Here is a 45,769-nt window from a genome sequence, read left to right as displayed (position 1 = left end):
AAGCGTCGTAACGTGGAAATCGTCGTCAAAACCAGAGGTGTGTCGTCCCTCTGGGATCAGTCCGCTGGAAGCCTGATGATTGGGCGGGCGGCGACCGGCGTTGAGGGGGCGTGAATCGGATGCAGGCGTTGTCACGGAACTGCAGGAACCAGTCGCTCCGATGCAAAGGGAGAAGCACAAGCGGAGAAAACCGNGAGGCAAGAGTACCGATGCGGAGCACTGGGGCGGACCGATCCGTACAAGTGACGAAGGCTCGTAATGGGGCTGGAGCGAAGGGATCGGATCAGGTGGGCTGGCCATCGTTGCAACTGGCAACAGGAGGACGGCGGTGAACCAGCCAAGCAAACCGTTCAACATCGACAAAAGAAAGGTGTACGAAGCGTATCTGCAGGTCGATCTAATGGTGGCGCAGCCGGTGTCGACGGAGTGACGATTGAGGAATTTGAATCCGACTTGAAGAGTAACCTCTACAAGATTTGGAATCGAATGAGCTCAGGCGCCTACTTCCCGCCACCTGTTCGTGCCGTCTCCATTCCGAAGAAGAGCGGAGGCCAAAGGATCCTCGGGGTGCCAACTGTGGCGGATCGCGTGGCACAAACAGTTGCCAAACAACTCATTGAACCGACTCTGGACGCAATCTTTCTGGCGGATTCCTATGGCTATAGGCCCGGCAAATCGGCGCTTGATGCCGTAGGCGTCACGCGCAAGCGTTGCTGGAAGTACGACTGGGTTCTTGAATTCGATATCAAGGGGCTGTTTGACAACATTGACCACGAGCTTCTGCTGCGGGCTGTCCGGAAACATGCAAAGTGCGAGTGGGCGTTGCTCTACATCGAACGATGGCTGACAGCGCCGATTGCGCAAGAGGATGGAGCTGTCGTCGAGCGAAGCTGCGGCACCCCGCAAGGGGGAGTAGTGAGCCCGATTCTCGCCAATCTCTTCATGCACTATACATTTGATCTCTGGATGGCACGAACGTTCCCTGAACTCAGGTGGTGCCGGTATGCTGACGACGGGTTGATACACTGCCAGAGTGAGGTGGAGGCGCAGAGCGTTTGCGAAGCGCTGAGAATTCGACTGGCCGAGTGTCGTCTGGAATTGCATCCGACGAAGACGAGGATTGTCTACTGCAAGGACGATCGACGCCAAGGCAAGAGCGAGACGGTTATGTTCGACTTTCTCGGATATTGCTTCCGGCCGAGGTCAGTCCGGGGGCCGTACTCGCAGAAAATTTTCTGCGGGTTCACTCCGGCGGCCAGCAAGTCAGTGCTGAACGCGATGCGGGCAACGATCCGAGACTTGAACTTTCGTAGGCGGCCAAATCTGACGCTGGACGACATTGCCCGCGAACTAAACCCGATAGTTCGGGGGTGGATCGCGTACTATGGGCAATACATGCGCTCGGCGCTATATCCGATGGCCCGCTACATCAACCAAACAATAGCTATCTGGTTGAAGCGAAAGTACAAGCGCTTCCGCCATCGGTTGGGGCGCGCTCGTATCTTCCTGGAGAAGATCGCTCGCGAGAACCGCAGACTCTTTGCTCACTGGCAACTCGGTATTGGCGACAAGCTTGCCTGATGGGAGCCGGGTGAGGTGAGAGCCTCACGCCCTGGTTCTGCGAGAGGCCGGAGGTGAAATCCCTCCGGCCTACTCACCCCACGGTGCCGGTCCTTGCCAAAGGCAAGACCCGGACCGGCCGGCTCTGGACCTATGTGCGCGACGACCGGCCATTTGCCGGACCGGATCCCCCGGCGGCGGTGTTCTTCTACTCGCCGGATCGTGGCGGTGAGCATCCGGAACAGCATCTGGCAGGCTATGCCGGACTGATGCAGGCCGACGCCTACCGGGGCTTCAGCAAACTCTACGCGGCCAGTCGCAAAGTAGGCCCGATCGTCGAGGCGGCGTGCTGGGCCCACGGCAGGCAAGTTCTTTGACCTCGCACGGCTCACCAAGGCACCGATTGCAGCCGAGGCGGTCAAGCGCATCGATGCCCTGTTCGCCATCGAGCGCGAGATTAACGGTCTGACGCCGCAAGAGCGTCTGCGTGTACGCCAGGAGCGCAGTCGCCCCCTGGTCGTTGAGCTGCAGGCTTGGCTGCGTGAGCAGCGCGCCAAGCTCTCCAAAAACAACGACACGACCAAGGCGATCAATTACAGCCTCAGCCGCTGGGATGCATTTACCCGCTTCCTCGATGACGAGCGCCTTTGCATGTCGAACAATGCCGCCGAACGTGAGCTACGGGCCGTCGCCGTAGGAAGAAGAAACTGGACCTTCGCCGGCTCCGATGAGGGCGGCCGGCGTGCGGCTGCCATCTACACCCTGATTGCCAGCGCCAAGCTCAACGACGTCGATCCGCAGGCCTGGCTCGCCGACGTGCTCGCGCGCATCAATGATCATGCTATCCAGAGGCTGGACGAGCTTCTGCCCTGGAACTGGCGAAAGCCAACGCCTGATCATGTCGAAGCAGCGTGAGCCAAGAGGACACATGAGAGCGAGCGGTCTGTCCGCGGCAGATAAATTGGCGGTGACGGCCGCCTGCCAGCAGTTGATCGACGACTTTTTGAAGCCCCGCTTCCTGCCCACTATCCGACCGACGCAGTTCAACTATCCCGTCGATATCCTGGGAAAGTGGCACGGCACCAAATATCGCTTCATTCAACGCTACCGCTCCGGCTTTCTAGAGAACCTCGGCGAAGAGTTTGACGCCCCGTTCGCTCGCCTCGACTGGATCAGCCGTGATCGCTTCGACATCCAGTGGCACCGTCACACCGGAGAATGGTTCTGCCTCCATCGCGGCCTCACTCTCGCCGAAGCGATTGACACGCTAAGATCCGACGGATTGCTCCATCCACTTTAAACACGGAACTCCGCAAGGTCAGGTATCCCGGGTCCTCACCGGACGGATACCAGCAATCTGTGCGCCGCACGCGAAAAGTGCTCTGGGCGAGGCTTGATGAGAGAAAGACTACTGTTGCGGCGGTGCGCGTGGAATGATTTCGCTGCCGTAGTCGGATTCCTGCCATCAATGTCCTCAACCGGACACGAGTGGTAACAATAAGAGAGGGCAAGGGACGCCGATCGCCTCTCGTGCCGCCACGGCGGCAACAATGCGTTCGCAGTTGGGCGCATCCAGGTGGCTATGTTCAGCGCAGTCCTTTAGCCAGCGGCTGGCCCTCAGATTGGCTGAAGAATTCCATCGTCGCTGGCGCTGCAAATACTTCCCTCATCCTCACCTAGATGGAAGGTGAATGGCGGTTGTGATACGCCCGCATCACCCCTGATGACCTCAATGGATAAAGTACGGCCTCGAGATAGCGGCTTGCCTTGGCAGCTCAGCCAGTCAAAGTGCACGGCGTGCCCCAATCGCGTTAAAGTACCGCCGCGGATCCCTTCATAAGGGAACGCCCCTGAAGCTCCGTCGCATTCACCGTTGAGAAGGACGCCCACGGGTGTCAATACAGTCGCGCGCTCGGGGCATGTTCGTCGGCACGCTCCTTCCGGTCTCATTCAGGCGGACGTGCATAGGCGTCGTTGAGCGATGCACCTCAACTGCCGAAGTTGCATCTAAGTGTCTTGTATTCCGTCCACACACTGAAATGTGTGTCCGCGACACCTGGGCGGCCGACATGCAGGGCTGGGGAACCGCTGCGCGGCTAACTTCGCAAGTCCACCAGTGAAGCACCTGTGACATAAGCGCAGGGCCGAACCGTGCTACGCTCACGCTTCTTTGCCCATGGGTCCAGGTCTACAGCATCACGGATTTCCGATTGAGAGCTCGCCAGTTCTGGGGAGGCGGAGAGAAGCACTACCGCCCTCGGGTCGATATGTCAGTCGCGTCCGCGGGTTGCTAGGACGATTGGGCCAGGCCGCGGCTTCGTCACCTATCGAGCAGCAGAAGAACAGGTGGGTGCCTGGTATGCGAGTAGATCCACGGCCCAATCGGCCTACTGCAGCTCGCGTGGTTGACTGGACCTTAGACGCGAAACTATCGTGTCCGGCGGCCAAGACACCCCACGACTGCGATCACAATCAGCGTACGTCGCAGTTGCGCATATAGCTCACGAGCTCGAATCTCACGTAGCGCCAGGTTGCAGGCCTGCAAAAGCAAAGGCAAAGCTGTACCACGCAGGTCTATGGCTCGTTGGCAAATCAAGTTCGGCGGCGTAGCTTACTATTTCTCAACCTTGTTGCGTGTCAGGGCGATCATGCACTTAGATCTTTGCCAGGACGGGAAGAGCTCTCGCCGGCTATTGCTGGGCATTGAACCGAGCGAATTCGCAATGTGGCAAATAGACGAATACTGGAATGCGCAATGACCAATGTGATCATGCATCTGTTCGCGCACCACCGGCGCGCGATCCGGTGACCAGAAGCTCGCAATCACCAGAAGTTCGCAACCAACAGAAGTTCGCAACCAACAGCTTCCCGCCGCTAGGCAAGTCGATGTACGGCCTGCCTGCTGGATAGGGAGGGGCGCATCGATGGCTCCATGACTACTGGAGCAAAGCGAACCTGAACCAGATCGATTTAATCTGGATGGATTTGCAGGAAGCGGTCACCGCTGGGCAGCAGAGCGTGACTCTGCTTTCCCAGGTTCAGACTGATCCATTAGGCGACGATGGCGGCGAGGTAGACTGCAGCCAAGAAGTTTCTGGCAAGTTTGTCGTAGCGAGTTGCAACGCCCCTGAAATCCTTGAGTCGGCAGAAACAGCGCTCGATAACATTGCGCCCTTTGTAGACGCGTTTGCCGAAGCTCTGGAGGATCACCGTTGGATTTGTTTGGAATGACGGGCTTCACGCCGCGATTGACGATTTCGGCGCGAAAGCCGTCGTGGCCTTTGTCCCCAATGAGGGTAGTCATGGGGGTGCGAGTTTCAAAAGGGCCGGCCGCGCGGCAATATCTGCGTCTTGTCTCGGAGTAAGATGAAATGCGCAAGGTTTGCAATCAGGGTCGTCCAGCGCGTAGATTTTCGTCGTCCGCCCACCGCCCGAGCGGCCGATCGCCTATTCATGTTCTCCTTTTCCGCCGCTCGCGGAGCGATGCGCTTTGATCGAGGTGGAGTCGATGGACAAAGTCGCGCCGTCCTTGCCGCAGCGGGCGAGCGTTTCAAAGACCGCCTTCCAATGGCCGCGCTTGGCCCAGCAATTGAAACGATTGTAGATCGTCGTGTAGGGACCATAGTCAGGCGGGCAATCGCGCCAGCGTGCGCCGCACTGAGCGTGTGAACGATACCGCTGATGATCCGTCGATCGTCTTCGCGCGCGGGGCCCGTCTGGTTCGTTGACAGACGCGGCTCTCTCTATCTGAACCCACTGCTTGTCGTTGAGCCAGAACAGTCCTTTGCGCATCGAAGTCCGCCATGCCGAATCAACTCGGTGCCAGGGAATCAGAACCAGCTGATTAGGTACAGACCCTTAGAGCAGAAAAGGGCCGCATCCCAGCGGCCGCTTCGCGGTTACAGTCGCTACTCCTGATAAAATGCCAGCCCGGCAGGGCGGGCTGGCCAGTGCTGCCGCCAGAGTACCCTAAGCCGGGCGCTCCATATCGCCGATAAGGATGACGTCGTCGCCTGGAACGTACCGTGAATCGGAAATGTGATTCCGCATTTCTGCCCTCCTCCGTAAATCGGAATCCCTTCTTGTAGAAAAATTCTGAAGCTCCCTCGTCTTGAGAAATAAGGGATAGACTGGAAAGGCCCGCTGAATCCCTAATCCGATCGGCAATGTCCAGCATAGCCGCCCCGACTCCTTTGTACCTCGACCAGTCGAGACTCTCTATGGTGAGAATTCGCAAAGTGTCGCGCCGCGGCGCCACGTTCATACTTCCCACCTTGTTGCGTTGATGGGCATTAGAAAACAAAGAAACGAGTTGGACATTGCCGCTATTGCTGATTGCTGTGTACAGCCTGACTTGCTCACCCCGCCGCTTGTCAAAAGCGAAAGAGGCTGGTCCCTCGGCTGCTAAAGCGGCCGTAAAAGCGGTCGTATCCGCGCGAGCGGCGCCCGCCAGCGCATCGCGCTGCTTGTGCAGACTCCGCTCGCCGGAGGGCACATTGTAGTGATTGATTCTCATCGCAACGGGATTGCTATTCGGACAAGCTTTCGAAAAGCTGACGTGCCCAAGGTTTGCAATCGGGGTCGCTCAGCGCGTGCCACAGCGCGAGCGGCCGATCGCCTGTTCAAGCTGCCGCATTTTCCGCTGCTCGCCGAGCGATGCGCTTTGATCGAGGTGGAATCGATGGACAAAGTCATTCCGTCCTTGTAGCAGCAGGGCGAGCGCTTCAAAGATCGCCCGCCAATGGCCGCGCTTGGCCCAGCGATGGAAACGATGGAGATCGTCGTGTAAGGGCCATAGTCGCGCGGGCAGTCGCGCCAGCGTGCGCCACGCTGAAGCATGTGAATGATCCGCTGATGATGCGTCGTCGCCATCGCGCGCCGGCCCCGGCTGGTTCGTTGGCAGATGCGGCTCGATCTGAGCCCACTGCTTGTCGTTGGGTCAGAACAGTCCGTTGCGCATCGAAGTCCCCGTACCGATTCAACTCGGCGCGAGGGAATCAGAGCTCGCTAATTAGGTACAGACCCTAATTGGTAGCTGAAATATCGCGCTTGCTCGGTATCTCTGGTAGTGCCGCAATCCTCAGCAAGCTGAGCGGGGCGCGTAGCCTTTTTGGATACGAAATCCGAGTATTCCGGTGGATTAGCGGCGACTACTTGATTTCATCGGCATAAAGGGCCCTCGCTTCTCTCCTAAATGCAGACCTGTCGATCTCCTCGATGGGGGCTCGGGAAACGAGCGAGTACGGCCGCTCCGTTGCCGAGGACGAAATGCCATAATAATCCCGCGCCACGAACGGTTTCCGCAAAGCTTGGCTATCTCCTCACGGCCTCCATTCATCAGCCTGACTAGCGGTTGTGGATTGGCTGGATGAGCCAGGGCTTCGGCCATGCATCAGATTCGCTCTCCTGTCGGCAAAGTTGGGATGCTGAGCGTCGTGCCGCGCAACCCAAGAGGAGCCCAATAGGAACCCTAGCTGACGACAGTACGCGCTCGGCCTCCGCACCACCGATCGCACCGGTTATGTAGGCCAACAACGAAACTGAGGACGAGGATAACTGCGGGGCAGCGCGACCTTACCCGAAACAAAGTAGCCAAGGCGACGGTTCGGCCAATTCCATCTACTCGTGTATGCGTCAGTGCTGGCCACCATCCGAGTCATTGGCCTGAGCGGGCGTGAGCAGTTGATCTTATAGACCTGGGCTCGACCGGTCCAAACCACCTCTGCCGAACAGGAGCAGATCAATTCCCCGAAGCCGCTGAGAGGGCACTCAAGCAGCACCAGGCTCGGAAGAAACAAGACGAACAATGGCGCAAACGTCAGAGGGACACACTCGAGAATGATCGGGGAGCGAGCCCGAAGCGAGATGTGGCGCAGGACCTGACAGATAAAGGAAGAAGAAACGTGGTGAGACAATAACGCCAATGAAGTCGGCGAGAAAAACCTATCCAACATCGCCGAAAACTCGCGCTGCTCTATTGCTGGGCTAATGGCATGGGATAGCATTCCCGGAGTCCAGAAGATGGACAGGAAATCCGCCCGGAGCCTTGGTGTCTCAGCATCAGTCTACAGAATCAGATCGCCCCCCAAAACGAAATCTTTGTCCAACGCAGGCGGGGCGGCCAACGGGCCCGGTTTGAAGCTAGTAAAGGGAGCGAAACGAAAAAGGCCCTCAACGAGGGTGGGCTTGGCGGCATCGCATTTGAGTTGGGAACTTGGGCGCGGGTACAACTGTGTCCGGCCGAAACTCGTCAGTTTCCTGAAAGCTAAGCTCCTTAACATGAGAACGTGGTTTCTTGACCACGGATGCCGCCCATGCGTCAACTGGTGACGAATCCAGCGAAAGCTCTGGCGGTTTTGAACCCATGTTCCAACCAATAGGAGAGCTGTATGGACAATCGGATCGACGGTGCTGGGCCTCCAGGGTCCCCAAGCGCCTACGAGTGGACTCAAGAAGATCATGACCTATTTAGTCGAGTGATCAATGAAGCCGGGCCGTCCTCATCTAGCGAGCCAGAGGAGACCGTATATGATGTCTCATGGGCCGCTCCTGAAATGTTTTCGCACGGCTCCCAAGTCGCCCCGCTCCCAATGATCGAGAAACTGACCCACCACGGTCTCCTGCCAGACTCGGAGCAGCCGACGGTGAGCTACGAGATCCGAGGTCACCGCTACACGGCCGCGTTGGTCCCGTCTCAGGGCGTACGCCTCATTCATAACCCACCGGAAGCTCAAATGCTGCGAGTCGGGTCGACGGGGGCGCCAGATTTCGGAGCGTTCTTCGTTGAGACCCGACGCCATCGTGCGCCTCTCCCGGAGCAATGGGCCCCCCTGGCGCTTATTGAAAAGCTGCGTGAACAGGGGCTCATGCCAACCGCAGACCACCCAACAACCATTTCGCTCGACGGCAAGCTTTATAACGCCGAGCTAAAGGAAGGAGGGTTCGTTAGGCTTACACGTCAGGCCTGAGATCTGTGGTGGCTGAGCCAACTTGGTTGGGCGGAAGCACTCCGGCCCAGCCGACTTGGACTACCTAGACAATTCACCGTTCCCTACTGAACGGTCCGCATCGCCAGCGCGCATTTTGCAAATCCGCTGGCAGCTGGCGAACATGAACGCTGTGGCAGTTGAGTGGCTGCGCAAGCTCATGGCGGTCCGGGAGTTTCCTGAATACAGGACCGGCCAACAGCGATGCTGCGCTAGCGTTCGCGATCGCTCTTGCTATCGCTCGGTGTTGACCCGGTGAGTATGATGAAGCATCCTGCGCGGCAGGCCTGTCGAACATAAGATGTGAGAAGGTGATGCCAGCCGTGGTCGGAGCGAGTTCGATTTCATATCGCTCCGCCGAAGAGTGGAAGCGATAACATCTAATCGGCGGTTTCCGGAATATACCGTGCTGCCCAGATTCACTGGACGATGCTCCTGACGCGTACTCCCCGACTGGGCTAAGTCGGCGACCATTAGATGCAGAATCGTGTTCCGGCGGATAGGGAATTCACGGCCCACCTGCGGCATCGATCCCGGCGACTTTCGTGATCAGCGGCTTGACGGTGTTGACGTGTCACGAGGCGGCAGCCTAACGCGTTTGAGCTGGGCGAATACGTCCATTCCATCTTTGAGCCATAACGAATGGAGGGAGAAACTCGTGATGAGCGCCAAAATCGCCCCGCGCGCGAGCCGGTGGTGCCGAGCGCAAGTACTAACGTGGCGTCGGAGGTCTCGTGTCCTTAAGACGGCAATGCCGGTGACCTGACAATTGCCTTGCCAATCGAAAATCAAAAGAGATGCGCCCACGCGATCACGAGGGCGAGGGAGGTGGTGAAGCCGACGTGCCCGGACGGAGATGGATGATGTTCTGGTCGAGAGCCGGGATCGTAAAGCGGCCAAACGCCTGCTGTGTAAACTGCTGAAGAAGAGTGACATGCCCTGCGCGTCATGATCACGGATCTTGGGTTATATGGCGCTGCTCGCAGGGCCCTTCCTCGTGCTCTGCGTAACACCTGCGCCCGTCAGCTTGTGATCAGCTTGTCTGAGTAACATTCGCAGCACCGCCTAAGCAGCCCGACGCACTCGGGAGAGACTTACGTCGAAGGGAACGCGAACCGCCATGGATAATCGAATTAGTGGCTCATCCACACGCGCCAGCCAAGCTGACGAACCGAGGCAGTCGGTGGACAGCGACAGCTTTACCGAAACACTTGCGGGCCTGCCGTCCCGAGCGGCGCCGGATCCCCATGCTGGTTTGTCATTGGCGCCAACACAGCCGTACTCGCTCGTTTCCCAACCTCGTATCGTGGAGCTCGAAACGTCTTCATTCGCCTGGGAGTTGCCCGACAAAATGGGGCTCTGCGCCAGTAAGCCACATACCTCGGATGCAGATTTTCACAGTTCAACCTCTTCCAGCTCCACTACATCCCCTCCACCCAGGCCGCTGTTTGAATACAGGACGGTCGAATTGCCTCAGGCGAATGTAGACGGCATCTGCGTTGGGCTGACTGCGGAGTGGCTCCGCAATCTGAGCAGCAGCCCGTCAGCCCGAATGGATGCGCTCATGCCGGAATCAGAAGGGCACCACTCAGCGGCTGAGCGGCAGCAGCAGTATCAGGACCTCAAGGATCGGTTGCGAAGTGAGGGAGCAGGAGCTTCTCAGGCCGACCTTGAGGCACAAAACACCATTTTGCGGGAAGCGGGCCTGGCACCGTCCGGAAGAGAGAACAAATACGGATTCGGCGAGCCCTCGAGGTTCTCGCGCGTGCTGGACAAAATTACCGGCGACGGATCGAAGTATTTGCTGAGTTTGTATTTCGCCGAAGGCGGCGCACACACAGTTGCGACGTCGGCGTCGAATGGAACAACCACGCTCTTCGACCCTAACTATGGAGAATTTACTGTTCCATCAGACCAGATGGGGTCATTGTTCCAAAGCCTCGCCAATCGTTACAGGAATCCTCCCAACGGGCGGCATTTATCGACAGTCACCACACAAAAGATGTACTGAGTCGGGCCTGAAGGCCGCTGGCGACTAATGCCTTCTCGTGGCGAACGAGTCGGTCGTGCTGACATTGGCTATTCCGGCTGTTGTCCCCTTGGGGCCGTCATGGCCGCCTCAAGGTGTTCGAGGATGTCCCGGATCTCGGCCGCCAAAGATGCTCCAAGCGGGGTCAACCCGACCAGTCGGCTCCTACTTCTGATGCGAGGTGTTCCGCGAGACTGCTGACGGAGCGGGCGACACGGGATGTCTCGTGGAGGACGATTGGCGATCGAGTTGAACGAGGCCCTGCGCATCAGAATGTGCGCTCCGTGAACGTCGGACGCCACAGGTGTTCAGCACGATCTCAAGCCGGGTATCCGTGTTGCGACCGATGCCGGATCACCGGCTAATGCGCCTGTCATCGCCGGCAGGTCGCCGACATAGCGATCGATCACGCGAAACCGTCAGGGCGATGGCCGACTGGTTGGTCGTAACGGAATAGAGGTTACACGTCGGACCTCCTTAAAGATGCGCGCTTGCATCGTCTGAACAGCCGGGCGGACGCCGCTGCGACCGAATGAAACCACGATAAAGCCGTGGCTCAACCTAGCTACCCCACCAAAGTCCGCGGCCGGCAAGTTCTGCATCGCCTTGAAATCAGCAAGCGAGGGCCGCATCATCGAGCCCGGAAAGCTGTGAAACGGTGTTGTGATGGTGGGCCGCGGCAATATCAAGGGTAGGGCTGTAATTCTTCTAAAGAACCCGAGATCTCGGCTCGCTCGCGTAACAAGGTATGGCACCTTAGCCGCGAAGCGGAATAAGCATAGCCGTAGAAAAGGCCAGCCGCGGGGAAAATGCGCTGCCCCTCGCCTTGCAAAGCGTGAGCACCGCGCCCCCTCTGTGCGTCAGCTTATTGTCAGCTCGCGCGCCTATCACTGTCCACAGGACTCGAGCAGGCCAGTACGGTGCAACTTTTGCGATAGGAGACCAAACGTCGTGTATAACAGAATCACTGGTTCTTCCAGCCAATTTCCAAGCGCGAGCCAAGCCGATGAATCGGAGCTGTCAGCAGATGGCGGGAGGTTTACCGAAACGCTTGCAGACACGGCCCCTGGTTCCTCCTCGGGGGTGGCACGGCCGTACTCCCTCGTTTCAGAACCTCCCATCGATGAGATCGACAGGGAGTCGTTCAGGCAAGAACTGAGAAATTTCTATGGTAACGACATCAAGCACATGGCCAATAATCCGCAAGAGTACTCGGATTTCGTTTCCGAAAAAGCTGAGCGCACAGCGATGGTCGCCAGAGCCGGATCCACCGTACAGGATTCGGACCAGGCGCGATATTTCAGCTATCAATTGGGTGACAAGAGTGTCGGGCTTCTAAAAACCGAAGGTCGACGTCGCATGGGAGGAGAGGCGTGGGAGCAGCACTTTCCTGGGCGGAAACACGTCTCGTCCGTTGTCGATCTCCGGGTTACTCATCCGCTCGTTGAGAACGCAGGCGATGTTCTGCTGGAACACCAACTTCGGCTTGACGGTAAGCGGGCGTTGGTCATGTCGCGTCCTGCCACGGATGAGGTGAAGCCCCGTCTAGAGCAGATGGGTTTTGTTCGCGTTGGTGACAATGAAGATGACAATGAATATGTGCTTGACCCTAGGCAGCATCCCGACAAGTGGACGCTGAACGAGGAGGGAAAATGGCAGCGGGTGGACAAGCCTCGCCTATATCTCTCCAAAGCTGAGAGTAGCGATGAGGAAAACGAAGGAAGTGTCGAGGAATATTCGGGCGAAGAATACATCGAAACGGATTCATCTGGGGACGATCCTTCTTGGTACTTCGACCGGCTCAATTTAGGCCCGGGGACCGGCTAGCAGAAGTCGCGCCGGGTGCAGCTTGACTTCTCATACCGGCACGCACCGGGGCCAAGGCGACGCTGCAACGGGAGCACCCGGCACGCGCGGGTGTGCTCTCGTTGCGGCGCGCGAGCAGAAATAAATTAGAAGCGGCGGCGGTTCCCGAATTCGCAGGCAGAGCAACTTCTTTGAATTGCTAGTCAGCTGCTCTGAGCTGCCTTTTGGTCATTGGCAACTCTCTGGGATTTGAACGCTCCACAAGCATCGTGCGCAGCGCCGACGAAGTCGCCAAACGATTCTTGATGCTTATCGTGATTGATCATCAAGTTGTTTTCATCGTCTTTGAATGGCGTATTCAAGCTGGCGTTTAGTGGCAACCGGGAGCTTTTGTGTAAGCAGCATCCTACACGCGCGGTCACGAAGTGATCTGAGACTGCTACAGCTGTCCTGGTTGGCGCATGTCGAATCATATGATGAGCCGATTGGGCCAGTTGCGTGATTCTTGCAGGGCGCTTGGCGGGACGATCTAATGAGGTGTGCCCCCCTGACCGAGCAACGGGCCAAGCCGAATGTCGCGGTCGCCTATGCGATCTGCGCTTCAATAACATTAAGTCGGCGCGCTATGGACTTCCGCCTGACGATCATCGACGAAGACGGCAGGCACAGACCATGGCCCATTGTGGTGGTGCGGAAGGGTATCTGAGGAGCAAGCGATGGAAGCAGTCTGGCTCTATATCGATGAAAAAACACCCGCGTGATGGGAGCCACATCGGCCGTCGCGGGATAACCCCAATCAGTGTCTCAAAGAGCATGATGGTGAAGTGTCGCCTGGCATACCCCGTTCTTGGCAGCAGCGATGATGGGAGATCAGTCGATAGAAAGTCGCACAGCGAACCGCCTTTTGAAGGCCTAGGCCGATTTGAGACTCATGGTGCAAGATGGCGAGATGCTTGGTGAACGTGCGAAAGCTTCTTCGCCGTGATCGATCGCGCCACGATTGGCAATCAGAATCCTAAATTCGATGACCTTGACCAGCGCGGGGTCAAGCTTTGAAACGGTGGCCTATTACGTGGGCCTTGACGCGGCTCACTCCGTAGCCTGGCCGTGACTTTAGTGGAAGAGGAGCCGTTTCCGACGGTGCGCGGCCGACGGATCCCTAGGCTCGTCGCGAGGCGAGCCCTCGGCCGCAGCTTCGCGGCATGCTGCGGGAACGATTAGGAATGTGGTGAGGTAGAAAAGCAAAGGTCTGGTGCTGAAACCAAAATTGCAGGTTAGAAAGCATCCTTTGGAAAGCTTGTCCGGGCCTCGCAGTGGAGGTGCTTTACCGGCTCAAGGAAAACCGAGCGCCCGGTTGCCGGCATTGGAAGCGGAAGAAGAGAGATGATCTACATCTACGGTTTGCTCAGCAGTTTGTTCGAATTTCAGCAGACAATGCACGGGCGAGCATGGCACTCGGACGCTGCGCAGCAGCGCTGGCTGGAGGCGACGAGGGAGCCAGAGAACAAGGTGGTCTACGTCGATTTCAAAGCCATTCGCGAGGCAAAGGAGGGAACGTGAGAGCACAAGTTCTTGAAAAACTCGAGGCCGGCCGCGTGCGATACGGCGAATTTGCTAGCGCGCCGGGATCAGGTCCTTGCGGCCTGTTTTTTGTTCAGGGGCCTTGTGGCTGCAAACTCAGGATAGTCGGATTTGTTCGCCCAGGGTGGGAGCATGTCTCCGTCTCGACGCCTAGACGTTGTCCGAACTGGGAAGAGATGTGCTTCGTCAAAGACCTGTTTTGGGATGAAGAGGAGTGCGTGATGCAGCTGCACCCACCTCATTCGCAATACGTGAATAACAGCCGGTATTGCCTGCATCTCTGGAAGCCGACTCGTCAAGAAATTCCGATGCCACCAACGAGCTTTGTCGGCCTCGTCGGGCTCGGGCCATCGGAAGCGGCAATCCTATTTGAACGGATGAGAGCGCTGTTGTGAAAGCCCCGTCGCCGAAGATGTAGCGATGCCCGCAGGCGTGCGTGAGCATGTCCAGACATCTTCGGCATGATGAGCAAAGCTCGTAGCTGCGCCGATGAGAAAAGGCAAAGCAAAATCCGCTCCGAGCGACGCTCGTCAGACTGACGTCAGGTACGTTGCTTAAGCGTTGAGCCGCCAATCGGCAGTAAGCACTTATCACCCACCGAAACGAATATGTCTGGCTCTATGGAGAATATGGTACGGCTCGATTGGGTGCCGTGCTGGTTGCGATCGGCGTGTGACATAGCCGCCTTGTGCTGCGTCGCCTGCCTCTTGATGATGGCCCTTACTGTCATAAGTCTCATTGGTTGCCTATTGCTGCTGGTTCAGGTGAGGCGGCGTTTTTGGCCAGTGCAGCTGGAGAAGTCCGTTGACGCGAGGCGAACCAAACCGCTTTCAAGCCAAAGCTGAAGACATTCCCGCCATTGGAACTCGGCGATTGCCCACATGCGAGAAGGAGACAATGGCCGTGGGCGCACTTGGTTGCGCGAGGTCTTCTTCCCGAGAAAGGCGCGTGAGACCTTCTACGAGCATCTCGGAACGGAAGAGAGTTGAAAAGGGGCCCATGCTTCAACGCTGCGTAGGAGGGCACGAAATCACTCGGGCATGCTCTCGGTGCCGTGCCCACCTTTGGGCATTGCGCTAGAAAATCGAGAATGCGCGCGAGCCGCGGCGGTCTCGAGGGCAACCGGAACAGTGCACCTATCAACGCAAGCTAGGGATTTGGCCGTAGAACAGCCAGACCTCAATCTACTGGCGGCCTAATTGGTATCCGTCCGGTGAGGCCTTCACCGGCTTTCAATTACCCACAAATTCTCCTCCGACCATGGCGCCCAGCGCGATGTCAGTGAGGCGTGACAGCCCGCGCCACATGACGGTATTGCCAGGCGGCGGATCGCTGGCGCGGGCGAGATAACCGCCGAGCCGGGCGATCTTGATCAGATAGTGCGAGAGCATTTTCTTTTTTGCTTTTGGTTTGTCGTTGACGAGGCGATCGAGCACGTCGATTTCAGTCGCGGTCAACACGACGGTTGGCGGCGTGTCTGGGGCGGAACGGTTGAGCATCGTCATCCAGAAGACCCGCCAACTCAGGATGCAAAAGAGCGAGATCAGATTGGTCAGACGCTGGGCGGTCCTGAGCTTCGACTCCTCAGCTTTGCAGCCCGATTTGAGGATCTTATGGAACACCGCGATCTTCCATCTCAAACCATACCATTCGAGCTTCTCAATGGCGTCGGTGCGGGAACCAACGGGCAGGTCGGTGATCAGCTTCCAATCGATCTTCTTTCTGTTTTTCGGCGTCCCGCGCTCTTCGGCGTGGATCACCGTCAGGGTTAGAGCGGGATAGCGCTTCTGCTTTCCGATCGGCGGCAGGACGCGAATTTTGCGATACCTGATCTCAAGAACGGCCTGGTCGGGATCGCCGTTGCTGTCTCTGACTTCGATGCGATGGAGCCCTTTGATGGCGACCTCGTCCATTTCGTCGGCGATCGTGTGATCCCCGTCTCCAGCCAAGCGGTCGACGCAGGTCCTGATCAGGAAATGAGTTCCGATCTCCTGTGCTGCGCAGAAAAGCTCGTAAATGTCACTCTCGCGATCACCAATATGGATGCATCGTCCCGGATGATCCAACAGCTGCGTAGACTGCTTGAGATTTTCCAACCACCGGACGCTTTCCTTTTTCTCGATGGGAATCCGGGTCGGATTGATCTTCTTTTTAAGTGCTGCCGTCCCCTTGAATTTCTTCCGGGTCCAGAACTTAACGGCCGCCAACCCCAGCGGCACCCCCTCGATTGTCACCGCGAGGCTCGAATGCATCAGGATGCCGCAAACCGTGTGCGATCGGAGGCGCCCCGCCTTATCCCGTCCACTGTTTATGCTCTTGGTGATGCCGATCGCTTCTGACTTCTCGCGTTGATAGCTGAACTCGGTTGTATCGTGCAGCACAAGAACGAGACCTTCCGCGGCGGCGGCCCGATCACGTGTCGATTGGAAATGACCGGCCAGAATGTCTGCTTCGCTGACCCGCTCATTAGAGAAGAAGCGGTAGGCTGCCTTGGTATTCGCCCAATCCTGGCAGACGAGCGGAATGCTTTGTCCCATGGCGCTTCCAATCTGCGTGAGCAGTTTGCGGAATCTGTCGCCGAGCCGCGCGTCCCTAAACTCGCATCCACTACTCTCTCGATCAATCCAACATTCACCTTCCAAGGACCGCAAACAGCCTTTCGCCGATCGATCCCTTAATGTCAGGCCCATAGAGCACCCCCTCGCGAATCAGGTGCTCAGCAAGGAATCACAAGTGATTCTTTCGATTCAAGATTTCGCCGATCAGCGGATCAGCCCGAGTGGTCAAAGTTATGGGTAATTGAAAGCTTCACCGGATGCGTACTCGACCAGCGGATCAAGAACGATGCTTTGGCCGAGGCCGCGATCGCGTTCTTTGGTGCGGTGTGGGCACGAGAACGGACGACGGTCATTGTGGCGAAGGCAAGCATGCCCTGTGAGACATGGCGATGCCCGCCTGCCAGGAGCGGGTTTCTTGTGATCAAGACCAAGCTCGTTCTTGGTCGTTTCCAAGCCGTCCTCGACGGCCCAGCGATCGCCTTCCACTGACGCCAGCTTTTGAATGGACGTGCCTTGGTCATCACGTGGAGTAAAATGCCAAGTCGCCGTCGGCAATGTTGCGGCGGATCAGAAATCCTTGCAGATCGGCATCGGGCGAAGCCGACGAGGCTGCTGATAGAATCCGCTCGCCGGCTTGCTCTTCCCGCATTCCTGGCAGACGAGCGTCATGCAGGCGCCTCCAACAATCCGAGCTGGTTGACGCGGTCTGATACGGTGCGACCGTCATGGGTCAGCATGAACGGGAGAAAGACGGCATCGAACGACAGGATGCCGGTCTCAATCGCCATGATCTGGCCCTTGACCCAGTCGCGCAGGATCGAATTGATCGCGATCTGTCCCTGCGCCAGCGCGCGCTCGCGGTGCTCGCGCTCGGTGCGACCCCGAATCCGGTAGCTGTACGGATGCTCTTTCAGATACAGCGCGGCCCAGCCGCTGGCGCTGGCGCGCAACTGCATCTGACGACCGCGATGACGAAACGCCAGCAACAGCTCGTGCTTTTCGAAATCATCCATGAAGCCGATGCTGTCGCAGCCGACCCGGCGCAACACCTTGATGATGTCGTCGCGAGCGGCGACGCCGCTGGTCGCGTTCTCATAAGGCGTCGTCATGACGCGGGCTCCTGTCCCGGATTCTTCTCCGGCAGCAATTGGTCGACGACGGCGCCCAGGATCGAGGATGGCGTCTCGGCGCCGTCGCGGGTGATCGCGGTCGCCACGTTCTCGATCTCGGCGCCGTACTGCAGCGCCAACGAGAGCACCACCGCCGCGTCGCGCGCGATGGCCTCGACGGCCTCGCCGGATTTGCCGCCGGTTATGAAGACCTCGCCAAGGGCGCCGTCGTCATAGAACCCGAGCGTCACTGCAAAGCGGCGACCGACGCCGCCCCATTCGATCTCGAATGTTTCGGCGCGGCGACGTTGCGGCAAGATCCGGCGCTCTCCCATCACGCCACCGCCGCGACTTTCGGCTTGCGCGGGCCGCGCTTCTCAGCCTCCAGCGCGCCCGATACCTGCCGGATGCAACCGATCAGCTCCGCGGCCTGCGAGCGCGTGGTGATCGCCGCCGTGATATGCAGCTCGATGTTGCCGTCATTGGTCTTCAACTGGACGTCCGCGCCTTTCGGAATCTTCATTGCGATCCTCCATGCTCTTGATCCGCCAGCGGCGTTTCGTATCGCGTCACCAGCTCGACCACGCCGATCACCTCGCGATGCCCGACATCGTTCGCGATCTTGTCGGCAAGCCGTTTGGCGATGCCGAAGTCGCTCAGTTCGGCCTCGATCTCACCCGTGGAAAGGTTGATGACGCGATAGGTCATGCCGATCCCTTTGCTTTGGAAAACTGCAACTCCCACTGCTCGGCGAACCTGCGCAGCTCCTTGTCGATCAGGTCGATCTTGCGCATGTCGGCCTCGGTCGGCTCCTCGCCGCCCGGATCGAAAACCGTCATCAGGCTGCGGAATAGGTGCTGGGCGCCAGCGAAAAACGCGAGCTTGCATTCCTCAAGCTGGACCAGCGGCGCGTCCGGCGGCACGACCGCGATCCGGTAGCCGATCCAACCGGCCTCGATCAGCTTGCCCGCCTCGGCCAGCTCTTTCGACAAACGTTCCAGATAGCTGCGATCAGCCATGGTCAAGCATCCAAGTTGCGTTCTGCTTTGATAAAGGCGGCGTGGACCCGCTGCACGAGATCGCAGAAATCGTCTTCGATTCCAGCATCGTGGTGAATCTTGACGGCGCCCGTGAGCAAGGCGCTGATAGCGAGCACCGTCCGGCACGTGCCGCAGAGCGAGGTCGGCACAAAGGCGCAGTCGGCGACGGCGTCGGCAAGGATCTGGGAGAATTTCACCGCGATCCGGTCCTGTTCTTCTTGAGCGCAGGGCATGGCGTCATCCTTTCTTGGTCCGGCGCCTCCGGCGGGGCGCGGTTCGCTCGCTCCTATCCTCGCCGCGCGGCGGGATCGTCATCACCGCCTCCGGTGGCTGGACCGGACCAGGGGTGAAGCGAGCCAGCAACTTGCGCACGCGATAGGCTTCGCTGAAGTGATCACCGGCATGACAGTGCATCGTGTCGGTGCGGCAGACCTCGCCGCAGCAGATCGCCTGCGCAATTTCGATGTCGCTAGGTCGCTCGTTCTTCATCTCAATGCTCGGTTGATGCGGCTTGACCGTTGCCGCCGTTGCGCGGCAGGAACTGGACTTCGGAGCCTTCGACCGAGCGGCGCTCGTCAAGCTCGCGCTCGGTGTCGTGAAACTTCTGCAGGCCGTGCATCAAAGCCGCGCCAGTCTGATCGAGCAGGCTCTTGATCGCTTCACCCCTGCGCATCATGGCGTCGCGGTCGGCGTTCGCGTTGGCGAGCTGACGGCGCAGGCTCTCATTCTCGAAATCCAGAATTGCCTTGTTGTGCTTCAAGGTCTCGTTTTCCGAACGCAGGGATTCGATCTCGGTCTGCATCGTTGAAATTTCGTTGGCGAGGTTCATGGGTGGTCTGCTCCTGTTGTGGCGCGTTTAGGTGATCCTCGGCCCGCTGCCGCCCTGGGGGCTGGGGGCTTTAAGGCAGCAGCGGGCTTTCGGATCGAGCTGCAGGCGTCGGGGGCGCCGGTTCCTGCAGCGCTCGATTCAATGCGGCGGCGAATCTGCGAACGGATTCCCGCGACAAAGCGCCGGTTGGTGGCATGGCCTTGCGGAATCAGCAGCATCAGACGCCGGCCGTCTCGGCTGGTAAAATGGATGCGCGTGTGGCGGGTGCCGTGCGTTACAAGAACGTCGGAGCCGCCGTAGTCCCGAATAAGCTTGATCGTCTCGCGCATCAGTTTTCTCATCGGCTACTCGACCGGCGTCAATGCCGTCCGGATGGCGTGCTCGTACTTCTTGCAGGCATGGATCACGACCGAGTGGCTGCGCTCGAACTTCTCGCCGATCTCGTGAAAGTTCTTGCCGGTGACGACGCGGACGAACGCCATCACCTTCTGGCGAATCTCGACGACGTCGGAGCGATCACTGAGCAGGACGGTCCGCGTGACGCCGTAATACTTGGCGCAGATACCCATCGCGTCGAGGATCTGGTTGCTCCAGGGGCGTGCAACGCGATAGCGACGGAACGCCCGGTCGGCCATGATCAGGAGATTGATCTCGACGGCCGCGAATTCCGCGGGTCGCTCCGTCTGCGGATGGCCCGTCAGCGACGGCATCCGCGCCGCCGCGATCCAATCGAGAGCAAGGGAAAGGGAATCGTAATTGGTGGTGAACAAGCGTCCGTGCAGTGCCATCACTTCCATAGTATCCTCCCCGTCTTTCAGGCCTCATCCGACCCTGCGTCGGATGGCACCTTCTTCTGTGATTTCGCAGCATGCTCATTGGCGTAGGCGTCGAGCGTGGCGACTGCGGCCTGACCGATGGCGGGTGCATTGCCGCGCAGCCGTTCGGCGAGGCGCGGCGAGATGTCCTTCGCGGTCTCGCTGGCGACGACGAATCCGGCGTCTTCCATCTCATCGCGGCCGTACATGCCGCCGATGATGTCGGGGCAATACATGCGCGCCCAGTCGCGCGACATGTTGTAAAACAGCTGCAAATCCGGTTTCAGGTCCCAGAGCGGCGACCCCTTGACCTTGCCGTATTCGTTGCGCGCCGGCCGCAGCTTGCCCAGCGTGAACTGGCCAGGGTCGGCGCTGCGCGGCGGGAAATAGCGCGGCTCCCTCTCGCCCTTGAAGGTCGCATAGACCCTGCAGCGGCGGTCGTCGCCTTCGCCCTCATATTCGACGTTCAGCCGCGTGGTGATCGGCGCGCGCTGCTCGATGATGGCATGGAAGAACTGGGATTCGTAGGCGACGCGCTTCTCGCCCTTGTTCTCGACGATGTAGGTCCAGCCCGCCAGCGTCAGCGCCGAGATGCCCAGCTCGTGCGCCTTCATGCAGACGCCGAACATGCCACCGACATTGCCCTGCAGCCACGGCGGAATCATCGGGCCAGCGGTCGACAACAGCTTGGCCTCATCGATCATGTCGCGCAGGTTGGCGACGTCGACGCCGCCGCCGCCTTTGAACAACAGAACCTGTTCGGTGCGCTCGTTGACGACCTTTTCGGCGTTGCCTTCCGCCAGGTCGCGGCGCGTCACGCGCTCCGGATGCGGACGGTCGGATTCCATGGGACGGTCGCCGGGAAAGGATTGATCGCTCATCAGGCAGCCTCACGCAGGGAGAATTTGACCCGGTCATCGACCGATTTGCGCCACCAGTCGGGCGCGTCGATGTATTCAGCGTCGGCACGATCGTCGCCCGGTCCCGGCCACACGCCGCCCTGGTAGCACTGCCAGAACATGCTGTAGGCGAGCTGATTGAGCTGATCGCCGCGCGCGATGTCCTCGTCCTTCAAGGTGCAGGCGCGCACGCAATAGGGCGGCCGGTTCTCGACAAACAGCACCGTGAACGATTGCACCGGAAGGCCGAGCGCGCGGGCGCCTTCGATCACCATGGCCGCCTGCTGGTAGTAGCCGCGATCGGCCATCGTCCGCTGCAGGTTGCGGTATAGCACTGGCGGGTGCGTCGTCTTGATCTCGGCATAGTCGCCGCTGGCGTTGGGAATCTCGTCGGGCCGCGCCTTCTTCCAGAATCCGCGATCGTCCTTCCAGATCAGCGAACGTTCGGGGGCGCCACCGAGCATCCCGGCCTGGACCAGCGGGAAGCTGCCCAGGGCGACAATCATGCCCTTCGCATGCGACGCCATCTCCGGCGTGATGATCGTTTTGCGATTCCGAATCTGCTCGGCCTTCCACTCCCGCCATTCCTTCCGGTTCCCGTTGTACGGGTGTCCGGCAATCGTCGCGGGACGGAAGACGCAATCGCTTTCGAACGGCTCGGCTGCGACGGCGGCATGCAGGAAGCGGCCGAGCGCCATCGCCTCGCTCTGCTCTTCATCGTCGACGTGATCCGGATTGAGCCTGGATTTTTCCCAGGCGTGGCGCGGCGATTCCCCGATGATGCCGCGCAGCATCGTCGAGGACACGCTGACCTCCGAGCAGAGGTCAAACCGATGGTAGTCGGTCAGCGGGATGCCGCGATAAATCCCGGGCTCGGTTATCGTTTTCCCATAAGGAATCGACTGCATGTCCCATCCTCCCGCGCAATCGTCGGGCGTTCCTCGCCCTCGCGCCGAGGACAAGGCGAATGAAGTCCAGTCTGAGGAACCGATACGGGCCGCCCGCTAAAGGTCGCGAACAGTAACGCCGTCGTGGTTAGCTGGGCGTGTCTGTTGGTGCTCTCACCGCCCTAAATCGTGCTGCGATTCCACGCTCACGAAACCAAGTTGTCAACAGGCTCGAACGTCAGCGCATGAAGTTTCCGGACACGATGCAACCTCTGGGATTAATGCGTGTTCGCCTGCATATTTTATGAGGCAGTCAAACCGTCGCAGCTACAAACTCTCTGGACATCGAACAACGGCGAACAAGTGTAAACATGGACACGCGTCGCGTTTGGTGACAATTAAAACGACCATCGATCGTGCTCATGACGATGACACCAGATGGTCAATCCAGCCACATCGACATGGGATTCTGAGGCCGTCTCGGTCCTGCAAAGGATGTGGGGCGCAGGCAATTCGGCGTCTGTGATCGCTGCGGCGATGCATCGATCTCGCAATGCGGTCATCGGCAAGGTCGTTCGCATGAAGCTGCAACGCGCGAATGGATGGCCGGTCACCATGAAGGCGCGAACGGCGTTTCAAACCAGGACAAAGGCGCTGTCGAGCCGGACCGAACCGGCGCGGCCGGTCTCCTACCTTAAGGCGCGCGACTTCCATTGTCACGCCGTGCTCGATCAGCGCGGCGCGGACGGTCTTCGCATGCGCTGCGGCGCGCGGCACCTCAAGGGCGCGTCGTGGTGCCAAGCGCACTATCTCGCCTACTTCAACCATAGCCGGAGTCCCTGATGCCAACACGCGAGGCCCGCGCAGCACATCCCAAGCTCGCCGAGGCCCAGCAAATCACAACAGGGATAGACGATGGCCAAGGCAGCAGCAGTCGCGAACGACTTCGATCCGCAGCTCGTGCAGGAAATCCTGGCGAAGATTGACGGCTACAAATCCGATTTGCTTTCCGAGCGCGGCTCGTCGATGGCGCGGTGCCGCAACATCCGCGAGTCGATCAGCAACGTTTACAAGGAAGCCAAGGCGCGCGGCGTTCCGACCAAGGAATTGCGCTCGCTGGTGAAGATCCGCGACAACGAGCAGAAGAACCGCGAGATTTACGAGGAACTGGAGGCCGACCAGCAGCAAGTGCTGGCTATGCTCGCGGTCGCCGAGGGCGTCAAGGACCTGCCGCTCTGGCGCGCCGCATCGGCCGCCGCCGCTGAAAGCCGCCCCGCGACGTATCAGTAATGGGGGCGGCCATGGATGACACCGCCCAAGCCAACCAAGCCTTCGGCCGTCTGACCACCGGCATCCATGTTGCCGGTTACACGCTGGAACGTGCGTTTCAGGAACTGGAGTCATTGCTTGAAGCTGACCGCTGGAAACTGATCGGTGATGGCTTCGATAATGTCAGCAAATTCATCGCCAGCATTAAACTCGACACGCTCACCGCCGCCGCGGCCGAGCGCAAGAAGATGGTGGCGAAGATCAAGGCGCTGCAACCGGACACGTCGAACCGCAGCATTGCGAAGATGCTCGGGGTGAATCCGTCCACGATTGATGAGGACGTTGCCGGAAAACCGGCAGTCGCGAAAAAAAACTCCAAGGAAACCAAAGCCTCCGAGAAGATAGCTGCCGGAAATCCGGCACCCCCCGAAATCAGCGGCGCGCAAGCTGCAAAGATTGTAGACCGGCGCACCACCGACATTGCCACGACGCAGGCGAGGCGCGCGGATAAGGAGCAACGGCTTGGTGCAAAGATCGCCGCGCTCCCGGACGCCAAATTTGGCGTCATCCTCGCCGACCCGGAATGGCACGACGAAGTGTACTCAGAACAGACCGGGATGAATCGTCACGCATCCCGCGTCTACACGACCAGCGACATTGAGAACATCAAGCAGCGCCCGGTCGGGGACATTGCCGCGGATGACTGTGTGCTGTTTCTCTGGTCCACCAATCAGCACCTCGATGTTGCAATCGAGGTCTTGCGAGCTTGGGGTTTTGAATACGCTTCGCACTACATCTGGCGCAAACCAACCCTGGGCCTTGGATACTGGAATCGAAGCGTTCACGAAGTGCTTCTGATCGGGACAAAGGGTAGTCCGCCATGCCCCGCGCTCGGCACGCAGTGGGACTCTGTGATCGACGCGCCCCGTGGCGGTGAACATTCCGCAAAGCCCGAAATCTTTCTTGAGATGATCGAGTAGTATTTCCCGACCGTTCCCAAGATCGAACTGAATCGGCGGGGCGTTGCACGACCGGGTTGGAGCGCTTGGGGGAATGAGGCTGACGAGGGAGCAGCCGCATGATCCGAGACCCGGTGAAATACTGTGCGGCCCTTTGGGATTGGGATTTTTTGAAACCGTGCTTCAACGGCACGGCCATCCGGGTTGCCGACCTTGATGGTCTGCTGGATGACGAGGGCATCGTCCAAAAGCACGGCTACGTCGAGAGGTACGGCCATCATCTCCTGTTCGAGACGACGGTGCCCGACCGGGAAATGACGAGCGGGCAATTGAGAAGCCATAGCTCGTTGGTGAAGGTTGGTTTTTGCGTCGTCTACTTGTGGGGGGTGCCGAACAGCTTTCCGATTCACAAAGTCCAAGTCTGGAAAGAATTTGAGGCGCAGCGCGGCGATGTGAACGTCAACGTCAGCGAGGCCGGACTCGTTGGCTGGGTTTGTAAGTGGTTCAGATGGTCAACACAAAATCCGATCACGCCGCCACTGGAACCCGCCTTCTTCGATAGGGCGGAAGTCCAATGACCTATTCGCCGCGCATCCTCGCGCTCGATCTCGCCAGCCGTTCCGGCTGGGCCTGCGGCTATCCCTCCGATTTGACGCCGCGCTCTGGCTCGGTGCGCTTTGCCCGCGAAGGCGCCAGCATGGGCGCTGTGTTCTCCGGCTGCAGGCAGTGGCTGAACGATTTCCTCGCGACCGAATCCGACGTCAAGCTGATCGTGTTCGAAGCGCCGATGACGCCGCAGCACATGTCAGGCCGCACCAGCGCCGACATGATCCGCGTGCTGATCGGGCTTTGCGTCGTCGTCGAGGAAGCAACCTATGGGCGTGGCTACGATGTGCGCGAGGCGCGCGTCTCCGACGTGCGGGCGCATTTCCTCGGCACCAACCGGATCAAACGCAAAGAGGCGAAGGTCCTTACCATCGATGCATGTCATCGGCTCGGTTGGGCACCGGCCGATGACAACGCCGCTGATGCGCTCGCGCTCTGGCATTACCAGGCATCGCTGCTTGAGCCGAGGCTCGCCGTACAAACGTCGCCGCTCTTTCGCCGGAGGATTGCGTAATGGCCGAATTTCCCGCGCTGCCGCTTTGGACCGATGCCTTCCTCTCGGACACGATGCACCTCAGCGCCGCTGAAACCGGAGCCTATCTGCTGCTGCTCATGACGGCATGGCGGCGACCGCATAACGACCTGCCCGACGATGATAGCGAGCTAGCCCGGTTTGCGCGCGTCTCGCCGAATAACTGGCCCCGCATAAGGCCGCGGGTCATGGCGTTTTGGACACTCTCAGATGGTCGATGGCGGCAGAAAAGGCTCGATGAGGTTCGGGAGCAAGTGCACAAACGGCAACAAAAAGCGGCTGACGCCGCGCAGTCCCGGTGGGGTTCCAACCCCGCCAGTGTTTCTCGCTCAGCGAGAAGAAAAAGTGTTCTCTCAGCGAGAACGAATGCGTTCTCACACTCTGATGCTAACTCATTGGAAAATAACAATGCGGCAGATGCGGGCGCATCACCCGAGCATTTGCTCGATCCGCCTGTTCGCATATCCAACCAAAACCAAAACCATATAAGAGAAGATTCTTCTTTTAATGATGGTAGTAAGAAAGATTCTGAATCATCAGCAGGATCGCAATCCGACTCTGGTGAGCGCCGCGTTCTCGGGAACTTCGACTTTCTGTCCGACGACGGATCGGTCCTGATCGACGCCGAGGAATTCGCCGCCCTCGATGCCGAGCTGCCCTTCATCAAAAACGTTCGCGGCCTGGTGCGTCACGCGTGCCGGTCATGGCTGCTCGACACCAAGGAAGCCTCCCGTAAGGAAACGCTGCTGCGCTGGCTGCGGCGCAAGAATTCCGAAAACGCGCTCAAGTCGAGCACAAAGCCGCCGGCCGGATCATCGCCGGCGCCCGGTTACAAATACGCCACTCAAGCGATCCTCGACGCGCACGATGAGCGCGCCAGGATGAAAGCGAGAAGCGATGCGGCCTACGAACGAGCGCGATTGCGAAGGGAGGCAAGAGCAAATGGAGAACAGCCCGCAGACGAATTTCCAGATCCTAGCTCGGACCAACGCCACTAGACCGGGCGTCTTTCGATGCCCGGTTTGTAGCCACAAACGGAAGCACCACCAGTCGCAGAAATGTCTATCGGTAAAGCGAGCGGACGACAGTCATGGGATCATCTTCAACTGTCACCACTGTGGATTTCACGGGTTCGCATCGGACGCTGGCACCCAGCGCCGTCGAATGGGCCAGGGCCGTGCGCAAGATAAGCCAAGAGACTTTGGCGAAGCTGCCCGTCGCATCCGGAACGGCATTCTTCCCTGACCTACAATCCAAATCGGAGGCGCTGTTCTTCCGCTATCCCGACGGCTGGAAGGCGCGTTCCTATCCAGCCAAGGCGTTCACGCAGAAGCAGGGCACCAGCCCGACGTTCTGGAATCTGGCAGCTGTGCTCGATGGTCCCCTCACCGACGTTTACATCGTTGAGGGCGAGCTGGACGTTTGCGCGTTGGTCGAGTGCAGCATCGCAGCCGATCAGGTTCTCGGCGCTCCGTCGGCGAGCGGAGATCAGCAGTATGTTCGGGATGCGCTCGCGGCCGGTTTGAATCGCGCCAAGCGTTTCATCTGGTGCGGCGACCAGGACAAGGCCGGCCTCGAATTGCGCTCGACCATGGCGCAATTGTTCGGCACCGCGAAGTTCTATTTCATCGACTGGCCTGAAGGTTCGAAAGACGCAAACGATCATCTGCGGACCGATGGCGCCAAGGCGGTGCATGACCTTGTCGTCGACGGCTCGACGCCGTGGCCAGCCGAGGGTCTGTTTCGGATGGCCGAAATTCCGGAGCCTGCGCCGATGACGACGTGGGACCCGGGGTTCAACTGGGGCCGCAAGTGCATGTTCGCCGCCGGAACGCTCTCGGTGACGACCGGTCATCCCGGTATGGGCAAGACGCTGCTGTTCGGTCAAATCTGGTACAACATCGTCCAGGCCTATGGTCTTTTGGCATGCGTTGCGAGTTTCGAGACGCGGGCCAAGCCGCACATCCGCCGCCAGCTGCGGACGTTGCATTCGCGGAAACTGGAGTCGATCTTGACCGGACCGGATATCGCGGCGGCCGACCGATGGATCAATGATCACTACCTGTTTCTGATTCATCCGGAACGGCGACCGACGCTGGCATGGTTGCTTCAACAGGCGGAGACCGCCGTCGTTCGGTACAAGGCCAACATCCTCCAGGTCGATCCTTGGAATCGGCTTGAGGCAAGCCGCGAGCCGCGCGAGAGCGAGACCGATTACATCGGCCGGTGCCTGCGCGAGCTTTACAACTTCGCGACCGACTTCAATGTCCACGTCCAAATCCTGGCGCACCCTGCCAAGATGGAAACCATGCGACGCAGCGAGCCGCCGGAGCTTGAGCACATCGCTGGTTCAAAGCATTGGGACAACATGGTCGACCAGAGATTCGTCGTGCATCGCCCACGCTTGTTCAACGACAAGGGCGAGCGCGAGACCTACGTCGAACTGCATCACAAAAAGGCGCGGTTTGACGAACTCGGATATGCCACCAAGTTTGCCCTCGACTACGATATCGGTGTTGGGCGTTTTGGTGTGTGCGAGCTGAAGCAGAAACGGAAATCGACCCATACAGCCGCGACCATGGAGGACGACAGTGAATTGCGATGAACAAGCCGCCATTGACCACGAACGCGCAATGCTGATGGCGCTTTTGCTCGATATGCCGCTTGGACCGCCGCACCGGATTGAGGGCCTCAATCAGTTCAGCACCGAGGAAAAACTGTTCAGCCTAACGGCGTGCTGCGCCACCATGATCGTCACGGCTATCCGGACGCTCGCACCTAACCGTGAAGCTGCGCTTGATGGATTGGATAAGCTGGTCGTCGATATGCGGCGGCAGATCGGGGGAGATAAGCAATGCTCAGCCTGATCAGGCACGACGATCTCAAGTTCAACCCGCTGGAGGACATCGAGATGGAGGACATCGCGCCGTCGGTCTGGAGCGGACCGCATGTCGGCAAGCGGCTGTCGGAAGCGATGCGAACGCTGCGCATGCTGCCGATGCGCGCGGTCCAGGGCTACTGCGGCGCCTGGCCTTCCTACGCCTACGAATTCGAGGATCTTCTCGCACAGCACGAGCAAGGCGAGCTGGAGAAGACGCAGCGCATGCAGAACCGCGCCCGGCTGTTGCCGAGCTACAGCGACGTCACGCGGATGGAGGCGGCGGTCTATTGGCCCGCGCGCTTCCTCGGTCAGGCGGACTGGCTGATGCGCGCGGTCAACATGGTCGCGTTGGCGCATTCGCTGGAGCGCGACGCCGGATGGGTCGCGGCGCAATGCGGCTACGCCGACACCTGGCGCGATCGTCACGACAAGGGATGCGAGGTCATCGCGCGCGGTCTGGGCACCGCATTCGTGCCGGTGTTCTGATGGCAGAGGATTGGCGGATACGGGCCTATTACGCCAACCGCCCCGCGGAGGCGAAGAATCACGGCGAGCTGGCGCTGGAGACGTGGCACCGGGGCGACGTCAGCAAGGAAATCGAGCTGATGGTGTTTCACGATCGCACCGACATTGCCTATTTCGATCTGGTCGATTGCAACGCGCACACCACGACGCGGCTCTATCGCGACGGCCGGGGCGGATGGTCGCCGAGCCGATCCGCCGCATGGGCAGGCGGAGGCAAACGATGAGGGAAGCCGAAATCGACAGGGAGGAATTCAACGGCCTGTTGCGGCAGCTGGCTCCGATCATTCGCGATTATCTCCAGGACGCGCAGGACAAGCGCGGCCCCGATCCGATCAACAGTTTCACCGTGTTGAACGCGCTCGCGATCTGTGCCGCTCTGCCGCTCAACGGCGCGCCCGATGAGGTTTACGATTGGTTCATCGAGGCGCTCGATACCGCGCGGTGCGATCTCGATTTGCAGGCTCGCCTCAATGGTCATTGAGTTCGATCTCCCGCGCGGCGCCGAGCGCGGCTATTTCATCGCCTTCGGCGTGGTGGCGGTCTACATCGCGACAGCGCCGAGGGGCGAGCCGTGCGTCGTCGCGGTGACGCGCGATCTCGGCAAGAGCCTGACGGCGCTGCAGCGCAAATGGCCGGATTGGGACATCAGCTGCGCCTATTGGGTTCGCGATCGAGCGCGCGCCCAGGCGCTGGCAAGCGAGGTCAACCGCGTGTTGCCGCATGTCGATAAGGTCCGCCTGCTCGTGCGCGGCGAAGATGCGGCGCGGCTGATCGTCAAGGCTGCCGTCGAGCGTGGCATCAGCCTGACGGGCCACAACGCGGCGATAGCGCGCGTTCGGGATGCCATCGCCGAGATTGAGCGTCGAATCAGCGACGCGAATGGGCGCGGTGAACTAGCGTGGTTCAATGCCGCTTACCGCCAATGGCGGCTCCGGGCGAAGGGCACCGGCATCAGCATGAGCTATCATGCCGCGCGGGCGCGGCTGCGAAACGAGGCGATCAAGCAATTGATTTTGCAAGGTGTAAACAGCACGCGGACAGATTTGGAGCGCCGTGTGTTTCCGCGGCTTCCGAACGCCTCCAACAGGAATGACGTTGACAAGCTTGACAAACAGGGGTCCTCTTCGCCCGCGCCCCTGCGGGGTGAGGTGCGCGCCGATGACGAAACGCCAGCAAAAGCTTGAACGTCTTGCGAGCGCGATCCTCGCCGACGATGCCACGCGAGGGATCGCCCGCCCCAGATCGGCAAACGGTGTGGCGGTGTCAAACCGTAGCCTTGCCCGGCGGCTTCTCCGCGAAAACAGACAAAAGATCGTGAGCCAGTACCGGACGCTGCCTGATGTTGCGCGCCGAGAGCTGACGTCGCGCTTCAAGCGTGAACGCGAGCGAAATCCAAAGCTCGACTGGACCGACTGGCTCTCGCAAAATCTCCGATTGACCGATGCCGCGCTTCCATCGTTGAAATCACCGTGACGCTTGCCCGTAAGCCTTTCGAGCCTCCCGGCTTTTGGCTTGGGCATTGGTCGTGGTTACACCTGACTTCGAACCGATCTCGTAAGAGGTCGGTTCTTTTTTGGCCGGAGCCATGACCGAGCACAACCGCATCAAGATCGAGTATCGGCCGCTCGGAGCGCTCAGGCTCAATCCGCGTAACGCGCGGCTGCACAGCGACGATCAGATCGCCGAGATCGCGCGCTCGATCAGCCGCTTCGGATTCCTCAACCCGCTGCTGGTCGATAAGGACAGCACCATCATCGCGGGCGAAGGCAGGTACCTGGCCGCGCGCAAGCTTGGCCTGCTGGAGGCGCCGGTCATCGAGCTGGCGGGCCTTTCCGAAGCGCAGTGCCGCGCGCTGGCGCTGGCGGACAATCGCATCGCGCTCAATTCGAAATGGGATGAGGCGATGCTGCGCGCCGAGATCGAGACGCTGCGGTCAGCCGGCGAGATGATCGACGATCTGGGTTTCAGTCCCGACGAGCTGCAGGGCCTTCTGGTTGAAGAAGCCGCCCCACTGGTTGCCGAGATTCTGACCGGTGAGATTCACGACCGGTTCTGGATCTCCGTGCGCGGCCCGCTCCAGGATCAGGCCGCGGCGCTGCAGCGGCTGACGAAAATGATGGCCGACATGCCCGCCGTCGAGGTCGAGCTTGGCACCATCGGGCTGGAGCCGTAATGCCGCGCTGGTCCGCTGGCTTGCAGAACGTCGCCAAGGTGACGAACCATCGCCATGGCAAGCCGGCCAAGGTCCTGATCAGGCGCAACGTGCTTGAGGCCGTCGGCCGCGACGTCGAGGTCTTCGATGCGTTCGCGGGCTCGGGCGAGATGTATCGCGAGGTCTGGCGCCAAGCCGCCGGCTATGTCGGCTGCGATCAGAAATGGTTTCGCGATGAGCGCTGCGCCTATGTCGCCGACAACCGGCGGGTGCTGCGCGCGATCGATCTGGCGCCGTTCTCGATCTTCGACTTCGACGCGTTCGGCTCGCCCTGGGAGCAGATGCTGATCGTCGCGGCGCGGCGCAAGGTTGCTGCAGGCGAGCGCCTCGGCGTGGTGCTGACCGAAGGCAGCATGATCAATCTGAAGCAAGGCGGACTGCCGAAGGCGCTCGGAGCTGCGGCGGGGCTAACGGGACGGCTGTCGGGATGGCACGCTGGCGGGACGAGATCATCGAGCGCGCGATTGCAGGCTTTGCGCAGCGCATTGGCTGCACCGTCGACCGCCGCTGGCAGGCAGCGGGCAAATCGGCGGCGCAGGTGCTTTACATCGGCTTGGTGCTGACCGGCGTCAGTGGTGCTGCGGCACCCGCGGCGGGTTCGGATAGCCGTCGGGAAGAAATTTCTGCAGGTCTTTCTTGATGTAATGCGCGGCGCCGAGCTTGTTCAACAGCTCGATCATGCGCAGCGTGTAGTCTTGCCAGTCGGTGGTCTTGGTCATCGGCAGGTAGTTGACGCGGCCGACCTTGAACAGGTCGACAAAACGGTGCGTCTTCTTGACGATGGCGAGCGAGGATTCGACGTCCAGGGTCGGCTCCAGGCTAGCCCAGGTGAAGATGCCCGCAGCGTGAAACCGCTTGAGCGCGGCGAGACGATCCTCCGGCGGCGCGGCGTTGCGCTCCCATTTTTTCGAGAACCGGTCGTCGAGGCTGGTCAAGGTCGAGGCGAAGGCGTCGCGCTTGGCCCGGAACAGGTCGAGGTCGCGCAGGCTTCGCGTGCCGCCCTTGGTCAAGGTGCAGATGCCGAGGCCGTGCTCGATCAGGGCCTGGAGCGTCGAGCGCGTCAGCGTGTTGTCGCCTGGGTGATACGGGTCGGTGGTGAACGACAGCATGACCTGCCCGGTCAGGCGCGCGGCCTTGTATTTCGCCGCGTCCTTCCGCAGCTTGTCGAGGAAACCCGGACGCGGGTTGGCGCCCTCGTCGAATTCCTTCCGGGTCATCTTGAGGACGTCGGGCACGTAGCAATAGGCGCAGCCGTGGCCGCAGCCGCGATACGGATTGGTGGCGAGCGGTGAATATTCGCCCGCCTGTCCGCGCGGGGCATAGATGATGCTGCAGCCTGCGACCGAAACGCCGTCGGGGTTGATGGTGACGGGAGCGTTCATGGTTCAGGGTCCAATGGTTTGAGTCCGGCGAGCCGGTAGGCCCGCTCCGGGGTGACGTCGAACTGGATCATGAGTTCGATCAGGATGGCGATATTGGTCGGCTCCGGCAGCTCGCCAGAGGCGTAGCGGCGGATGGTGCGCGGGTCGACATTGAGGAAACGCGCGAAACCGTTCTGGCTGGTCTGCAGCAGATCGAGCGCTTCACGGAAGCGCTCAGGGGTCATCGCGGGCTCGTTGGTCATGTCGAATCCTTCGTCTTGCATTGGCTCGACAAGGATAGGGCGCAACGCCCTGGCGGTCAAAGCGCACATCAGCTGGCTCCCATTTCAGCGAGCCGCGCCGCCTGTGGATCGTCCGACAGTGCGACCACGCGAGTCATAGATCCTCGTCGTGTTGCCGCTCCTGGATGCGCGACCGGTAACGCTGCCAGCGGCGTCGTAGAACGTCGTCGTGCCCTGGCTGTCGGTCGCCGAGCGCCCGACACTTCGCCCCGAGGAGTCGTAATAGCTGCGCTGTTGCGCCGAGCCGTCGCTGGTTAGCGCGGCGAGCGCAATAGCTGCCAGAAGGATTTTCGTCGTCATCTTCGTATCTCCAGCACGGCCTGACGTCGGTCAGCCTCCGTAGCACCTTGTTGATTTCCGCCAGTTCAATATGAGCCGCCGCCGGGACCGATGCCGTCCATCGGACACCGTATTGATCGACGAGGCGTTTGAACCGATCAATTGCTTGTTGGCGTGTCATCGGCTCTTTCATTGCAGTGTCGTCCTTTGATCGTGATGGATGATGATGGTGTGGCCGCCATCCGGCTCTCGCAAGCGGTTGGTCAGCAGCGTGTGCTGGTCGAGCTGCGCCAGCAGCTGGGTCAGCCGGGCGATCCGCGCTCGCAGGCGCGCGATCTCGTCGTTCATGGCAGCACCACGATGCTATGGACGTGGCGGCGCAAGGCCGCGACGTCGGTCGCCCGCTTCAAGGCCTGATGGTAGTCCGTCTCGGTGTTGCAGTTCACGAAGTGGTCGGCCACGGTGACGGCGGCGGAGATCAGCAGGAAACGCCAGTAACCGCGCCCCTGCGGTTTCTGGCCGTGCTCGCGCTCGTAACGCGCAGTGCAGATTGTCAGGGTCATCGCATGAATTCTCTGAACGGATTGGGGAACGGAGGCGGCGGCGGTGGCGGTCCGTCCGTCCGGCATTCGGCAGCGGCCCGGATCGAAAGCCGGTGCCCCTGCAGCTCGCGCTCGATGATCGGCGGGTACAGATCGCGCGCCGCGGCCTTGCAGGCCTCGCGGTTGGCGAAGTCGGTCGCGATCGATGTGATCGAGACCGAGCCGGTATCGGTGAGCGCAAGCACGGTGGCGAACAGTTTCCACATCGTCATTGCCTCGGCGGCGGCGGTTGCCGGGGATCACGGCCTTCCGCAATAGCGGTCCGGATGGCTTCGACCTGTTCGCCATAGGAAGGATTGAAGGGCACAGGCGGCGTGTCGAGTTCGATCCAGCCCTTACGCCGATAACTATCGACGATGATGCGATAGGCGAAGAAGGCATAGACTGGCCACATGAGGCCAGAGGTGAGCAGCGCCAGTAGCAACGCGATGCCGGCGTGCAACCAGACTTCTTTGTAGGCCAGATAAAAGCAGCCGAAGAAGAACGTCAGCCAGAACGCCGACCCCTTGTTGATCCTGACAACCGCGCCGGTTTGAGGGTTGCGAAATACAGTCTCAAAGCGTTGCGGCTGTGACGGCAAGCTAAAGGGCTGGCCGGTGCTGCCCATCGCCGGCATCGCGATCACTTCGGCGCGCAGCTTCTCGAATTCGTCTTGGCTGATCAGCCCCTGGTCGCGCATCTCGACCAGCTCTTTGATCTTGGTGATTTTGTCGGTCATCTGGTTTTTCTCCGATCAGCCGTTATTGGTCTTCGCCCATGCGAGCGGTGCTCGCCGCCTGCAGCTCCGCCCAACGTTCGGGTTCGAGATGGAATGCGGTTCTGGCCAGTTGGTGACGGACCGCTGCACCGTCATGGCGGGAAAATCGGTCGTCTTGATGAATCCCGCCTCCCATGCGGCGGCCAAGTTGATGACGGCATAGTGGGTCTGCCGTGGTGCCCAGGTGCGCGACGCAAACAATTCGGTGAATGAGATTTGCAGTTGCACCGCGTCCTTGCTCGCGCCGATCTCCGCGCCGAAGTTCTCGCAGAATTCGGCATAGTAGGCGTCGAGACCGCGACCGGGCTTGGTCTGGTGCGTCCAGACGGCGCGCGGGCCGAATTCTTGAACTAGGTTTTTGTAAAGCTTGGTCAGGCGCGCAAGCGTCCATGCTCGCTTCGGCGTGGTCGTCTTCTTGGTGGTCATTTCAATTTTCCCTTCGGGTTGTGAGTGCTGCGGATTCGTGCCGTTCGATCTGATGATGATTTGCTCTCGCATGATCAGCCTCGCTTGACGGCGTCGAGGACGGCCAATATCCGGCCGAAGGTTTCCGCCGACACGCTGCCAAGGCGATCGATCGATACCTCGCCGGAATGGCTCATGCGCGCCGCGATGTAGTGGCCGGAAGCGCCGGAATAGATTTGCGCCGTCTGCTCACGTTCGTTCACGCGAATGTCCAGCGTCGGATGCGCTTCCTTCAGGGCGTCGGCATTCTTGACGATGCTTGCGCGGTTCTCGCGCTGCGCCTTGGCATAGGCGCGCCGTGCCGCGAGCGGCGCTTGATTTGCATCAAGGACCCGCTTTTTGAGGTCGTTCGCAATCGCAGCGAGGCTGCGGCCGTCCGGATTGATCGAGGCGCTTTCGGTCGCCTGGGCCTTGTCATAGGTCGACCAGTCGCCCCACGCGATCTCGGGCGCGTTGGCGTAGGCCTTGACCCGGCGCGTGTGGGTGTTGGCGTGCAGGTCCAGCCGGTCGGTCCCGACCAGGATCTGCTGCTGTTCGTTCGGATAGTCGCCAGCAGGCAGCAGCTTGCCGCCCAGCGCTTTGGCGATGTCGGCGGCAAAGCGCGGCAGATCGATGCTGCAGCGCTTGCGGCCGTGTTCTTCGGTTTCGGTGATGTAGGTCATCTTGTCTCCGGGTATCCATTTGCCCTTGAGCCGAGGCCGCAGGATCGCGGCCCCTTCTGACGCCTCAAGCCCGGTAAGCTTTCGCTGCCGGGCATGGGTGACGATGTTGCGCGTGCTCATTCGTGAAAGGCACAAAAGCAGCTCTTGCTGCAGAACCGGCCGGGATGGTCGAGGCGCCGGCCGCCGTCGGTTTCGGTGAACTAGCGGAACAGCTGGCGCGTGGTGCCGCACCATTGGCATTCGCCGGCTCCGGCGTTGTCGCGGTGCAGCTCGGTGCGGGCGAACGGGTCGCGGCAGATCAAACGGGACATGGTCGGTCCTCCGGTTAGGCCATCAAGTTGAGCTGGCGCAGGCTGGCGTGACCGTCGCGGCCGATCACGATGTGATCGTGCACGGCGATGCCGAGCGGCTTGGCCGTCTCGACGATCTGTTTCGTCATGGCGATATCGGCGCCCGACGGCGACGGGTCACCCGACGGATGGTTGTGCACGAGCAGCAGCGCGCACGCGTGCAGCTCGATCGCGCGGCGCAGCTGGTGCTGGCGGAGCGGATGGCGGCGCCTGCGGTCCCGGCGCGGCCGGGATGGCGCCAGCGGCGGACAGCGGAACGACCTGCTGCTGCACCCGCGGCTCATCGCCGAAGTCGACGGCGTCGAGGCCTTCCTGCGCGCGGGCCTCGTTGGGCGCATAGATGCCGCCCTGGACGCCACGCGCGAGCGCCTCGATCCGGTCCTTGAGCGCCGAGCGCAACAGCGCGGCGGTATCGAATTCGACGTATTCGTCGGGCTGGCCCTTGAGGCCGAACAGCAGCCCGAATGCTTCCTCGATGTGGTTGAGCGCAAAGCCCAACCCCATGGCGATCCAGCTCTGCATCAAAAGCTCGGTGGAGGCGTAGTTGGTGCCGCCAATGCCGAGGATTTGCAGCGGCACGCGAAACGCCAGCGCGATGTGCTCATTCGAGAGCTTGAGGATTTCCGCCGTTGCAGCATCGCGACCACCGACCGACCACGGCTGCACTTTGAGTCCCGCCGTCAGGATCGGGGTGCCGCCCTGATGCAGGTTCTTGGCCTGATCGTTCCAGCGGTCGCGCAGCGCCTGGACCTGATCCTTGTCGAGCACCAGATCGGTCGACAGCACGGCGCTCGGGCGCGCCTCGTTGAGATAGAACGCCGCCTGCTGGCGCGAGATCGCGGCGCCGACGCCGACGTCCTCATAGGCGGCAACGATGGGGGACTCGCCGACCAGCGGCGTCGGCGCGCGACTATTGGTGTGCAGCCTGATGTGGAGCACGTCGCGCTGTGGCACCAAGAGACCGGCTTCTCCGCCCAGGCGCTTGGCGATGACGTCATTGCCGTGGAGCGCATAGAAAATCTCGCCGTTGTAGGCGAGACGCGGATGCGACTGCGCCGGATTCATCAGGTGCAGTTCATCGATCTCGTAACGGTCATTCCTGAGCGCCAGCGCATAGGCGTTGCCCTCGGTGTAGAGCGAGCGCGTCGTGTTCAGCAGAAAATCGCTGATCGTCTGGTAGTCGTTGGGATGTCGCAGGATGCGGGCGAGCGCGGAGGTCTTGACCCGGTCGCGCCCGCCCTCGTCATTGAGCCGCCAATGGTCGCCGGGGCACATGGCGACCGTCTGCGAATAGGCCGAGACGCACGCCTCGACCATCGCAGACCGCGACAGGCTGATCGGGCTGTACCCGAGCTGCCACCAATTCCAGTTTTCGCCGACACCGACAGGCAGCCAGCCGCCAGTGACCGGCAAATGCCATGGACCGGGACGATAGTCGCCTTCGCCTTTTGATGATCCGGCTTGCGATGCGCGACAGGAGGTCCCAAGCACCCATCAGCTCGTTCTGGTCTGATAGTTCCGGTCGCGTTGTCCCGCTTCCATGTGCCGGGTCTTGTGGTTGTTCTGCTCCGGCTTCGGCGCATGCGGATCGGGTCCGCTGCCGTCCTCCTCGTGCTCCTGGATGTACTCGCCCATCTTGGTGCGGTCGTTCTCCTCCTGCGTCGGGGTCGGCTTGCCTTTCGACAGTTTCTCCTTGCCCTCGGCGCGGGTCTTTTCGCTTTGCTCATGCTCGCGGTCGTAGGCCCTCTTGGCCGCTTCTTTCGCATCAGTCATGACCTGATCTCCTCTGGTTATCGCCGCCGCCGGCCAGCGGCGGCAGCGCCTTCCACCGGTTCGGTGAAAGTGAACTGCACGACGTTGCTGTCACCGGCCGCGTCGCGCACGAGCACGCCGTAGCTGCCAGCCGCACCGGCAAAGCCGACGATCGAAGTCGTCAGCCGGGTCGAGGCGACCAGCGTGGTTGTCTGCGGCGCGCCGTCGAACACGATCACCGCATCAGGCCCGAACGAGCCATCGACCTGCAGGGTGACGTCGGGAAGCGGGCCGGTGGTCGGGGAAATGCTCTCGATGACCGGCACGCTTGGCTCGGGCGGATTCGGCAAATCCGGCGGATACGGCACCCCGGGATCGAGCGGGCTGCCGTCCGGCTCTTTCTCGATGACGTGCTCGCCCATCGCAGCGAGATCGTTCTCTTCCTGCGTCGGGGTAGGCTTCGACCCTTCCGCAAGATTCTGACCCGCCGGGAGCGGCGGGTCTTTCTTGTCGCTGTCAGCCATGGCGGTCACCACGTCACGCCTTGCACCCACGCGACCATGCCCGGACGCCGCAGCGTCCAGTTGACCGGCAGGATCAGCCGCAGCGCCAGGCTGTCGGTCTGCCACAGCGAGCGCACCGGGTTGGCCGGCGTGCCCGGATCGGCACCACCCACGATCGGCTGCGGGTTGGTGTCCTCCATGTGCAGCGTCGCCTGATCGCTGATCTCGAAGCGGGGAGCCTCGCCGCCCACGGTGACGAAGTCGGCCGCGTCGAGCGCGATGATGGTCCCCATCGGCACCGTGCCGGAGTCGATGATGGCATAGCCCGCGAGCCTGCCTTGGCTAACCTCGGCCTGGAACGGGAACGTGCCCACACCCGGAGCCGGGGTCAGCCCAGCGGACAGAACCTGCTGCGGGTTCATCAGCCAGCACATGTTGCGGATGTAGCCCTGCGTCGCGGTCAAGAGCGCGCCCGCCACGTTCTTGATGTCGCCGACGATCACCGAGAAATCCAAGGAATGGTACGACGCCGAGGAGCGCAGGTTGCGGCTCGGCACGGAATTCGACAAGCAGCTGAATTTGTTCGAAGGCAAGTGGAGCCGCATAAGCGACATTATCAACACCTTGAAGGTCGGGCCGCTCACCACCGCGCTGGAGAACGCCAACAAGGTGACGTCGGCGATCCTTTCCAGCTTCGAATCGCTTGAACAGCTTTTCATCCGGATCGGCAACAGCGATGTGTTCAAGCGCGGGTACAACACGCCGAGCAGCATTGAGGGGGCCACCAAGCCGGAGCTGTTGCCGCAACAGCCGGGCAGGAAAGAGGAAGACAAGAGCTACCTGGAGCGCTGGAACGACTACTGGACCAACAAGCCGAACAAGCCGGTTGAGGACAACACCAAGGCGACCGAGCAACTGACCGGCAAGATCGATGAAGCCATCAAAAAACAGTTGCCGGGCTATCAACCGATGTCGTTCCAAGGCGGCGGCGGTGGCGGCGGCTTCGCCGGCATGGTGCAGCAGGCGGCCTATTCGCCGGGCGGCGGATTGGGGCGAACCCAAGGTGGCGCGCCGATGTTCGGCGGCGGCGGCGGTGCATGGGGCGGCGGTGGTGGCGGGGCCGGTGGCGGTGGTTACACCAGCGGAGCCGGCGGCGGCGAGAGCGGTGGCGCGGCTGCATTCCCGGGTGGCGGTGCCGGCGGCGCGCCCAATGGCAGCGACGTCGGCGGCGGCATTTCACCCGCCGGCAATCAGGCCTCCGGCAACGGCGAGGCCGGTCCGGCGCAGGCGCTGGCCTTCGCGCGGCAACATCTCGGCGAAGATGAAATCCGCGATCAGACCAAACTGAGCGGTTTCTTCCGCGAGAACGGCATCAAGGTTAATCCGGCAACCACGGCGTGGTGCGCGGCATTCGTCAATTCCAATCTTGCGAAGGCCGGCATGAAGGGCTCCGGCTCGCTGGTTGCAACGAGTTTTCTAAATTACGGCTCGGCGGTCAAACCGGGAAACGTGCAGCCGGGCGACATCGGCATATTGGCGCGGGGCCGCAGCGCCGGCCAGACCGGCGGCCATGTCGGTTTTCTTACCGGTTCAACGCGAAAGAATCCGCGAACCGGTGAACTGGAGTACGAAATGCTCGGCGGCAACCAAGGCGGCACCGCGTCCGGACAAGGCGGCGTGTCGACGCAATGGCGTTCAGCCTCGCAAATTACAGCGCGCCGTCCGGATTGGGATCGCAGCCAAGTCGCCAACAACGGTCAGACCGCAGGCCCGGGCGGAGGCCAACGCGCGGGCGATACGCCAGCCGGGGGCAAGGGTGGCGGCGGATACCTGCAAGAGCAGCGCGCGCCGTTGATGGCCGAGCTGAACGATCCGGCAGTCAAGGCCAAGCTGTCGCAACTGCAGGCCTATGAGGGCGGCGGCGCCGCCACGGTCGAGGCGCTGTACAACCGGGTCTCGATGATCCGGCAAAAAGTGCCCGGCTACACCCTCAAGGATGAACTGAACAGCCGCTTCTACGCGATGAACAAGCCGGGCATGGGCGCCAAATCGATCAGCCCGGCGCAGCAGCGAGAATTCGACAAACAGGTGGCGGCGGTCGGCGGTGGCAGCAACCTGATCCAAGGCCGCACCAACCAAGGCATGGAGGGCGATCCCGGCACCCATCTGCCCGGTCGCGTCGCGGTGCCAGGATCGAGCGAGGTTTACAACTATTGGGAAGGCCGGCGGCGCGGCGTTGAATTTTCGACCGGTGCGAGCGCGGCCTTCGCGGCACGTAATCAGCAGGCCATCGCCGATCGCGCCCAAGTCGATCGCGCACAGGCCAACGCCACCAAGGTCGAGGGCACCGGCAAGATCAGCGTCGACGTCAACGCGCCGAAGGGCACCAAAGTCGGCGCCGAGGGCGGCGGACTGTTCAAGGAAGTCGAGGTCAACCGGCAGACCCAGATGGAGCCGGCCAAGCGCTCGGCGACCAACGAAGAACCGATGAACATCTAGGAATGATCGATGGCGACGATCTTCGATCTGCCAACGGCGTGGCGCAACCGCTATATGCCGGCGTCATTCCGCAACGCGCGTTTCCATTGCGAGGTCAACAGCCGGGAAGGCGGCCGCAGCATCGTCGAACACGTGTTTCCGAAAAAGGAATTGCCCTACGCCGAGGACATGGGCCGCGTCGCGCGCACGTTTTCGATCCGCGCCTATTGCATGGTCTATCCCTATGACGACGCCGCCAACGACATCCTGTATCGCCGCGACTACCAGCTGGCGCGCAATCGTTTGATCGCGGCGCTGGAGGAGGAAGGCCCGGGCCGGCTGCGCTTGCCGACCTTGGGCGACCAGATCGTGGTGTGCCCGCGCTATCGGATTACGGAGGAAGAAAAGCTCGGCGGCTATTGCGTGTTCGATATCACCTTTCAAGAGCAAGGCCTCGATCCGCAGACCTGGACGCCAGCCATCGATACCGCTGGCAAATTGCTCAATGAGAGCCAAAACCTGCGCAACCAGGCGCAGCGCGTGCTGGCTAATCCGCCGGCCGGGGTCAACGCATGAAGCGGCAGGACGCCATCGAAGCCGCCGGCATCGTCGACCGCATGCTGGCCAACCTGATCGCGACCGTGCCGCCGAAGGGCCGCGCCGGCTCGCAGGGGCCCGCACCACGATCGGCGACACCCGCGCCAATGCCTTGAAGCTGTTGATCCATGACGACATCGGGCCATCGCTCGATGCCTGCTTTGACGACGCCCGGCTCGCCGGGTCCACGCTGCAGCAGATCGAGAGCGTGCGGCGCCAGCTTGATGCCGAGACCACCGCGACGTTGGGCGGCATCCTGGTCAAGAACGCCAGTGTGCGGTTTTGCCTCGCCACCGAGGCCGCGATCATCGCCCGGATGGAGTTCGTCAGCCGGCAGAGCGTCGCGCTGATCAAGAACGAGATGGCGCAGCCCTTCGCCGAGGCCGAGGAGATCGCGGCCGACGATATGGATTCGATGACCTATCAGGCGTTGATCCGGCTGCAGGCGGCGATCACCAATCATCTGGTCGAGACCGCGCGCCCGTTGCCGCGCATGCTGCGCTACCAGTTCGCCGCGGTGCTGCCATCGCTGATGCTGTCCTATCGGCTCTATGACGACGCCTCGCGCGCCGATGAAGTGCGGCAGGAAAACAAGATCGTGCATCCGGCGTTCTGCCCGACCGAGGGCTTGGCGCTGTCGCAATGAGCGAACCTTAAGGAGATCACATGCCGCGACCCCAGGAAGTCGCGCAGCTGGTGGTCGCCGGCTTGATCTTCGAAGATTGGGAGACCGTCGAGGTTTCGAGCGATTGGGCGGAAGCCTTCAGCCATTTCAAGTTCACCGCGGCCGAGCGCGACACCGAGGTGACGACGGCGCGCGGCAGGGTGCCGCTGTGGCAGAAATTGCAGTTCAAGCCGGATGATCAGTGCACCATCCTGCTCGCCGGCCAGCTCGCGATCACCGGTTTCATCGAAGTGCGTCAGGTGGCCTATGACGCCACCCAGCACGGCGTGATGCTGATCGGCAAGAGCCTGACCGCCAACGCGGCGAAATCCAGCGTCGACACCAAGACCGGGAATTTCGACGACAAGAACGTGGTCCAGGTCGCGCAGGAAGTGGTCGCGCCCTACGGCGTCGGCATCAAGGTAGTCGGGTCGCCGGACCTGACGCCATTCCCGAAATTGCAGAACAATCCCGGCGAATTGGTCTGGGATTTCCTCGAGCGCATCGCGCGCCCGCGCGGCGTGGTGATGGGCTCGGATGCGCACGGCAGCTTCCTTTTGATCGGCGAGCACACCGGCACCATCGTCAGCGAGCTGATCGAGGGCATCAACATCAAGTCGTGCCAATGCGTGATCAGCCATGAGCACGTCTATACCGAGCACAAGGTGATCGGCCAGCACGCCGCCAGCGACGACAATTCCGGCACCGCGGCCAGCGAGCTGAAATGCAGCGTCACCGGCATGTCGGGCTCGATGTTCTCCAAATTGATCACGCCGGCCGAGCAGCCGGTGAAGACGCAGCCGGAAGTCTGCAACCGCGCCAAGTACGAAGCGATCTGGCACAACGGCACCAACGTCACCGCAACCATCGTAGTGTACGGCTGGCTGCGCGACGGCCGATCGTTGTGGCAGCCCGGCGATGACGTTCACGTCTATTCGCCGATGGCGATGCTGGACATGCCGATGAAGATCCAGCGCGTCACCTTCACCCAGGATCGCAACACCGGCACCCTGACCAAGCTCGATGTGGTGGCGCCGTGGCTGCTGCGCGACAGCATGGGCTGGGATGTCCGCCACCCCAACCAGCCCGGCGGGCAGACCATCGGCGACCCGGCTGATCAAATCCGGCGAGACTTCGGCCCCATAAAGTTCAGATAAATGCCCCTGGATCTCACGCACCGTCATGCCGCGCGCGTAGAGGCTCAGGATTTTGTCGTCAAAGCCGTCGAAACGGGTCTGGCCCTTGGCGATCAATAGCGGCTCAAAGCTGCCGGCCCGGTCGCGTGGCACAGCTATGTCGATCTCGCCGTCCTCGGTCAGGATTGTCTTCGCGCTGGTTCCGTTACGGCTATTGCCGCTGCCGCGGCCAGCCGGGTCCCCCTTCTCGTAGCCAAGATGATCGCTCAGCTCCGCACCAAGCGCCCGCTCAATCAGCGCCTTCTTCAGCTGCTTGAAAAGCCCGTCTGCACCTGTGAGGTCTTCAGGCTTCTCATAGTTAGCAAGCAGTTGATCCAGTAGTTCAGGTGTAATCGTCGTGTCGGTCGTCATGTGAGTCTCCTCGGTAAGGTAAACTCACAGAAACCTGCTTACACATTCTTTCTGACACCCTCGGTGGCGTCGTACGCAATGTCCGCTCGATTACCTCAGCAACCTGATCGTCGTTGATGGTTCGAGGGCGGCCGGGGCGAGCTTCGTCAAGCAGCCATCACAGCGATCCCTCAAGAATCGGCGGCGCCACTTGCCAACGGTGTGTTCATGGATGCCGAGTTCGGCAGCCACAGACTTGCTTGGCAAGCCGTCTGCACACCGCAGGATCGCACGGCACCGCTCAGACAGCGACCGAGCTACACGATGACGACGAACTTGCCTCTCTAAATATGCTCGCTCTTGCAGACTCAGCACCAACGGTTCGATTGGCCGGCCTCTCACACCTGCATTCGCCACAAGCGCTCTCCTCTATAGAGATTCGCGCCATCATATAATGTGACGAACTTACGTTCCAGATGACTAGATCCAGTAGTCATCACCATTGCCAGGTGCCCTATCAATCAAGGCGCGAAACCCGCCATTCCAAACAAATCCAAGCTCGGGGTTCCAACGCACCAAGGCGGCGTAATCGTGTCCCGCTTGTCGGCTGTTGGCCTATCTGCGATCTCGGAGAATGCAAGAGACCAACATGGGCTTCGGAGTTGCTTTCGTCGGGCTCCTGGTCGTCGCGCTCTGCTTCATCGTGCCGCCGATCCCCGGAGGAAAGAAATGTTTCGGCGCATGGCCGCGCCGCGATAGAACCGTCGTTGCCCTCCCTATCGTGACGGTAACCATGGCTGTCGCGGACATATCCGCGGTTTCCCGAAATTGAGACCCAAACGCGACTTGCCCTGCTGTGCCGAAAGGGATGGCCGGGTTTACTTCGTTTCTGGATCGCTCTCCGCATCAGACCGGATATGCTCGGCAAGCAGCCGGCACTGGTCGCATGAGCGATATCGTTTCCACGCCGAAGCGCAGATCATTGTTCCGGCCGCGATGATGTCGCTGGTGGTTGTCAGCCTGCTTCTGCTTGCCTATTCGGTGGGCGCGCTCATCGCGGGCTGCGCCGGTGGCTGAACAGACCGTGCCAAGACAGGGCGTCTTTGACTCTCCGCATAGATGGATGGTTGCGATTCTTCTTCCAGTCACAAGTGCGCGGCCGCCGCAGCCTGTGCTTCGAAAGGATTCCTTCGAGATTCATCCGGTAGGCTCGAATGGCCCGGTTCAATCTCGCCTCCTTCGAAAGGGCCGCGCAGCCTTTTGGCCGACTGGTCAGCAGCTTCGCCAGCTTTGCCTTTCGACTGTCGGATTCAGCCTCGCACACAAGGTCTGGCCGGTGTCGGCGAGAGCCGCTTCAGCCAGTTCTATCGACACAAGCCGACCTCAGCTCCTGAGCCGGTTTTGCAGGGCCAGCCGACTGACCCTGAGGTTCTTAAGGTTCAGCAGGTCCGGCTGTCCTGTTGCCAATCGCCTGACCAGCTCCCGGGTGCCGTCCACGACAAAGACGCCGCAATCATAGGTGTTGCTCTGCTGGCGCATTGCGGCCCGTTGCGGGTTGGCCCCCAGCCGTTCTGCGAGCTCCGCTGCGGGCCCGTCATTATATCCCACCTGAGAGCCGTACCCATCGTCTACCATCAGAGAATCGTAGTAATGGGCAACCGGCGGCCTTGACCGATCGCTGCGATCAACCAGCAGCAGCGACCAGTGACTGCCGCGCTGCTCTATCTTCGCGCCGGCATCGTTTACCGGCAGGAACAGGAAGTCGTCTGTATGGCCAATCCAATTGAGTGCTTGTGCCGCGAACGCGTCTGACCGCACCATTTGGGCTATCAGGGGATTCACGAACTGCGTCCGGGCGGCGAGATCCGGATTGCTCTCCTGCAACTCCTGTGTCAGGAGCTCATAGTCCCGCTGGATATGCTCGTTCGACAGCCAGTCCGTGGCACCTAGCACGCGTCCGCTGCGGCCGGCGGAAGAGGCGCCGGTAACTGACGTACCGGTCCGGGCATCTGGGACGGGGGAAGGGCGAGGATGATGGATGAATTGCGCATCGCGGCGTCCTCGCGTCCCCAATGTGATCGAGTAGGTCTCACTGTTGATGGAGACCTGCCTTGGGCCGCTGAACTGGGTCGGCAGGACGCCGATGTTATCCAGGGCATCGAGCAGGAAATCCGGCACCGGCCGGGAGCCATGCTGCCAATTCTCGCCGACGAGAGGTCCGATATCCTCAAGCTCCACAAGCGAGCCCGATGCGCCGACGACAAAGCCGGCAGGGCCGAGCACCGGCGCTGATTGAGCATCGTCGCGCAATTCGGATGGCGTCGGCGCATTCAGGTCAACGAAAGAGTCCAGACCCGCGTAGGTATTTGAACGAGCTCCGGCCAGGTG

At 60.8% G+C, this 45,769-nt stretch carries 52 protein-coding genes and 8 pseudogenes; 26 read left to right on the top strand and 34 right to left on the bottom strand.

The features are described from left to right. The first annotated feature begins 298 nt into the window (after positions 1–298). From ltrA to YY7_RS0136990, 3 genes and pseudogenes are all read left to right on the top strand, one after another. Positions 299–1,581, top strand: a pseudogene (ltrA, locus tag YY7_RS0137005) (group II intron reverse transcriptase/maturase). Positions 1,582–1,661: 80 nt separating this feature from the next. Continuing rightward, positions 1,662–2,475 (top strand): annotated as a pseudogene (gene tnpC, locus YY7_RS58970) (IS66 family transposase); the annotation flags it as partial. 13 nt (positions 2,476–2,488) lie between these two features. Then, positions 2,489–2,860, top strand: a complete 372-nt coding sequence (locus YY7_RS0136990) for a hypothetical protein (protein WP_028167603.1) — start codon at positions 2,489–2,491, stop codon at positions 2,858–2,860. 1,751 nt (positions 2,861–4,611) lie between these two features. Here YY7_RS0136990 and YY7_RS63755 read toward each other — a convergent pair. The 3 genes and pseudogenes from YY7_RS63755 to YY7_RS58955 all read right to left on the bottom strand — a co-directional run. Then, positions 4,612–4,770 carry a transposase gene (locus YY7_RS63755; RefSeq protein WP_245287529.1) on the bottom strand — a complete coding sequence of 53 codons (159 nt, stop codon included), beginning with the start codon at positions 4,768–4,770 and terminating at the stop codon, positions 4,612–4,614. 237 nt (positions 4,771–5,007) lie between these two features. Beyond that, entirely contained in the window at positions 5,008–5,352 is a 345-nt protein-coding gene (locus tag YY7_RS63750; protein WP_063623419.1) for an IS5 family transposase, read from the bottom strand. A gap of 773 nt (positions 5,353–6,125) precedes the next feature. Beyond that, positions 6,126–6,496 (bottom strand): annotated as a pseudogene (locus tag YY7_RS58955) (transposase); the annotation flags it as partial. A 3,233-nt stretch (positions 6,497–9,729) separates the two neighbouring features. On the opposite strand from YY7_RS58955, the gene YY7_RS58950 reads away from it, so the two are divergent. From YY7_RS58950 to YY7_RS60985, 4 genes are all read left to right on the top strand, one after another. Continuing rightward, the gene (locus YY7_RS58950) at positions 9,730–10,557 is read left to right on the top strand and encodes a YopT-type cysteine protease domain-containing protein (protein ID WP_245287528.1); all 828 of its coding nucleotides are present in this window, start codon (positions 9,730–9,732) and stop codon (positions 10,555–10,557) included. Between the two features lie 969 nt (positions 10,558–11,526). After that, positions 11,527–12,402: a host specificity protein gene (locus tag YY7_RS0136950; RefSeq protein ID WP_130230645.1), complete on the top strand. Its 876-nt coding sequence runs from the start codon at positions 11,527–11,529 to the stop codon at positions 12,400–12,402. Between the two features lie 1,362 nt (positions 12,403–13,764). Next, positions 13,765–13,941, top strand: a complete 177-nt coding sequence (locus tag YY7_RS60990) for a hypothetical protein (RefSeq protein WP_155255468.1) — start codon at positions 13,765–13,767, stop codon at positions 13,939–13,941. Then, entirely contained in the window at positions 13,938–14,357 is a 420-nt protein-coding gene (locus YY7_RS60985; RefSeq protein WP_130231713.1) for a DUF7694 domain-containing protein, read from the top strand. Before YY7_RS60990 ends, YY7_RS60985 begins: the two co-directional genes overlap by 4 nt. 837 nt (positions 14,358–15,194) lie before the next feature. On the opposite strand, the gene YY7_RS0136925 is transcribed toward YY7_RS60985, so the two are convergent. The 14 genes and pseudogenes from YY7_RS0136925 to YY7_RS0136860 all read right to left on the bottom strand — a co-directional run bounded on the left by YY7_RS0136925 (position 15,195) and on the right by YY7_RS0136860 (position 22,120). Beyond that, positions 15,195–16,652: an IS4 family transposase gene (locus YY7_RS0136925; protein ID WP_028167594.1), complete on the bottom strand. Its 1,458-nt coding sequence runs from the start codon at positions 16,650–16,652 to the stop codon at positions 15,195–15,197. A 145-nt stretch (positions 16,653–16,797) separates the two neighbouring features. Next, positions 16,798–17,100: pseudogene (locus YY7_RS58940) on the bottom strand (IS701 family transposase); the annotation flags it as partial. A gap of 85 nt (positions 17,101–17,185) precedes the next feature. Beyond that, the gene (locus tag YY7_RS0136910; RefSeq protein WP_028167592.1) at positions 17,186–17,629 is read right to left on the bottom strand and encodes a hypothetical protein; all 444 of its coding nucleotides are present in this window, start codon (positions 17,627–17,629) and stop codon (positions 17,186–17,188) included. After that, positions 17,626–17,946, bottom strand: a complete 321-nt coding sequence (locus YY7_RS0136905; protein WP_028167591.1) for a hypothetical protein — start codon at positions 17,944–17,946, stop codon at positions 17,626–17,628. The genes YY7_RS0136910 and YY7_RS0136905 overlap by 4 nt, the downstream gene beginning before the upstream one ends. Positions 17,947–17,963: 17 nt before the next feature. Next, the gene (locus YY7_RS0136900; protein WP_028167590.1) at positions 17,964–18,152 is read right to left on the bottom strand and encodes a hypothetical protein; all 189 of its coding nucleotides are present in this window, start codon (positions 18,150–18,152) and stop codon (positions 17,964–17,966) included. Next, entirely contained in the window at positions 18,149–18,337 is a 189-nt protein-coding gene (locus tag YY7_RS0136895) for a hypothetical protein (RefSeq protein WP_028167589.1), read from the bottom strand. Before YY7_RS0136895 ends, YY7_RS0136900 begins: the two co-directional genes overlap by 4 nt. Further along, entirely contained in the window at positions 18,334–18,648 is a 315-nt protein-coding gene (locus YY7_RS0136890; protein WP_028167588.1) for a hypothetical protein, read from the bottom strand. The genes YY7_RS0136895 and YY7_RS0136890 overlap by 4 nt, the downstream gene beginning before the upstream one ends. A gap of 2 nt (positions 18,649–18,650) precedes the next feature. Continuing rightward, positions 18,651–18,902, bottom strand: a complete 252-nt coding sequence (locus tag YY7_RS0136885; protein ID WP_155255467.1) for a hypothetical protein — start codon at positions 18,900–18,902, stop codon at positions 18,651–18,653. Between the two features lie 4 nt (positions 18,903–18,906). After that, the gene (locus YY7_RS0136880; protein WP_028167586.1) at positions 18,907–19,158 is read right to left on the bottom strand and encodes a hypothetical protein; all 252 of its coding nucleotides are present in this window, start codon (positions 19,156–19,158) and stop codon (positions 18,907–18,909) included. A gap of 1 nt (position 19,159) precedes the next feature. Continuing rightward, complete coding sequence (locus tag YY7_RS0136875; RefSeq protein ID WP_028167585.1) at positions 19,160–19,498, bottom strand: hypothetical protein; 339 nt, start codon at positions 19,496–19,498, stop codon at positions 19,160–19,162. After that, on the bottom strand, positions 19,495–19,839 hold the full coding sequence (locus YY7_RS60980) for a hypothetical protein (protein WP_155255466.1): 345 nt from the start codon (positions 19,837–19,839) through the stop codon (positions 19,495–19,497). The genes YY7_RS0136875 and YY7_RS60980 overlap by 4 nt, the downstream gene beginning before the upstream one ends. 3 nt (positions 19,840–19,842) lie before the next feature. Beyond that, positions 19,843–20,295 carry a helix-turn-helix domain-containing protein gene (locus tag YY7_RS0136870; protein ID WP_028167584.1) on the bottom strand — a complete coding sequence of 151 codons (453 nt, stop codon included), beginning with the start codon at positions 20,293–20,295 and terminating at the stop codon, positions 19,843–19,845. A gap of 17 nt (positions 20,296–20,312) precedes the next feature. Further along, entirely contained in the window at positions 20,313–21,194 is an 882-nt protein-coding gene (locus tag YY7_RS0136865) for a recombinase RecT (protein ID WP_028167583.1), read from the bottom strand. Then, complete coding sequence (locus YY7_RS0136860; protein WP_028167582.1) at positions 21,194–22,120, bottom strand: PD-(D/E)XK nuclease-like domain-containing protein; 927 nt, start codon at positions 22,118–22,120, stop codon at positions 21,194–21,196. The genes YY7_RS0136865 and YY7_RS0136860 overlap by 1 nt, the downstream gene beginning before the upstream one ends. A 417-nt stretch (positions 22,121–22,537) precedes the next feature. Between YY7_RS0136860 and YY7_RS0136855 the strand changes: the two genes are divergently transcribed. From YY7_RS0136855 to YY7_RS0136785, 14 genes are all read left to right on the top strand, one after another. Further along, the gene (locus YY7_RS0136855; protein WP_028167581.1) at positions 22,538–22,942 is read left to right on the top strand and encodes a GcrA family cell cycle regulator; all 405 of its coding nucleotides are present in this window, start codon (positions 22,538–22,540) and stop codon (positions 22,940–22,942) included. Positions 22,943–23,014: 72 nt separating this feature from the next. Then, on the top strand, positions 23,015–23,389 hold the full coding sequence (locus YY7_RS0136850) for a GapR family DNA-binding domain-containing protein (RefSeq protein WP_028167580.1): 375 nt from the start codon (positions 23,015–23,017) through the stop codon (positions 23,387–23,389). An 11-nt stretch (positions 23,390–23,400) separates the two neighbouring features. Beyond that, positions 23,401–24,348: an MT-A70 family methyltransferase gene (locus YY7_RS57015; protein WP_196237380.1), complete on the top strand. Its 948-nt coding sequence runs from the start codon at positions 23,401–23,403 to the stop codon at positions 24,346–24,348. A gap of 98 nt (positions 24,349–24,446) precedes the next feature. Continuing rightward, positions 24,447–24,905: a hypothetical protein gene (locus YY7_RS0136840; protein WP_028167579.1), complete on the top strand. Its 459-nt coding sequence runs from the start codon at positions 24,447–24,449 to the stop codon at positions 24,903–24,905. After that, positions 24,902–25,447 (top strand): hypothetical protein, encoded by a 546-nt coding sequence (locus YY7_RS53950; RefSeq protein WP_051397109.1) that lies wholly within the window; start codon positions 24,902–24,904, stop codon positions 25,445–25,447. Before YY7_RS0136840 ends, YY7_RS53950 begins: the two co-directional genes overlap by 4 nt. Then, on the top strand, positions 25,447–26,463 hold the full coding sequence (locus YY7_RS58935) for a DUF1376 domain-containing protein (RefSeq protein ID WP_028167578.1): 1,017 nt from the start codon (positions 25,447–25,449) through the stop codon (positions 26,461–26,463). The genes YY7_RS53950 and YY7_RS58935 overlap by 1 nt, the downstream gene beginning before the upstream one ends. A gap of 92 nt (positions 26,464–26,555) precedes the next feature. Then, a complete protein-coding gene (locus YY7_RS0136825) occupies positions 26,556–28,070 on the top strand; it encodes a DnaB-like helicase C-terminal domain-containing protein (protein ID WP_080664003.1) in 1,515 nt (504 codons plus the stop codon). Continuing rightward, positions 28,057–28,332: a hypothetical protein gene (locus YY7_RS0136820; protein WP_155255465.1), complete on the top strand. Its 276-nt coding sequence runs from the start codon at positions 28,057–28,059 to the stop codon at positions 28,330–28,332. Before YY7_RS0136825 ends, YY7_RS0136820 begins: the two co-directional genes overlap by 14 nt. Beyond that, positions 28,320–28,832, top strand: a complete 513-nt coding sequence (locus YY7_RS0136815; protein WP_028167575.1) for a hypothetical protein — start codon at positions 28,320–28,322, stop codon at positions 28,830–28,832. The genes YY7_RS0136820 and YY7_RS0136815 overlap by 13 nt, the downstream gene beginning before the upstream one ends. Further along, a complete protein-coding gene (locus YY7_RS0136810) occupies positions 28,832–29,095 on the top strand; it encodes a hypothetical protein (RefSeq protein ID WP_028167574.1) in 264 nt (87 codons plus the stop codon). The genes YY7_RS0136815 and YY7_RS0136810 overlap by 1 nt, the downstream gene beginning before the upstream one ends. Further along, on the top strand, positions 29,092–29,352 hold the full coding sequence (locus YY7_RS0136805) for a hypothetical protein (protein WP_028167573.1): 261 nt from the start codon (positions 29,092–29,094) through the stop codon (positions 29,350–29,352). Before YY7_RS0136810 ends, YY7_RS0136805 begins: the two co-directional genes overlap by 4 nt. Then, positions 29,342–30,055: a hypothetical protein gene (locus tag YY7_RS0136800; protein WP_028167572.1), complete on the top strand. Its 714-nt coding sequence runs from the start codon at positions 29,342–29,344 to the stop codon at positions 30,053–30,055. Before YY7_RS0136805 ends, YY7_RS0136800 begins: the two co-directional genes overlap by 11 nt. Positions 30,056–30,456: 401 nt before the next feature. Then, positions 30,457–31,044: a ParB/Srx family N-terminal domain-containing protein gene (locus tag YY7_RS53940; protein WP_051397108.1), complete on the top strand. Its 588-nt coding sequence runs from the start codon at positions 30,457–30,459 to the stop codon at positions 31,042–31,044. After that, complete coding sequence (locus tag YY7_RS0136785) at positions 31,044–31,646, top strand: hypothetical protein (protein ID WP_028167570.1); 603 nt, start codon at positions 31,044–31,046, stop codon at positions 31,644–31,646. The genes YY7_RS53940 and YY7_RS0136785 overlap by 1 nt, the downstream gene beginning before the upstream one ends. 6 nt (positions 31,647–31,652) lie before the next feature. Here YY7_RS0136785 and YY7_RS57010 read toward each other — a convergent pair whose 3' ends face one another. The 14 genes and pseudogenes from YY7_RS57010 to YY7_RS0136710 form a co-directional block, all read right to left on the bottom strand. Next, the gene (locus YY7_RS57010; protein ID WP_028167569.1) at positions 31,653–32,465 is read right to left on the bottom strand and encodes a radical SAM protein; all 813 of its coding nucleotides are present in this window, start codon (positions 32,463–32,465) and stop codon (positions 31,653–31,655) included. Further along, complete coding sequence (locus tag YY7_RS53930) at positions 32,462–32,707, bottom strand: helix-turn-helix transcriptional regulator (RefSeq protein ID WP_155255464.1); 246 nt, start codon at positions 32,705–32,707, stop codon at positions 32,462–32,464. The genes YY7_RS57010 and YY7_RS53930 overlap by 4 nt, the downstream gene beginning before the upstream one ends. An 84-nt stretch (positions 32,708–32,791) precedes the next feature. Beyond that, the gene (locus YY7_RS60975; RefSeq protein ID WP_155255463.1) at positions 32,792–33,046 is read right to left on the bottom strand and encodes a hypothetical protein; all 255 of its coding nucleotides are present in this window, start codon (positions 33,044–33,046) and stop codon (positions 32,792–32,794) included. Positions 33,047–33,214: 168 nt separating this feature from the next. Continuing rightward, a complete protein-coding gene (locus tag YY7_RS60970) occupies positions 33,215–33,373 on the bottom strand; it encodes a hypothetical protein (RefSeq protein ID WP_155255462.1) in 159 nt (52 codons plus the stop codon). Then, positions 33,370–33,588 carry a hypothetical protein gene (locus tag YY7_RS0136760; protein WP_028167567.1) on the bottom strand — a complete coding sequence of 73 codons (219 nt, stop codon included), beginning with the start codon at positions 33,586–33,588 and terminating at the stop codon, positions 33,370–33,372. Before YY7_RS0136760 ends, YY7_RS60970 begins: the two co-directional genes overlap by 4 nt. Further along, positions 33,585–33,833 (bottom strand): hypothetical protein, encoded by a 249-nt coding sequence (locus YY7_RS0136755; RefSeq protein ID WP_035691821.1) that lies wholly within the window; start codon positions 33,831–33,833, stop codon positions 33,585–33,587. The genes YY7_RS0136760 and YY7_RS0136755 overlap by 4 nt, the downstream gene beginning before the upstream one ends. A 2-nt stretch (positions 33,834–33,835) precedes the next feature. Next, positions 33,836–34,345, bottom strand: coding sequence for an SHOCT domain-containing protein (locus YY7_RS53925; RefSeq protein WP_035691820.1), 510 nt, complete (start codon positions 34,343–34,345; stop codon positions 33,836–33,838). A gap of 15 nt (positions 34,346–34,360) precedes the next feature. Further along, positions 34,361–34,810: a hypothetical protein gene (locus tag YY7_RS0136745; RefSeq protein WP_028167565.1), complete on the bottom strand. Its 450-nt coding sequence runs from the start codon at positions 34,808–34,810 to the stop codon at positions 34,361–34,363. Between the two features lie 74 nt (positions 34,811–34,884). Beyond that, positions 34,885–35,631: a hypothetical protein gene (locus YY7_RS0136740; RefSeq protein WP_028167564.1), complete on the bottom strand. Its 747-nt coding sequence runs from the start codon at positions 35,629–35,631 to the stop codon at positions 34,885–34,887. 205 nt (positions 35,632–35,836) lie between these two features. Further along, a pseudogene (locus YY7_RS63745) lies at positions 35,837–36,043 on the bottom strand (JAB domain-containing protein); the annotation flags it as partial. Continuing rightward, positions 35,979–37,352, bottom strand: coding sequence for a phage portal protein (locus tag YY7_RS63740; protein WP_155255461.1), 1,374 nt, complete (start codon positions 37,350–37,352; stop codon positions 35,979–35,981). The pseudogene YY7_RS63745 and the gene YY7_RS63740, both read right to left, overlap by 65 nt. Before the next feature lie 3 nt (positions 37,353–37,355). Continuing rightward, positions 37,356–37,634 carry a hypothetical protein gene (locus tag YY7_RS0136720; protein ID WP_028167563.1) on the bottom strand — a complete coding sequence of 93 codons (279 nt, stop codon included), beginning with the start codon at positions 37,632–37,634 and terminating at the stop codon, positions 37,356–37,358. A 17-nt stretch (positions 37,635–37,651) separates the two neighbouring features. Continuing rightward, positions 37,652–38,137: a hypothetical protein gene (locus tag YY7_RS0136715; RefSeq protein WP_155255460.1), complete on the bottom strand. Its 486-nt coding sequence runs from the start codon at positions 38,135–38,137 to the stop codon at positions 37,652–37,654. A gap of 5 nt (positions 38,138–38,142) precedes the next feature. Then, positions 38,143–38,619 carry a hypothetical protein gene (locus YY7_RS0136710; protein WP_028167561.1) on the bottom strand — a complete coding sequence of 159 codons (477 nt, stop codon included), beginning with the start codon at positions 38,617–38,619 and terminating at the stop codon, positions 38,143–38,145. On the opposite strand from YY7_RS0136710, the gene YY7_RS57005 reads away from it, so the two are divergent. Genes YY7_RS57005 through YY7_RS63735 form a run of 5 tightly spaced genes read left to right on the top strand, consistent with a single transcriptional unit; the run spans position 38,603 to position 43,012 of the window. Continuing rightward, entirely contained in the window at positions 38,603–40,615 is a 2,013-nt protein-coding gene (locus YY7_RS57005) for a hypothetical protein (protein ID WP_051397106.1), read from the top strand. The genes YY7_RS0136710 and YY7_RS57005 overlap by 17 nt on opposite strands. A gap of 9 nt (positions 40,616–40,624) precedes the next feature. Further along, positions 40,625–41,170, top strand: a complete 546-nt coding sequence (locus YY7_RS0136695; RefSeq protein ID WP_028167560.1) for a DNA circularization N-terminal domain-containing protein — start codon at positions 40,625–40,627, stop codon at positions 41,168–41,170. Continuing rightward, a complete protein-coding gene (locus YY7_RS60965) occupies positions 41,167–41,307 on the top strand; it encodes a hypothetical protein (RefSeq protein WP_155255459.1) in 141 nt (46 codons plus the stop codon). The genes YY7_RS0136695 and YY7_RS60965 overlap by 4 nt, the downstream gene beginning before the upstream one ends. Further along, positions 41,304–41,837 (top strand): hypothetical protein, encoded by a 534-nt coding sequence (locus tag YY7_RS0136685; RefSeq protein WP_028167559.1) that lies wholly within the window; start codon positions 41,304–41,306, stop codon positions 41,835–41,837. The genes YY7_RS60965 and YY7_RS0136685 overlap by 4 nt, the downstream gene beginning before the upstream one ends. A 20-nt stretch (positions 41,838–41,857) precedes the next feature. Then, complete coding sequence (locus YY7_RS63735) at positions 41,858–43,012, top strand: phage baseplate assembly protein (RefSeq protein ID WP_028167558.1); 1,155 nt, start codon at positions 41,858–41,860, stop codon at positions 43,010–43,012. On the opposite strand, the pseudogene YY7_RS63730 reads toward YY7_RS63735, so the two are convergent. The 3 pseudogenes from YY7_RS63730 to YY7_RS62230 all read right to left on the bottom strand — a co-directional run. Beyond that, a pseudogene (locus tag YY7_RS63730) lies at positions 42,950–43,402 on the bottom strand (transposase); the annotation flags it as partial. The gene YY7_RS63735 and the pseudogene YY7_RS63730 overlap by 63 nt on opposite strands. A 61-nt stretch (positions 43,403–43,463) precedes the next feature. Next, positions 43,464–43,798: pseudogene (locus tag YY7_RS58920) on the bottom strand (helix-turn-helix domain-containing protein); the annotation flags it as partial. Between the two features lie 966 nt (positions 43,799–44,764). Further along, a pseudogene (locus YY7_RS62230) lies at positions 44,765–45,769 on the bottom strand (Ulp1 family isopeptidase); the annotation flags it as partial.

Source organism: Bradyrhizobium elkanii WSM2783, assembly GCF_000472865.1.
Taxonomy (GTDB): Bacteria; Pseudomonadota; Alphaproteobacteria; order Rhizobiales; family Xanthobacteraceae; genus Bradyrhizobium; species Bradyrhizobium elkanii_A.
This window is presented reverse-complemented; position numbering and strand designations above follow the sequence as displayed.

What these genes read in the sequence shown, in the direction of transcription:
- YY7_RS0136990 (WP_028167603.1), top strand. Translation starts at nt 2,489, where the DNA reads ATGAGAGCGAGCGGTCTGTCCGCGGCAGATAAATTGGCGGTGACGGCC.
- YY7_RS63750 (WP_063623419.1), bottom strand. Translation starts at nt 5,352, where the DNA reads ATGCGCAAAGGACTGTTCTGGCTCAACGACAAGCAGTGGGTTCAGATA.
- YY7_RS60990 (WP_155255468.1), top strand. Translation starts at nt 13,765, where the DNA reads ATGATCTACATCTACGGTTTGCTCAGCAGTTTGTTCGAATTTCAGCAG.
- YY7_RS0136925 (WP_028167594.1), bottom strand. Translation starts at nt 16,652, where the DNA reads ATGGGCCTGACATTAAGGGATCGATCGGCGAAAGGCTGTTTGCGGTCC.
- YY7_RS0136910 (WP_028167592.1), bottom strand. Translation starts at nt 17,629, where the DNA reads ATGACGACGCCTTATGAGAACGCGACCAGCGGCGTCGCCGCTCGCGAC.
- YY7_RS0136900 (WP_028167590.1), bottom strand. Translation starts at nt 18,152, where the DNA reads ATGAAGATTCCGAAAGGCGCGGACGTCCAGTTGAAGACCAATGACGGC.
- YY7_RS0136895 (WP_028167589.1), bottom strand. Translation starts at nt 18,337, where the DNA reads ATGACCTATCGCGTCATCAACCTTTCCACGGGTGAGATCGAGGCCGAA.
- YY7_RS0136890 (WP_028167588.1), bottom strand. Translation starts at nt 18,648, where the DNA reads ATGGCTGATCGCAGCTATCTGGAACGTTTGTCGAAAGAGCTGGCCGAG.
- YY7_RS0136885 (WP_155255467.1), bottom strand. Translation starts at nt 18,902, where the DNA reads ATGCCCTGCGCTCAAGAAGAACAGGACCGGATCGCGGTGAAATTCTCC.
- YY7_RS0136880 (WP_028167586.1), bottom strand. Translation starts at nt 19,158, where the DNA reads ATGAAGAACGAGCGACCTAGCGACATCGAAATTGCGCAGGCGATCTGC.
- YY7_RS0136875 (WP_028167585.1), bottom strand. Translation starts at nt 19,498, where the DNA reads ATGAACCTCGCCAACGAAATTTCAACGATGCAGACCGAGATCGAATCC.
- YY7_RS60980 (WP_155255466.1), bottom strand. Translation starts at nt 19,839, where the DNA reads ATGAGAAAACTGATGCGCGAGACGATCAAGCTTATTCGGGACTACGGC.
- YY7_RS0136870 (WP_028167584.1), bottom strand. Translation starts at nt 20,295, where the DNA reads ATGGAAGTGATGGCACTGCACGGACGCTTGTTCACCACCAATTACGAT.
- YY7_RS0136865 (WP_028167583.1), bottom strand. Translation starts at nt 21,194, where the DNA reads ATGAGCGATCAATCCTTTCCCGGCGACCGTCCCATGGAATCCGACCGT.
- YY7_RS0136860 (WP_028167582.1), bottom strand. Translation starts at nt 22,120, where the DNA reads ATGCAGTCGATTCCTTATGGGAAAACGATAACCGAGCCCGGGATTTAT.
- YY7_RS0136855 (WP_028167581.1), top strand. Translation starts at nt 22,538, where the DNA reads ATGGTCAATCCAGCCACATCGACATGGGATTCTGAGGCCGTCTCGGTC.
- YY7_RS0136850 (WP_028167580.1), top strand. Translation starts at nt 23,015, where the DNA reads ATGGCCAAGGCAGCAGCAGTCGCGAACGACTTCGATCCGCAGCTCGTG.
- YY7_RS57015 (WP_196237380.1), top strand. Translation starts at nt 23,401, where the DNA reads ATGGATGACACCGCCCAAGCCAACCAAGCCTTCGGCCGTCTGACCACC.
- YY7_RS0136840 (WP_028167579.1), top strand. Translation starts at nt 24,447, where the DNA reads ATGATCCGAGACCCGGTGAAATACTGTGCGGCCCTTTGGGATTGGGAT.
- YY7_RS53950 (WP_051397109.1), top strand. Translation starts at nt 24,902, where the DNA reads ATGACCTATTCGCCGCGCATCCTCGCGCTCGATCTCGCCAGCCGTTCC.
- YY7_RS58935 (WP_028167578.1), top strand. Translation starts at nt 25,447, where the DNA reads ATGGCCGAATTTCCCGCGCTGCCGCTTTGGACCGATGCCTTCCTCTCG.
- YY7_RS0136825 (WP_080664003.1), top strand. Translation starts at nt 26,556, where the DNA reads ATGGGATCATCTTCAACTGTCACCACTGTGGATTTCACGGGTTCGCAT.
- YY7_RS0136815 (WP_028167575.1), top strand. Translation starts at nt 28,320, where the DNA reads ATGCTCAGCCTGATCAGGCACGACGATCTCAAGTTCAACCCGCTGGAG.
- YY7_RS0136810 (WP_028167574.1), top strand. Translation starts at nt 28,832, where the DNA reads ATGGCAGAGGATTGGCGGATACGGGCCTATTACGCCAACCGCCCCGCG.
- YY7_RS0136805 (WP_028167573.1), top strand. Translation starts at nt 29,092, where the DNA reads ATGAGGGAAGCCGAAATCGACAGGGAGGAATTCAACGGCCTGTTGCGG.
- YY7_RS0136800 (WP_028167572.1), top strand. Translation starts at nt 29,342, where the DNA reads ATGGTCATTGAGTTCGATCTCCCGCGCGGCGCCGAGCGCGGCTATTTC.
- YY7_RS53940 (WP_051397108.1), top strand. Translation starts at nt 30,457, where the DNA reads ATGACCGAGCACAACCGCATCAAGATCGAGTATCGGCCGCTCGGAGCG.
- YY7_RS0136785 (WP_028167570.1), top strand. Translation starts at nt 31,044, where the DNA reads ATGCCGCGCTGGTCCGCTGGCTTGCAGAACGTCGCCAAGGTGACGAAC.
- YY7_RS57010 (WP_028167569.1), bottom strand. Translation starts at nt 32,465, where the DNA reads ATGAACGCTCCCGTCACCATCAACCCCGACGGCGTTTCGGTCGCAGGC.
- YY7_RS53930 (WP_155255464.1), bottom strand. Translation starts at nt 32,707, where the DNA reads ATGACCAACGAGCCCGCGATGACCCCTGAGCGCTTCCGTGAAGCGCTC.
- YY7_RS60975 (WP_155255463.1), bottom strand. Translation starts at nt 33,046, where the DNA reads ATGACGACGAAAATCCTTCTGGCAGCTATTGCGCTCGCCGCGCTAACC.
- YY7_RS60970 (WP_155255462.1), bottom strand. Translation starts at nt 33,373, where the DNA reads ATGAACGACGAGATCGCGCGCCTGCGAGCGCGGATCGCCCGGCTGACC.
- YY7_RS0136760 (WP_028167567.1), bottom strand. Translation starts at nt 33,588, where the DNA reads ATGACCCTGACAATCTGCACTGCGCGTTACGAGCGCGAGCACGGCCAG.
- YY7_RS0136755 (WP_035691821.1), bottom strand. Translation starts at nt 33,833, where the DNA reads ATGTGGAAACTGTTCGCCACCGTGCTTGCGCTCACCGATACCGGCTCG.
- YY7_RS53925 (WP_035691820.1), bottom strand. Translation starts at nt 34,345, where the DNA reads ATGACCGACAAAATCACCAAGATCAAAGAGCTGGTCGAGATGCGCGAC.
- YY7_RS0136745 (WP_028167565.1), bottom strand. Translation starts at nt 34,810, where the DNA reads ATGACCACCAAGAAGACGACCACGCCGAAGCGAGCATGGACGCTTGCG.
- YY7_RS0136740 (WP_028167564.1), bottom strand. Translation starts at nt 35,631, where the DNA reads ATGAGCACGCGCAACATCGTCACCCATGCCCGGCAGCGAAAGCTTACC.
- YY7_RS0136720 (WP_028167563.1), bottom strand. Translation starts at nt 37,634, where the DNA reads ATGACTGATGCGAAAGAAGCGGCCAAGAGGGCCTACGACCGCGAGCAT.
- YY7_RS0136715 (WP_155255460.1), bottom strand. Translation starts at nt 38,137, where the DNA reads ATGGCTGACAGCGACAAGAAAGACCCGCCGCTCCCGGCGGGTCAGAAT.
- YY7_RS57005 (WP_051397106.1), top strand. Translation starts at nt 38,603, where the DNA reads ATGTCGCCGACGATCACCGAGAAATCCAAGGAATGGTACGACGCCGAG.
- YY7_RS0136695 (WP_028167560.1), top strand. Translation starts at nt 40,625, where the DNA reads ATGGCGACGATCTTCGATCTGCCAACGGCGTGGCGCAACCGCTATATG.
- YY7_RS60965 (WP_155255459.1), top strand. Translation starts at nt 41,167, where the DNA reads ATGAAGCGGCAGGACGCCATCGAAGCCGCCGGCATCGTCGACCGCATG.
- YY7_RS63735 (WP_028167558.1), top strand. Translation starts at nt 41,858, where the DNA reads ATGCCGCGACCCCAGGAAGTCGCGCAGCTGGTGGTCGCCGGCTTGATC.